The organism is Trinickia symbiotica, assembly GCF_002934455.1.
Classification (GTDB): domain Bacteria; phylum Pseudomonadota; class Gammaproteobacteria; order Burkholderiales; family Burkholderiaceae; genus Trinickia; species Trinickia symbiotica.
This window is the reverse complement of the sequence record NZ_PTIR01000018.1, coordinates 1-55720: the sequence shown is the minus strand read 5'-3', so window position 1 is coordinate 55720 and position 55720 is coordinate 1. Positions and strand designations below refer to the sequence as shown.

General features: G+C 62.3%; 58 protein-coding genes and 1 pseudogene (1 of these 59 cut by a window edge). 19 read left to right on the top strand and 40 right to left on the bottom strand.

The window, feature by feature from the left end; translation table 11 throughout:
• Nucleotides 1-392: the start of a nitrogen regulation protein NR(II) gene (glnL, locus tag B0G57_RS22750; protein WP_018440260.1), read on the bottom strand. The gene continues 751 nt to the left of window position 1, outside the view; only the first 392 of its 1143 coding nucleotides appear in the window; the start codon lies at nt 390-392; the stop codon falls past the left edge of the window.
• A gap of 151 nt (nt 393-543) precedes the next feature.
• Nucleotides 544-1959: a type I glutamate--ammonia ligase gene (gene glnA / locus B0G57_RS22745; protein ID WP_018440261.1), complete on the bottom strand. Its 1416-nt coding sequence runs from the start codon at nt 1957-1959 to the stop codon at nt 544-546.
• A 422-nt stretch (nt 1960-2381) separates the two neighbouring features.
• On the opposite strand from glnA, the gene B0G57_RS22740 reads away from it, so the two are divergent.
• Nucleotides 2382-2846, top strand: coding sequence for a rhodanese-like domain-containing protein (locus B0G57_RS22740; protein ID WP_018440263.1), 465 nt, complete (start codon nt 2382-2384; stop codon nt 2844-2846).
• Nucleotides 2847-2863: 17 nt separating this feature from the next.
• Here B0G57_RS22740 and B0G57_RS22735 read toward each other — a convergent pair whose 3' ends face one another.
• From B0G57_RS22735 to hrpA, 5 genes are all read right to left on the bottom strand, one after another.
• Entirely contained in the window at nt 2864-3688 is an 825-nt protein-coding gene (locus B0G57_RS22735; RefSeq protein ID WP_018440264.1) for a competence/damage-inducible protein A, read from the bottom strand.
• Between the two features lie 10 nt (nt 3689-3698).
• Nucleotides 3699-4574 carry an EI24 domain-containing protein gene (locus B0G57_RS22730; RefSeq protein ID WP_018440265.1) on the bottom strand — a complete coding sequence of 292 codons (876 nt, stop codon included), beginning with the start codon at nt 4572-4574 and terminating at the stop codon, nt 3699-3701.
• Nucleotides 4575-4640: 66 nt separating this feature from the next.
• Nucleotides 4641-5630, bottom strand: a complete 990-nt coding sequence (locus B0G57_RS22725) for a sterol desaturase family protein (protein ID WP_018440266.1) — start codon at nt 5628-5630, stop codon at nt 4641-4643.
• Between the two features lie 102 nt (nt 5631-5732).
• Entirely contained in the window at nt 5733-6758 is a 1026-nt protein-coding gene (locus B0G57_RS22720) for a YVTN family beta-propeller repeat protein (protein ID WP_018440267.1), read from the bottom strand.
• A 135-nt stretch (nt 6759-6893) separates the two neighbouring features.
• Nucleotides 6894-11009, bottom strand: a complete 4116-nt coding sequence (hrpA, locus tag B0G57_RS22715; RefSeq protein WP_018440268.1) for an ATP-dependent RNA helicase HrpA — start codon at nt 11007-11009, stop codon at nt 6894-6896.
• Nucleotides 11010-11031: 22 nt separating this feature from the next.
• Here hrpA and argA point away from each other — a divergent pair, with 22 nt between their 5' ends.
• Together argA and B0G57_RS22705 are read left to right on the top strand one after the other, a co-directional pair.
• Nucleotides 11032-12423, top strand: a complete 1392-nt coding sequence (gene argA, locus B0G57_RS22710; RefSeq protein WP_026229596.1) for an amino-acid N-acetyltransferase — start codon at nt 11032-11034, stop codon at nt 12421-12423.
• A gap of 50 nt (nt 12424-12473) precedes the next feature.
• On the top strand, nt 12474-12749 hold the full coding sequence (locus B0G57_RS22705) for an oxidative damage protection protein (RefSeq protein WP_026229597.1): 276 nt from the start codon (nt 12474-12476) through the stop codon (nt 12747-12749).
• 99 nt (nt 12750-12848) lie between these two features.
• Here B0G57_RS22705 and B0G57_RS22700 read toward each other — a convergent pair whose 3' ends face one another.
• The gene (locus B0G57_RS22700) at nt 12849-13328 is read right to left on the bottom strand and encodes a metallophosphoesterase family protein (RefSeq protein WP_018440271.1); all 480 of its coding nucleotides are present in this window, start codon (nt 13326-13328) and stop codon (nt 12849-12851) included.
• Between the two features lie 62 nt (nt 13329-13390).
• Nucleotides 13391-14011, bottom strand: a complete 621-nt coding sequence (locus B0G57_RS22695; RefSeq protein WP_018440272.1) for a glutathione S-transferase family protein — start codon at nt 14009-14011, stop codon at nt 13391-13393.
• Nucleotides 14012-14203: 192 nt separating this feature from the next.
• Between B0G57_RS22695 and B0G57_RS22690 the strand changes: the two genes are divergently transcribed.
• Entirely contained in the window at nt 14204-14566 is a 363-nt protein-coding gene (locus B0G57_RS22690; RefSeq protein ID WP_146013390.1) for a hypothetical protein, read from the top strand.
• Here the strand turns inward: B0G57_RS22690 and B0G57_RS22685 are convergent.
• The 8 genes from B0G57_RS22685 to B0G57_RS22650 all read right to left on the bottom strand — a co-directional run bounded on the left by B0G57_RS22685 (nt 14530) and on the right by B0G57_RS22650 (nt 22930).
• Nucleotides 14530-14922: a DUF3579 domain-containing protein gene (locus B0G57_RS22685; RefSeq protein ID WP_018440274.1), complete on the bottom strand. Its 393-nt coding sequence runs from the start codon at nt 14920-14922 to the stop codon at nt 14530-14532. The genes B0G57_RS22690 and B0G57_RS22685 overlap by 37 nt on opposite strands.
• A complete protein-coding gene (locus B0G57_RS32180) occupies nt 14919-16544 on the bottom strand; it encodes a methyl-accepting chemotaxis protein (RefSeq protein WP_026229598.1) in 1626 nt (541 codons plus the stop codon). Before B0G57_RS32180 ends, B0G57_RS22685 begins: the two co-directional genes overlap by 4 nt.
• A gap of 94 nt (nt 16545-16638) precedes the next feature.
• Nucleotides 16639-17793: a porin gene (locus B0G57_RS22675; protein ID WP_018440276.1), complete on the bottom strand. Its 1155-nt coding sequence runs from the start codon at nt 17791-17793 to the stop codon at nt 16639-16641.
• Nucleotides 17794-17964: 171 nt separating this feature from the next.
• On the bottom strand, nt 17965-18639 hold the full coding sequence (locus B0G57_RS22670) for a response regulator (RefSeq protein WP_026229600.1): 675 nt from the start codon (nt 18637-18639) through the stop codon (nt 17965-17967).
• Nucleotides 18636-20042: a sensor histidine kinase gene (locus tag B0G57_RS22665; RefSeq protein WP_018440278.1), complete on the bottom strand. Its 1407-nt coding sequence runs from the start codon at nt 20040-20042 to the stop codon at nt 18636-18638. Before B0G57_RS22665 ends, B0G57_RS22670 begins: the two co-directional genes overlap by 4 nt.
• A gap of 106 nt (nt 20043-20148) precedes the next feature.
• Entirely contained in the window at nt 20149-21006 is an 858-nt protein-coding gene (locus tag B0G57_RS22660) for an ABC transporter permease (protein ID WP_018440279.1), read from the bottom strand.
• Nucleotides 21007-21035: 29 nt separating this feature from the next.
• A complete protein-coding gene (locus B0G57_RS22655; protein ID WP_018440280.1) occupies nt 21036-21830 on the bottom strand; it encodes an ABC transporter ATP-binding protein in 795 nt (264 codons plus the stop codon).
• A gap of 86 nt (nt 21831-21916) precedes the next feature.
• Complete coding sequence (locus B0G57_RS22650; RefSeq protein ID WP_018440281.1) at nt 21917-22930, bottom strand: ABC transporter substrate-binding protein; 1014 nt, start codon at nt 22928-22930, stop codon at nt 21917-21919.
• A gap of 175 nt (nt 22931-23105) precedes the next feature.
• On the opposite strand from B0G57_RS22650, the pseudogene B0G57_RS32400 reads away from it, so the two are divergent.
• From B0G57_RS32400 to B0G57_RS22630, 4 genes and pseudogenes are all read left to right on the top strand, one after another.
• A pseudogene (locus B0G57_RS32400) lies at nt 23106-23320 on the top strand (amino acid permease); the annotation flags it as partial.
• Nucleotides 23321-23734: 414 nt separating this feature from the next.
• Nucleotides 23735-25294 (top strand): sugar ABC transporter ATP-binding protein, encoded by a 1560-nt coding sequence (locus B0G57_RS22640; protein WP_051090003.1) that lies wholly within the window; start codon nt 23735-23737, stop codon nt 25292-25294.
• A gap of 58 nt (nt 25295-25352) precedes the next feature.
• The gene (locus B0G57_RS22635) at nt 25353-26360 is read left to right on the top strand and encodes an ABC transporter permease (protein WP_223258717.1); all 1008 of its coding nucleotides are present in this window, start codon (nt 25353-25355) and stop codon (nt 26358-26360) included.
• 34 nt (nt 26361-26394) lie between these two features.
• On the top strand, nt 26395-27357 hold the full coding sequence (locus B0G57_RS22630; protein WP_026229601.1) for an ABC transporter substrate-binding protein: 963 nt from the start codon (nt 26395-26397) through the stop codon (nt 27355-27357).
• Nucleotides 27358-27398: 41 nt separating this feature from the next.
• Here the strand turns inward: B0G57_RS22630 and B0G57_RS22625 are convergent, their stop codons facing one another.
• Nucleotides 27399-28154 carry an IclR family transcriptional regulator gene (locus B0G57_RS22625; RefSeq protein ID WP_018440285.1) on the bottom strand — a complete coding sequence of 252 codons (756 nt, stop codon included), beginning with the start codon at nt 28152-28154 and terminating at the stop codon, nt 27399-27401.
• A 127-nt stretch (nt 28155-28281) separates the two neighbouring features.
• Between B0G57_RS22625 and B0G57_RS22620 the strand changes: the two genes are divergently transcribed.
• Nucleotides 28282-29463, top strand: a complete 1182-nt coding sequence (locus B0G57_RS22620) for a fumarylacetoacetate hydrolase family protein (RefSeq protein ID WP_018440286.1) — start codon at nt 28282-28284, stop codon at nt 29461-29463.
• 134 nt (nt 29464-29597) lie between these two features.
• Here B0G57_RS22620 and B0G57_RS22615 read toward each other — a convergent pair whose 3' ends face one another.
• The 6 genes from B0G57_RS22615 to B0G57_RS22590 all read right to left on the bottom strand — a co-directional run bounded on the left by B0G57_RS22615 (nt 29598) and on the right by B0G57_RS22590 (nt 35055).
• Nucleotides 29598-30302: a glutathione S-transferase N-terminal domain-containing protein gene (locus tag B0G57_RS22615; protein ID WP_018440287.1), complete on the bottom strand. Its 705-nt coding sequence runs from the start codon at nt 30300-30302 to the stop codon at nt 29598-29600.
• A gap of 143 nt (nt 30303-30445) precedes the next feature.
• Entirely contained in the window at nt 30446-30829 is a 384-nt protein-coding gene (locus tag B0G57_RS22610; RefSeq protein WP_018440288.1) for a copper resistance CopC family protein, read from the bottom strand.
• 22 nt (nt 30830-30851) lie between these two features.
• On the bottom strand, nt 30852-31742 hold the full coding sequence (locus B0G57_RS22605) for a hypothetical protein (RefSeq protein ID WP_018440289.1): 891 nt from the start codon (nt 31740-31742) through the stop codon (nt 30852-30854).
• 109 nt (nt 31743-31851) lie between these two features.
• Nucleotides 31852-32292, bottom strand: coding sequence for a DUF2946 domain-containing protein (locus B0G57_RS22600; RefSeq protein ID WP_018440290.1), 441 nt, complete (start codon nt 32290-32292; stop codon nt 31852-31854).
• 168 nt (nt 32293-32460) lie between these two features.
• A complete protein-coding gene (locus tag B0G57_RS22595) occupies nt 32461-33798 on the bottom strand; it encodes an MFS transporter (RefSeq protein ID WP_018440291.1) in 1338 nt (445 codons plus the stop codon).
• Between the two features lie 51 nt (nt 33799-33849).
• Nucleotides 33850-35055: a M20 aminoacylase family protein gene (locus B0G57_RS22590; protein WP_020566139.1), complete on the bottom strand. Its 1206-nt coding sequence runs from the start codon at nt 35053-35055 to the stop codon at nt 33850-33852.
• A 135-nt stretch (nt 35056-35190) separates the two neighbouring features.
• Between B0G57_RS22590 and B0G57_RS22585 the strand changes: the two genes are divergently transcribed.
• Together B0G57_RS22585 and B0G57_RS22580 are read left to right on the top strand one after the other, a co-directional pair.
• Nucleotides 35191-36084 (top strand): LysR family transcriptional regulator, encoded by an 894-nt coding sequence (locus B0G57_RS22585; protein ID WP_233216002.1) that lies wholly within the window; start codon nt 35191-35193, stop codon nt 36082-36084.
• A gap of 89 nt (nt 36085-36173) precedes the next feature.
• Nucleotides 36174-36548, top strand: a complete 375-nt coding sequence (locus tag B0G57_RS22580; RefSeq protein ID WP_018440294.1) for a YybH family protein — start codon at nt 36174-36176, stop codon at nt 36546-36548.
• A 44-nt stretch (nt 36549-36592) separates the two neighbouring features.
• On the opposite strand, the gene B0G57_RS22575 is transcribed toward B0G57_RS22580, so the two are convergent.
• A complete protein-coding gene (locus B0G57_RS22575) occupies nt 36593-36793 on the bottom strand; it encodes a DUF2905 domain-containing protein (protein WP_018440295.1) in 201 nt (66 codons plus the stop codon).
• A 125-nt stretch (nt 36794-36918) separates the two neighbouring features.
• On the opposite strand from B0G57_RS22575, the gene B0G57_RS22570 reads away from it, so the two are divergent.
• Both B0G57_RS22570 and B0G57_RS22565 read left to right on the top strand, forming a co-directional pair.
• Entirely contained in the window at nt 36919-37740 is an 822-nt protein-coding gene (locus B0G57_RS22570) for an FkbM family methyltransferase (RefSeq protein WP_199189646.1), read from the top strand.
• Nucleotides 37741-37923: 183 nt separating this feature from the next.
• Complete coding sequence (locus tag B0G57_RS22565) at nt 37924-38166, top strand: addiction module antidote protein (RefSeq protein ID WP_020566141.1); 243 nt, start codon at nt 37924-37926, stop codon at nt 38164-38166.
• A 12-nt stretch (nt 38167-38178) separates the two neighbouring features.
• Here B0G57_RS22565 and B0G57_RS31875 read toward each other — a convergent pair whose 3' ends face one another.
• The 7 genes from B0G57_RS31875 to B0G57_RS22545 form a co-directional block, all read right to left on the bottom strand.
• Complete coding sequence (locus tag B0G57_RS31875; RefSeq protein WP_108912763.1) at nt 38179-38295, bottom strand: PAAR domain-containing protein; 117 nt, start codon at nt 38293-38295, stop codon at nt 38179-38181.
• A gap of 14 nt (nt 38296-38309) precedes the next feature.
• Nucleotides 38310-38477 carry a hypothetical protein gene (locus tag B0G57_RS31155; RefSeq protein ID WP_018440298.1) on the bottom strand — a complete coding sequence of 56 codons (168 nt, stop codon included), beginning with the start codon at nt 38475-38477 and terminating at the stop codon, nt 38310-38312.
• A gap of 605 nt (nt 38478-39082) precedes the next feature.
• A complete protein-coding gene (locus B0G57_RS31150) occupies nt 39083-39229 on the bottom strand; it encodes a hypothetical protein (RefSeq protein ID WP_158256628.1) in 147 nt (48 codons plus the stop codon).
• A 397-nt stretch (nt 39230-39626) separates the two neighbouring features.
• Nucleotides 39627-40697: an ACR3 family arsenite efflux transporter gene (arsB, locus tag B0G57_RS22560; RefSeq protein WP_018440300.1), complete on the bottom strand. Its 1071-nt coding sequence runs from the start codon at nt 40695-40697 to the stop codon at nt 39627-39629.
• A 64-nt stretch (nt 40698-40761) separates the two neighbouring features.
• Nucleotides 40762-41256, bottom strand: a complete 495-nt coding sequence (locus B0G57_RS22555) for an arsenate reductase ArsC (protein ID WP_026229602.1) — start codon at nt 41254-41256, stop codon at nt 40762-40764.
• 20 nt (nt 41257-41276) lie between these two features.
• Entirely contained in the window at nt 41277-41756 is a 480-nt protein-coding gene (locus B0G57_RS22550; RefSeq protein ID WP_018440302.1) for an ArsI/CadI family heavy metal resistance metalloenzyme, read from the bottom strand.
• On the bottom strand, nt 41753-42088 hold the full coding sequence (locus B0G57_RS22545) for an ArsR/SmtB family transcription factor (RefSeq protein WP_018440303.1): 336 nt from the start codon (nt 42086-42088) through the stop codon (nt 41753-41755). Before B0G57_RS22545 ends, B0G57_RS22550 begins: the two co-directional genes overlap by 4 nt.
• A 172-nt stretch (nt 42089-42260) precedes the next feature.
• Here B0G57_RS22545 and B0G57_RS22540 point away from each other — a divergent pair, with 172 nt between their 5' ends.
• Together B0G57_RS22540 and B0G57_RS22535 are read left to right on the top strand one after the other, a co-directional pair.
• Complete coding sequence (locus B0G57_RS22540) at nt 42261-42458, top strand: type II toxin-antitoxin system VapB family antitoxin (RefSeq protein WP_020566143.1); 198 nt, start codon at nt 42261-42263, stop codon at nt 42456-42458.
• Entirely contained in the window at nt 42455-42826 is a 372-nt protein-coding gene (locus B0G57_RS22535) for a type II toxin-antitoxin system VapC family toxin (protein WP_018440305.1), read from the top strand. The genes B0G57_RS22540 and B0G57_RS22535 overlap by 4 nt, the downstream gene beginning before the upstream one ends.
• A 488-nt stretch (nt 42827-43314) precedes the next feature.
• Here the strand turns inward: B0G57_RS22535 and B0G57_RS22530 are convergent, their stop codons facing one another.
• The gene (locus B0G57_RS22530) at nt 43315-44265 is read right to left on the bottom strand and encodes a LysR family transcriptional regulator (protein WP_018440306.1); all 951 of its coding nucleotides are present in this window, start codon (nt 44263-44265) and stop codon (nt 43315-43317) included.
• Between the two features lie 507 nt (nt 44266-44772).
• Between B0G57_RS22530 and B0G57_RS22525 the strand changes: the two genes are divergently transcribed.
• The 3 genes from B0G57_RS22525 to B0G57_RS22515 are packed head-to-tail and all read left to right on the top strand — an operon-like array spanning nt 44773 to nt 48310.
• Nucleotides 44773-47217: a PAS domain-containing protein gene (locus tag B0G57_RS22525; protein WP_018440307.1), complete on the top strand. Its 2445-nt coding sequence runs from the start codon at nt 44773-44775 to the stop codon at nt 47215-47217.
• Nucleotides 47214-47588 (top strand): response regulator transcription factor, encoded by a 375-nt coding sequence (locus tag B0G57_RS22520; RefSeq protein WP_223258715.1) that lies wholly within the window; start codon nt 47214-47216, stop codon nt 47586-47588. Before B0G57_RS22525 ends, B0G57_RS22520 begins: the two co-directional genes overlap by 4 nt.
• Before the next feature lie 32 nt (nt 47589-47620).
• Nucleotides 47621-48310, top strand: a complete 690-nt coding sequence (locus B0G57_RS22515) for a response regulator transcription factor (protein ID WP_018440309.1) — start codon at nt 47621-47623, stop codon at nt 48308-48310.
• A gap of 130 nt (nt 48311-48440) precedes the next feature.
• Here B0G57_RS22515 and B0G57_RS32290 read toward each other — a convergent pair whose 3' ends face one another.
• From B0G57_RS32290 to B0G57_RS22485, 7 genes are all read right to left on the bottom strand, one after another.
• Nucleotides 48441-49070 (bottom strand): TolC family protein, encoded by a 630-nt coding sequence (locus tag B0G57_RS32290; RefSeq protein ID WP_317615747.1) that lies wholly within the window; start codon nt 49068-49070, stop codon nt 48441-48443.
• Nucleotides 49027-49884, bottom strand: coding sequence for a TolC family protein (locus B0G57_RS32285; protein WP_317615746.1), 858 nt, complete (start codon nt 49882-49884; stop codon nt 49027-49029). Before B0G57_RS32285 ends, B0G57_RS32290 begins: the two co-directional genes overlap by 44 nt.
• On the bottom strand, nt 49881-51968 hold the full coding sequence (locus B0G57_RS22505) for an FUSC family protein (protein ID WP_051090011.1): 2088 nt from the start codon (nt 51966-51968) through the stop codon (nt 49881-49883). The genes B0G57_RS32285 and B0G57_RS22505 overlap by 4 nt, the downstream gene beginning before the upstream one ends.
• An 8-nt stretch (nt 51969-51976) precedes the next feature.
• Nucleotides 51977-53002 carry a multidrug transporter subunit MdtN gene (gene mdtN / locus B0G57_RS22500; protein ID WP_020566145.1) on the bottom strand — a complete coding sequence of 342 codons (1026 nt, stop codon included), beginning with the start codon at nt 53000-53002 and terminating at the stop codon, nt 51977-51979.
• Between the two features lie 44 nt (nt 53003-53046).
• On the bottom strand, nt 53047-53319 hold the full coding sequence (locus B0G57_RS22495; protein WP_051090004.1) for a YtcA family lipoprotein: 273 nt from the start codon (nt 53317-53319) through the stop codon (nt 53047-53049).
• Nucleotides 53316-53759, bottom strand: a complete 444-nt coding sequence (locus B0G57_RS22490) for a hypothetical protein (RefSeq protein ID WP_104489599.1) — start codon at nt 53757-53759, stop codon at nt 53316-53318. The genes B0G57_RS22495 and B0G57_RS22490 overlap by 4 nt, the downstream gene beginning before the upstream one ends.
• Before the next feature lie 606 nt (nt 53760-54365).
• On the bottom strand, nt 54366-54848 hold the full coding sequence (locus B0G57_RS22485; RefSeq protein WP_020566146.1) for a hypothetical protein: 483 nt from the start codon (nt 54846-54848) through the stop codon (nt 54366-54368).
• A gap of 507 nt (nt 54849-55355) precedes the next feature.
• Between B0G57_RS22485 and B0G57_RS22480 the strand changes: the two genes are divergently transcribed.
• On the top strand, nt 55356-55720 hold a 365-nt coding region (locus tag B0G57_RS22480; protein ID WP_146098877.1), incomplete at its 3' end, for a two-partner secretion domain-containing protein.

Here is a 55720-nt window from a genome sequence, read left to right as displayed (position 1 = left end):
AGCTCAAGCAGGACGTAGTCCGACGCGCTCTCGAGAAATCCGACGACGACATGCACGTGCAGTGCTTCGCGTCCCGGCCGCTCGAGCACGGCATCGAGATGCGTCGCGTGAAAACGCTGCTCGGCGATGGCCGCGATTGTTTCGACGAGCTCGTCGCCGTTCGCGAAGATGTCGGGCCACGACATCTGCATCAGCTGACGCCGCGACAAGTCGAGCATCGACTCGGCCGAAGGGTTCGCGAATGCCACGCGCAACGTGCGCTTTTCCAGCACGAGCGCAACCGTCGGCAACGCCTCCAGCCCAGGCAAGAGCCCCGATGACGCGAGCGCCGCATCGTCAGTGAGGCGTTCGGCATGCCCCTTCTTCGGCTTGATCAGATTCTTGAGAACCATCGTGGAGTCCGGCCTATCGGGCAGGGGCTGCAATGAAGAGCAATGAGCGGGGTGCACAAAAAAGGGACGGCGCCGCCGTCCCTTCGAGACTACCGTTCCTAAGCGGCGTATCCGCTCCGCCGACTATCGAAGGCGAAGCGCATCGCACGGCTTAGAGCGAGTAGTACATGTCGAACTCGACCGGGTGGGTCGTCATGCGGAATCGCTGCAGTTCGCCTTCCTTGAGTTCCAGGTAAGCGTCGATCATGCCGTCCGTGAACACGCCACCACGCGTGAGGAACTCGCGATCCTTGTCGAGTGCGTCGAGCGCCTGATCGAGGCTTGCGCAGACGGTCGGGATCTTCGCGTCTTCTTCCGGCGGCAGGTCGTACAGATTCTTGTCGGCAGCTTCGCCCGGATGAATCTTGTTCTGCACGCCGTCGAGGCCGGCCATCATCAGCGCCGAGAACGCGAGGTACGGATTCGCGAGCGGATCCGGGAAGCGCGTTTCGATACGGCGACCCTTCGGATTCGAGACGTGCGGAATGCGGATCGAAGCCGAACGGTTACGCGCCGAGTAAGCGAGCTTCACGGGCGCTTCGAAGTGCGGCACGAGACGCTTGTACGAGTTCGTGCCCGGGTTCGTGATCGCGTTGAGCGCGCGAGCATGCTTGATGATGCCGCCGATGTAGAACAGCGCGAACTCGGAGAGGCCTGCGTAGCCGTTGCCCGCGAACAGGTTCTGGCCGTCCTTCCAGATCGACTGGTGCACGTGCATGCCCGAGCCGTTGTCGCCCACGACGGGCTTCGGCATGAACGTCGCCGTCTTGCCGTACGTGTGCGCGACGTTCTGGACGATGTACTTGAGCTGCTGCGTCCAGTCGGCGCGCTGCACGAGCGTCGAGAACTTCGTGCCGATTTCGTTCTGGCCGGCGCCGGCCACTTCATGGTGATGGACTTCGACGGGAATGCCGATCTGCTCGAGCAGCAGACACATTTCCGAGCGCATGTCCTGGAACGAATCGACCGGAGCGACGGGGAAGTAGCCGCCCTTCACGGACGGACGGTGACCCGGATTGCCGCCTTCGAATTCCTTGCCCGACGACCACGATGCCTCGTCCGAGCCGATCTTCACGAAGCAGCCCGACATGTCGGCGCTCCACTGGACCGAGTCGAAAATGAAGAACTCGGGCTCCGGACCGAAGAAGGCCGTGTCACCGAGGCCCGTGCTCTTCAGATACGCTTCGGCGCGCTTCGCGAGCGAGCGCGGATCGCGTTCGTAGCCCTTGCCGTCGGACGGCTCGATGACGTCGCAGGTCAGAACCAGCGTGGGCTCTTCGTAGAACGGATCGATGAATGCCGTGTTCGGGTCCGGCAGGAGCAACATGTCCGAGGCTTCGATGCCCTTCCAGCCGGCAATCGAGGAACCGTCGAACGCATGGCCGCTTTCGAACTTGTCTTCTTCGAACGCCGACAGCGGAACGGAGACGTGCTGCTCCTTGCCGCGCGTATCGGTGAAGCGAAAGTCCACAAACTTGACGTCCTCGTCCTTGACGAGCTGCATGACGTCGGCCACGGTTTTACTCATATCCTCTTCTCCATTTGATAGGTTCGGCGGTTCTTCGCTTCTTCGTGCCCGCTTCGACTGACTGCCGATGCCGCAAGCCGGCGTTCGAGCGAAACGCGGGCGATTAGAGCATCTTTCATGCCAGTTGCTCAACCACCCGCGTTCGGGGTAGCAGGCACTCTCGAGCGTCGGCGAGCGCGCGCCCCTCAGTGGAACGCGGCCGTGCACCGCCAGGCATACCGGCTCCGCCGCTTTCACGCGAGATGCACATAAACGGTGCACGTCAGCTGCGAATCGACTGACTGCGAGCCGAAACAGTGCACCGGAAGACATTTTGCACCGTTTTGGGACGTCGGCGCGATTTCATGCATCCCGCTCGTGCCGACGGTCCGCCTTGAAAGGGTGGCGCTAGAATGTGTCTTTCTTGTGGAGGAACCCGTAGGATGAGCACGCTCGAACAAATCCTGGCGCAGGCCGACAAGCGCCGCACCGAAAGCCAGTTGCCCTACGCGGGGGCGCTCTCGCCCGCCGAAGCGTTCGAGCTCATGCAACTCGATCCGGCGGCGCGCCTCGTCGACGTACGCACGCGCGCGGAACTCGACTGGGTAGGCAGGCCCATCGTCGGCGACGGCCAATACGTTCACGTCGAATGGACGCGCTACCCCGGCGGTATCCCGAATCCCGAGTTCATCGAGCAACTGCGAGGCTTCGCATCAGCCGATGCTCCCGTACTCTTCTTGTGCCGCAGCGCGGCCCGCTCGAAACTGGCCGCCGTTGCGGCGCATCATGCCGGCTTCACGAAAGCATTCGACATCCTCGAAGGATTCGAAGGCGGCAAGGACGGGAGCGGCCATCGCAAGACGTTCGAAGGATGGTGCTACCGCGGCCTGCCCTGGATCGGCGCGTGACGGCGCGCCTTGCCGGGTTAATGCCCTTCGAACCGCGGCGTTTCCGGCTCGACGATATCGCCGCCGAGCAGATGGACGCCCTCGCGTAGCTTGACGTAGGCGGCCGCCACGGCCTCCGGCTCGCCTTTCACGCCGAGATCGATGTGCCTGCGCGCAAACACGCCGCCGCGCTCGGCGTCGCCGACGCTCGGCAAGCTGAACACGCGCACGCCCGGAAAGTCCGTCTCGATCTTCTCCATCAATGGTGTGAGCGTCGATTCCATCAGCTCGAAGACGAGCAGCGAACGCTCGGCGCGCGGCACCTGATGATGCAGGTGCGCGTACTTCGTATCGAGCACCCATTCGATCATCGGCCAGGCCATCACCGGAAAACCCGGCACGAAGTGGTGATCGCCGACGGAAAACCCCGGGATCTTGTTGTAGCCGTTCGGAATGATCGACGCCCCGCGCGGAAACACGCCCATGTTGAATCGGTGTTTGTTGTCGGGCGCCTCGAGATCGGCGGGCGTTCCCGCCGCCGCATGCATCTCGAGAATCCGTTGGCGAATGAGCTCCGCCGCCTCCGGATGAAGCTCGAGCGGCACGGAAAGCGCCTTCGCCGCGCATTGGCGCGTGTGGTCGTCCGGCGTCGCGCCGATGCCTCCCGTCGAAAAGACGATGTCGCCCGAAGCGAACGTGCGTGCGAGCGTGGCCGTAATCCGTTCGGGGTCGTCACCGACATACTCGGCCCAGGCCAGCGCAAGCCCGCGAGCGTTCAAGAGCTCGATGACTTTCGGCAGATGCTTGTCGCTCCGCCTGCCGGACAGGATCTCGTCGCCGATGATGATGACGCCAAATGCCATGGCCGCCGCCTCAAGAGGAATGAAGATCGTCCATGGTCGTCGATGATTGTGACGACGGCAAGTGCCTCGTGGGGCCGGACATGCCCTGACCGGCTTCGTCGCGCATGAGCTGCAGCGCGTGCAGGCAATAGTGTCCGAACCAGAGTGCCGAAAACACGAGGATCGCCGCATAGATCCAGATCGTCGCCGCCGCGATCACGGGAAAGAGCACGATGAGCCAGAGCGACCAGGCCCAAATCAGTGTCGGCAACGTGCTCATCAATCCGCTCGCGACGCCGATCGCAAGGAGCGGCCACCGGTGGCGGCGCATCAACGCGATGCGCTCCGCGCGGCTCGCATGCAGCGCGAGGGCGTCGTAGGTCATCACCCGGTAGGTGAGCCATCCCCAGAGCAGCGGAGGAATGAAGGCGAACAACGGCAGTATCAGCCAGAGCGGCAGCGTGACAATCGTCAGCGTGAGGCAGATGAAAGTCGTCGCGAGCGCGTAGACGAGGCTGCCGTACCAAGTGCCGCCCCGGCGCTGCTCGAGCGAGGCGAAACGGCGCGCCGACAACTGGCGCACCACGAGCGGCATCGAGATCGTCGCGATGAGAAGCAGCACGGTCACGACGATCAGCGGAATCGCCATGGCGATGACGATGAACGGCGCGATCGCCGCATGAAGCGCCGTGAATCCCACCCAATCGAACGCGTGAAAGAGCGTCGTGCCGAACGTCGAGCCGGCGAGCCAGGCGCGCACCGTCCCAACCAGGTCCTGCCACGCGAACCAGAAGACGACGCCCCACCCGAGCGCCGCGACGAAAAACGGCATGAAGGTGAGCCAGAGCATGCGGGGATGGAGCATGCTCGCGACGGCCCGAACGAATGCGCGCAGCAGGTCGTTCATCGGCGTTTCCAGCTGGCCGGCCCGGGGGCCGTCAACGGGTTCTTCAAGCGGTTCTCGAAGCCGCTCTCAAAGCGCCGGCGCGTCGCCGCCGCGCGCGGAAGAAAGCCGCCGGGCGATCCGCACGAAAGCAAGCCAATGCTGCGACAGAAAACCCTCTCCATACGATTCACCTTCAATCTGCTGGCGAATACCCGTCGGCTCCGGCGTGCGATTCCACGAGGCCGTCTTGAACAGCATATCCCACCACGGGAAGACGACGCCGAAGTTGCAGCCATACGCGGTGCCCTCATGCCCGTAGCCTACGGCATGGTGGCGCCGATGGAACGTCGGACTCACGATGAAGCGTTCGAGCAGCCACCCGTATTCGAGCCGCGCGTTGACGTGCTGGATGCTCTGCAGGAAGTTCGTGACGGCCGAGAGCACGACGAACTGCGTCGGCGCCACGCCGATCGCAAGCGCGATCGCGGCGAAAAAGCCGGCCTGGATCACATCGTCGAGCAGGTGATTGCGATCGTCGCACCAGAGGGACATCTGGCGCTGGCTGTGATGCACGGCATGCAGTTCCCACCAGACGCCGAATCGATGCTGCCAGCGGTGATACCAGTAGCCGGCGAAGTCGAGCACGACGAAGTAGATCGCGAACGCGACCAGCGGCTGCGAGGTCACGCCCGGCCACAGATTGTCGAGGTTGACGTTATCGATGTTGCGGTAGCGCAGCCAGACCTGCAGGTTGTCGAAAAGGGGCTGGAACGCCAGAAAGAAAAACAGATTGAAGAGACCAAGCTTGCTGATCCACGTATAGAAGATGTCGACACGCACGGCCCTGCGGGTTTGCCAACGCTCGACGGGCCGTAGCGCCTCGAGCGGCCTCAGCAGCAAGTACATCGCGACGATGGTCAGGAAACCGACGATGACGGGATAGAGCGCATCGTAGGAATCCTCGTCGTAGTCCATCCAGCCGAACTTGAAAAGAAGCGGCTGCACAACATGAATGTAGACCCAGGTCTGCAGCGTCGAGACCAGCGTATCGAGCGGAGCCGTGATCAGATGAAGCATGGAATCGTGCGCCTCTTATCCGTTTTTCTCTCGTCGTTCGTCTTTCGATCTTGCAACCTTCGATCTTCGACTTTCGACTTTCGACTTTCGACCGTCTCGACGCTACGCGCCGTTGGGTGCCGTCACCGGTGCGCGATCGAAGAAATAGATCCCGTGCGGCGAGCGCCCGACCGCGATCGTCTGCACGAGCTTTTTCGTCGTCAGGTCGATGATGCCGACGTGTTTCGCGAAGCGGAACGTGACCCACAGATAGCGCTTGTCGGCGGAAAGCTCCATGTCGTCGGGACCGGGCAAGAGGCCCGTGATGTCGCCGACGTTCGTCAGCGTGTCTTCGTCGAGGATGCTGATGGTACTCGCGACGCGGTTCGTCACGGCAATGTGGCGGCCGTCGTCGAGCGAGCGGAAGTTGTGGGCGCCGGCACCCGTATGGATGCGCTTGATGACGGTCTGGTGACGCCAGTCGACGACGGCGACATCGTCCTCGCCCGTCATGCCGACGAGCAGATATTTATCGGCGGGCGTCATCCAGAGTCCCGCCGGCGTCTTGCCGACGTGCATCTTCCAAAGCACCGTCTGCGTCGGCAGATCGACGGCGGCCACCTCGCCCGAAATCTGAAGCGTGACGAAGACGGTCCGGCTGTCGTTGCTGAACGCCATGTGGCTAGGCATCGTCGCGAGCGGCAGGCGCTTCGCGAGCGTCAGCGCGTTCGTGCGCGGGTCGCGGTGATAGACGTCGAGCCGATCGAGCCGCAGCCCCGTCGTGACGAACCAGTTGCCGTCGGGCGAGAAACCGAGCTGATAGGGATCCTCGATTCCTTCCAGCCTGCTTTGCACTTTGCCCGTCTTCGGATCGAGGAACATCAGGTCGTTCGAGACGGAATCCGCGACGATCAGCAACTTGTTGTCGGGCGTCGCCATCAGATGGTGCGGCTCCTTGCCCGTCGGAATCGTGCCGATCACCTGGTGCGTCGCTTCGTTCACGAGCGAGAGCGTCGCTTCGGCCGAATTGAGCACGATGACATTATCGGCGCGTGCGGCCGGAGAAAAACCGACGGCGAGCGAGGCAAAAAGCGCCGCGGCGAGCACGCCGCTCGCGCCCTTCGCGCGGGAGAGGAAATTCTTGTGCATGTGAACTCGATGAGAAGGCCGACGCTCATGCTAGAACGCTTGCGTACTCCGGGCGGTTGACCGCCGCGCGAGAAAAACGCTGGCGCGGGCAACGGCGAATCATAAACGCAAAATCGAGCGCCGATATGACCCATATCAACGCTGCATCGATTCCCAGACTTTATGCAGACGTTTGACAGAGACCGGCATCGGTGTCCGCAGTTCCTGCGCGAACAGCGAAATACGCAATTCCTCGAGCAGCCAGCGAAATTCCGCGAGCCGCGCGTCGGCCACGCCGCCACGCGCCGACTGCGCTCTCTGATACTGCGTGAGCAACGGCTGCAACTCGGCGAGCTGGCGCGCGTCGCGGGCCGGGTCCGCCTTCAGCTTGTCGATGCGCAGCGCAATGCCCTTCAGGTAGCGCGGGAAGTGCGCAAGTTGCCCGTAGGGCGTGTCGACGATGAAACGCTTGCCGATGAGGGCCTGAAGCTGCTGCTGCATATCGGCGTGCGCCGCGGCTTGAGACTTCGCTTGGGCGAGCTTTTTCGTCGCCGCCGAATACTCGGCGAGGATCTGCCCGACGAGACGCGCGATCTCCTGCGCAAGCAGCGACAGCCGGCTTTTGCCCTCGTCGCGGCGCGTGTGAAAGCTCGTATCGTCGTCGGGCAGCGGCTCCCGCAGGCACGCGCGATCGAGCGCGGTGTCGATCAATTGATCGCGCAGCATCTCCTGCGTGCCGAGCGGCATGAACTGCAACGCCATTTCACGCAGGCCGGGCAGGTTCTTCTCCAGATACTTGATCGGCTCGCGCAACTGCAGCGCGAAGACCCGCCGCAGGCCGGCGCGATGGATGCGCGCCGCCTCCTCGGGCGAGTCGAATACTTCGACGTCGCAGTGCGTCGTCCGGTCGACGAGGGCCGGATAGCCGAAAAGCGTCTGGCCGCCGCGCCGGATCTCGAGCAGCTCGGGCAGCGTGCCGAAGTTCCAGGTCGTCAGGTTCTCGTAAAGCGCGGTCGCGGCGCCGCCGCCCTCGCCGACTCGCGTCGGCTGCGCTCCGGGTGCCACGCGGCCCGGCGCCGCTTCGGTTGCGGCGCCTGTCGAGCGCGCGGCGCCGCCGGCCGCTTGAACGGCTGCCGCCGTCCCGCCGGCTTCCGCGCGTGCGCCTGGCTGGGAGGCCGCAACGTCTGCCCCGGCCACGACCGAGGCTCGCGCCGCCAGCTTCTGGAACTGCCGCTGCGCCTCGCCGCCGAGCTCGCCGCGCAGTTGCGCGAGATTGCGCCCCATCGCGAGCTGCCTGCCGTGCTCGTCGACGACCTTGAAGTTCATGAAAAGATGCGCGGGCAGCGTCTCGAGCTTGAAGTCGGTCGGTTTCAGCGCAACTTGCGTCGTCTCTCTCACGTCGGCGATGAGCGCATCGACGAGCCCAGCCACTCCGAAACGCGTCTCATTGCGCTCGACGAAACCCGCCGCGTACTCGGGCAGCGGCACGCAATGCCGGCGCAGCTTCTGCGGCAGCGACTTCAAGAGCAGCTGCACTTTCTCCTTCACCATACCCGGCACGAGCCATTCGGTCCGCCGCGCGTCGACTTGATTCAGTGCGTAAAGCGGCACGGCGAGCGTCACCCCGTCGCGGGGGGAGCCTGGCTCGAAATGATACGAAACGCCCATTTCGATGCCCGCCATCGCGAGGCGCTTCGGAAAAAGGTCGGTCGTGATACCGGCCGCTTCGTGCCGCATCAGGTCGTCGCGGGACAGATACAGCAAGCGCAGCTTGTCCTCGGGCTGCCCGCTCTTCTTGACCTCGTTGCGATACCACCGCTCGAATGCCGCGCCGGTATAGATGCCGGCCGGAAGCACCTCGTCATAGAAGGCGAAGATGAGCTCGTCGTCGACGAGGACGTCCTGGCGACGCGATTTGTGCTCGAGCTGCTCGATGTCGGCGAGCAGCTTGCGATTGTGCGCGAAGAAAGCCAGCTTCGTGTCGAACTCGCCTTCGACGAGCGCCCCGCGAATGAAGAGTTCGCGCGCGCGGGCCGGATCCTGCGCACCGAACGCGACACGCCGGCGCTGGTAGACAGGCAACCCATACAGAGTCGCCCGCTCGAACGCGGTCACCTGAGCCGCGCGCTTTTCCCAATGCGGCTCCGAGAGCGACTTCTTCAGCAGGTGCGCGCCGACTTTTTCGATCCATTCCGGCTCGATCTTCGCGAGGCAGCGCGCGTAAAGACGGCTCGTCTCGACGAGCTCGGCCGCCATGACCCAGCGCCCCGCCTTCTTCGCGAGCGTCGAGCCGGGCCAGAGGAAAAACTTGATGCCGCGCGCGCCGAGATAATGCGCCTCGTCGTCCGCTTTCAAGCCCAGGTTGCCGAAGAGCCCCGTCAGCAGCGCGAGGTGCACTTGCTCGTATGTCGCTTCGCTGTCACCGATGCGCCAACCGTGCTCGCGCACAACCGTCAGCAGTTGCGAGTGGACATCACGCCACTCGCGCAGCCGCACGTGCGAGAGGAAATGCTCGCGGCAGGCGTCCGCGAGCTGGCGGTTCGACTTCTTGTGCTCGACGGCTTCGCCGAACCAGCGCCAGATCTTGAGCCATTGCAAAAACTCGGAGCGCTCGTCGGCAAAGCGCTTGTGGGCCTGGTCCGCCTGCTCCTGCGCGTCGACGGGGCGTTCGCGCGGATCCTGCACCGACAGCGCGCTCGCGATCACGAGCACCTCGGCCAGCGAGCCGAGATCGCGCGCGGCGACGATCATGCGGCCGACGCGCGGATCGAGCGGCAGCCGCGCGAGTTCCTTGCCGAGCGGCGTCAGCGCGTTCTCATCGTCGACGGCGCCGAGCTCGTTGAGAAGCTGATAGCCGTCGGCGATGGCGCGTCCCGGCGGAGGCTCGATGAAAGGGAACGTCTCGATCGCCGTCAGGTGCAGCGACTTCATGCGCAGAATCACCGATGCGAGCGACGAACGCAAAATCTCGGGATCCGTAAAGCGCGGGCGCGCCTGAAAATCGGTTTCGTCGTAAAGGCGAATGCAGATGCCGTCGGCCACGCGGCCGCAGCGCCCCGCACGCTGGTTCGCGGCCGCTTGCGAAATGGGCTCGACCTGAAGCTGCTCCACCTTGTTCCGGTACGAATAGCGCTTCACGCGCGCGAGCCCCGTATCGACGACGTAACGGATACCCGGTACCGTCAGCGACGTTTCGGCGACGTTCGTCGCCAGCACGATGCGGCGCACGTTCGACGGCTTGAACACGCGCGCCTGCTCGGCGGCCGACAGCCGCGCAAAGAGCGGCAAAATCTCCGTATGCGGCGGATGGTGCTTCCTCAGCGCCTCGGCCGTATCGCGAATCTCGCGCTCGCCCGGCAGGAAGACGAGCACGTCGCCCCCTCCCTCACGAGTGAGCTCGTCGACCGCATCGACAATCGCTTCCGTCGCCTCGCGCTGGGCTTCGCGAGCCGCCGCACGCTCGCTTCTCGCGCCCTCGGCCGCTGCCTTGGCCGCGCGCGGCGAGCCGGCATCGGCCGTTTTTGTCGATGCCGAGCCATCGTCGATCGGACGGTAGCGAATCTCGACCGGGTAAAGGCGCCCGCTCACCTCGATGATGGGGGCGGACCGGTCCCCCGCGCCGAAGTGGCGCGCGAAACGCTCGGCGTCGATCGTGGCCGAAGTGACGATCAGTTTGAGCTCGGGCCGCTTCGGCAGAATCTCCCTCAGATAGCCGAGCAGGAAATCGATGTTGAGACTGCGCTCGTGCGCCTCGTCGATGATGATCGTGTCGTAAGCCCGCAACAGCGGGTCGGTCTGCGTCTCGGCGAGCAGAATGCCGTCGGTCATCAGCTTGACCGAGGCGCCCGGCGCCAGATTGTCGGTGAAGCGGACCTTGTAGCCGACCACCTCGCCGAACGGCGTGCCGAGCTCTTCCGCAATGCGCCTCGCCGTCGCGGACGCCGCGATGCGGCGCGGCTGCGTGTGCCCGATGAGACCGGCGCCGCCCGCGCCGCGCCCGCGCCCGAGCGAGAGACAGATCTTGGGCAGTTGCGTCGTTTTGCCCGAACCCGTCTCGCCCGAGACGATCACGACCTGATTGTCGCGGATCGCGCGCGCGATTTCGTCGCGCCGCGCGCAAACAGGCAGCTCGGCGGGAAACTCGATCGGCGGAACGGGGTTGGGCGGAATTTGCGCGGCGCGCGGGCCGGCTGCGCGGTCCGGACGCGAACGCTGCGCAGCGCGCGGCGGTTTCCCGTCGGCGGCGGCCGGACTATTGGGTACGTTCGACATGGGGGCGCATTATAATCCCGGCATGAATGCTCAAACCGACCTCGTCTCCCCGCAGGACGCGCCGCAGGAGCCCCTCGCCAACCGGCCCGCGGCTGCGCAGCCCGATTCCGACCACGCGCAGTTCGTCGACTGGATGCGCTCCGTCGCTCCATACATTCACGCGTTCCGCAACAAGACGTTTGTCGTCGGTTTTGGCGGCGAGGTCGTTCATCAGGGTCTCTTGAACGCGCTCGTGTCCGATGTCGCCCTGCTGCAGGCGATGGGGATCCAGATCGTGCTCGTGCACGGATCGCGGCCGCAGGTCGAAGAGCAGATGAGCCTGCACGGCGTGAACTCGGAGTTCTCGCACGGCATGCGCATCACGGATGCGCGTGCGCTCGAATCGGCGAAGGAAGCCGCGGGCGAAGTGCGGCTCGATATCGAGGCGGCGATCAGCCAGGGGCTGCCGAACACCCCGATGGCTCACGCGCATATCAGCGTCGTGTCGGGCAACTTCGTCACGGCACGGCCCGTCGGCATTCTCGACGGCGTCGATTTCGCTCATACGGGCCTCGTTCGCAAGATCGATGCCGAATCGATCCGCCACTCGCTCGCGAGCCGCAAGATCGTTCTGCTTTCGCCGCTCGGATTCTCGCCGACGGGTGAAGCGTTCAATCTGTCGATGGAAGACGTCGCGTCGGCCGCCGCGATCGCGTTGCGCGCCGACAAGATCATCTTCCTAACCGAAACGGCCGGCATTCTCGACGAAAGCGGCGACCTTGTGCGCGAGATGTCGCTCGACGAGGCGTACCGCCTGAACGACAGCGGCGAAATCAAAGGCGATGCGGCGTTCTATTTGAAGCACGCCGTGCGTGCATGCCGCGGCGGCGTCCCGCGCGCGCACCTGATCCCCTACTCGCTCGATGGCAGCTTGCTGCTCGAGCTCTTCCTGCACGACGGCGTCGGCACGATGATCTCGTACGAGAACCTCGAGAGCCTGCGCGAAGCGACACCGGACGACGTCGGCGGCATCTTGACGCTGATCGAGCCGCTCGAGTCCGACGGCACGCTCGTCAAGCGCGGCCGTCACCAGATCGAGCGCGACATCGACCACTTCTCGGTCATCGAGCACGACGGTGTGCTGTTCGGCTGCGCGGCGCTCTATCCCTATCCGCAGGAGCGCATCGGCGAGATGGCGTGCCTGACGATCGCGCCGGATGCGCAGGGCCAGGGCGACGGCGAGCGATTGCTCAAGCGCATCGAGCAACGCGCGCGGGCACGCGGCTTGACGCGCATTTTCGTGCTGACGACGCGCACGGAACACTGGTTCCTGAAGCGCGGCTTCATGAAGGCCAGCGTGGACGATCTGCCCGAGGATCGCCGGCGCCTCTACAACTGGCAGCGCAAGTCGCTCGTGCTGATGAAACAGCTCTGACACGCTGCGCCCGCCCCACAATCGACTATCAGGATCAGGAGAAACTGACGATGACCCGCATGGTTCAATGCGCAAAGCTCGGCAAGGAAGCCGAAGGCCTCGATTTTCCGCCGCTTCCGGGCGAACTCGGCAAGCGCATCTATGAGAACGTCTCGAAAGAGGCGTGGCAGGCCTGGCTCAAGCATCAGACGATGCTCATCAACGAAAACCGGCTGAACATGGCCGATCCTCGCGCGCGACAGTATCTGATGAAGCAGACCGAAAAGTTCTTCTTCGGCGAAGGCGCGGACCAGGCATCGGGTTACGTGCCGCCGACCCAAGGCTGACAGGCAAGCATCCATCCGAACGCATCAGATCGAGATCGCATCAGACCGAACGTAAGCCGGTTCGCGGAGCCTCCGCGCACCGGCTTTGCTTTTTCGCGTTTACCCGACGAGCGTTCGCAGCTCGGCGCGCGGCCGCCCGCTTTCGACGAGCAGCATCCCGGCCGATATCGGCAGCTTGAAGCGGCGCGGACCCGCACTGCCGGGATTGACGAAGAGCACGCCGTCGTGCATCTCGACGCACGGCTTGTGGGAATGTCCGGTCACGACGACGTCGATCCCTTCCGCGCGCGGATCGACGCTGAGATCGGCGAGGTCGTGAACGATATGGATCGCGATTCCGGCAACCGCGAGGGTCGTTTCGCCGGGCAGGACATCAGCCCAGGAGCCGACATCGTTGTTGCCGCGCACGGCCGTCACAGGCGCGATGGAAGTCAGCGCCTGCAGAACGTGGGGCGCGCAGACATCGCCGGCATGCACGATCGCCTCGCAACCGGCAAGCCATTCCAAGGCTTCCGGCCGCAAGAGGTTGTGCGTGTCCGAGATGAGACCGATCCGGACCGTGGCGCGAGCGGGGTTCATGCCAATATTATGGCGCCGCCGTTGCCACGGAGTACATGTCGATCGATCAACGACGCATCGAATCACTCGAGCGGCGTGGCGACGAAAGCCGGCAACGCCTCGGCGCGCCCGGAAAGCCGGGCCAGCGCCGGATAGCGGGCAGGATCGACCTTCCCCGGCAGAATGAACTGCGTAAAGCGCCAGACCACGGCCACCGTCACGTCCGGCTGCATGATCCGTTCTCCCATCAACCACTCCGTCGCGCTGCCGGCAGCCACTTCGCGCTCGAGCGTGTCGTAAGCGGCGGCAAGCTGAAGGTTGACGCGGTCGAGCCACGGCTGGTGCTGCTTGTCGGCGGGCCGCAGCTCCTTCTCGTAGACGATCTGGACGGTCTTTTCGGCGGCGGCAAGCGCAAATCCGATCAGATGCAGGGCGCGCTGGCGTTCAGCCGCATCCTGCGGCATCAGCCGCTTTTCGGGCGCGACCTTGTGATCGAGATGGTCGAGGATCAGGCTCGAGTCGATGAGCAACGGACCGCTGTCCTCGATTAACGTCGGCGCCTTGACGACAGGATTCACCGCCGCGAATTCATCGAAGTGCCGAAATACCGACACGGATCGATGCTCGAACTCGATGCCGAGCAACGCCAACGAAATCGCCACGCGGCGCACGTAGGGGGAATCCAGCATGCCAATCAGCTGCATCGATAGCTCTCGTCGGAAGAAAAAGGGATATCGACTCTAGCAGCGGATCGGCGACTTGTGAAACGCATTTTTTGCGCCGATCGATGATGGGCGCAACGCCGCATCTCACAACGCAGTCTTTCCCAACGCGGCGCAATCGGGCTGGCGGGCCCGGGTCTAACCGATGCGTATCCACCATCAGGAGGACGCATCATGTCAACTCGATCCTTGACTCTCTTCGCCGCCGCTGCCGCTTTCGTCTGCGCTGACGCGAATCTCGCGTTCGCCGAGACGCCCCCCGCTTGGACCTATACCGCAACGGACCCGAACTTCGCCTTCACCGGACCGGCGCCCGATTCCGTCTATACGACGACGGTTCAGCTCCCCGACGGCAAAAACCTCTCTTGCGCCGTCAATGAGCCGCTGCCCGAAGGTGTCCCCGCTGCCGCGCTCAGCACGACCGAGCAGCGTCAAGCCGAGGTTCTGGCCACACAGCCTCTGCGCCTTGTAAGCGGCCCGACATCGGGCTACCCGACCTCTTACACCGCGCCGCACGTGGTCTGCGCGGCGGCCTGATCGGTCTTGTCAGCGCTCTCGCTGCCCGCCCGATGACGCGTTTGCACGGGCAATGCGTTGTCGGCGGCGAATCGAATGACGAAATCGAACGCTTCCGGGCAGACCGACTCCAGCTCCGGGGCCACACTCAAGCATCTGACGCCCTCCTCGACGAGCGGCACGGCGAACGAATAGGCCGCAAGCCCGACGGCGGGCTTTTTCTCACGGACGAACAGCGCAATCACACCGGCGAGACGCTCCGGCCAGTCGCTCGGGCGAAATACCTTGCCGCCATGCGTCACGCCGCGTATGAGGTGGAAAGCGGCTCGGCCATCGATCGTGCTCGTGCCCACGCTCACGCTCATCCTCGTGTTCATGCGTGCGCCACCGAGGGCGCGATCGTGAGCCGCTCTTCTGACGGATGGTCGGCGGTCCCGTCGCTGCCGTCGGCGTGCAAGCGGAAAACGGCCACCGTTTCGTCGAGCAGACGAGCTTGCTCTTCGAGCGATTGAGCCGCCGCAGCCGCTTGCTCGACGAGCGCGGCATTTTGCTGAGTCGCGCGATCCATTTGCGCGACGGCGCGATTGATTTCCTCGATGCCTCTCGATTGATGTTCGGAAGCGGCACTGATTTCGCCGATGATGGCCGTCACCTCGCGAGCGGCTTGCACGATCTCGTCCATCGTGACGCGTGCGCGCGCCGCGAGCTCCGTGCCGTTTTGCACCTTCGAGACGGACCTGCCGATCAGCGCGCGAATCTCCTTCGCCGCGGCCGCCGAGCGCTGCGCCAGTGCGCGCACCTCGCCCGCCACGACGGCGAAGCCGCGCCCCTCCTCACCCGCGCGCGCAGCTTCGACCGCCGCGTTGAGCGCGAGAATATTCGTCTGAAACGCGATGGCTTCGATCGCCCCAATGATGTCGACGATGTGCTCGGATTCGGCGGCCATCTCGGCGATCGCTTCGACGACTTCCCCGACCACCTCGCCGCCCCGCGCCGCCGTTGTCGATGCCGTATCGGCGAGCGCGCTCGCATGATGGGCATGTTCCGCGTTCTGTCGCACGGTGCTCGTCAACTCTTCGAGGCTTGCCGCGGTCTCCTCGAGGGTGGCCGCCTGCTGCTCGGTTCGTGCTGAGAGATCCGCGTTGCCGCTCGCGATATCGTGTACGCCGTGCCGAATCTCCGCGGTCCCCTCGCGGACCCGCTTGACGGTCGCGACAAGGCTTGCCTGCATGCGTGCCAGCGCGGCGAGCAGCCGGCCGGTCTCGCCGAATCGCGAGGTTTCGACCGTCGACGATAGATTGCCTGACGCGATTCGCTCGAAATGAAGAATGGCCCCGTCGATCGGTTTGATGACGGATCGGCTCAGAAGGCGCAACGCGACGCAGCCGATAGCGATCGATGCGGCGCCGACCGCGGCGAAGAGCCACAGCAACGCGCCGAAGCGCCGCTGCGCATCTTCGAAATGCACGCGCTGCTCATTGACCTGAAACGCCTGCATGGCGTGCACCGCCTTCTTGTAGTCGGCAAAGAGCGCCTCCGGTTCCGCGCGTTCGACTGACCGAAACGAGGCAAAGTCATCCTGATCGAGCGCGGCGACCTCCGGCTTCAGCACCTGCCGCATCCACTGCTCGCGCGCGGCGGCAAGCGCCTTTGCGAGCGAGGCCTCGGCGTCGCCCGAGATCGGCTGCGAGCCATAGGCCGCATATTCCCGGTCGCTGTCGGAAATCAAGCCATGGATCCGCGCGAGAACGGCGTCCGTCGGTTTGCCCTGCGCGACGAGGGTCTCGTAAGCGCCGAGGTCCACGCGCGCCTGCAGCAGCGCCTCGTTGCTGTTGCCGAGATGCGTGAGCGCGGCCGTCTCGTCGCTGTAGATCTTTTCGAGCGCGCTGTTGGACTCGTTCAACACGGTAACGGACGCCGCGATCACGAGCACGAGCGCGCCCGTGTAGCCCGCGATCGTCGAGGCCAATGCGCTCCGAATGCTGATATTGCCCATCATGCCGCTCCCCGAAAAAAAGGCGGCGGGCGAATAGGTTCGCCGCCGCCTGTCATTGCCGTCTTGCGACGGCTCGTCTCGAAGTCTGCCTGGCCGGTTAGAACCGTGTACGGATGCCCGTCGTGAGCTCGACCTGGTTCGTCGCGCCGTTCGTCGAGCTGACCGTGTAGCCGCCGTGCAGCCTCATGTAGTCGCCTGCAAGATAGAGCTCGGTGCGCTTCGAAAGGTGATAGAAGATCGAACCGTAAAGCGTTTCCTTGAAGCCGTTATGGAGGCCCGTGGTCAGATCGGGCGTGCCCATGTTCGCGTTCGGGATGAAGCCGTCGCTGGTGTAAGCGGCGTCATGCACGCGCATCTGCTGGTAGCCGAGCTCGTAGTCGAGCGCGCCCTTCGGTGCAATCTTGAACGAAACGGTCCAGGCGTCATCGTGTCGGTCGGCAAGCGCGCCTTGCTCTCCGAGGTAGTGGAAGTAGCCCGTGTTGAACCGGAAGATGCCGAACGTATAGTTGCCACCGATCGACCAGGTCTGATTCGTGAACCCGAGGTGATTGACGTGGTTATAGAAGCCCGACACGTTGAAAGGGCCGCCGTTGTAGCCCAGTGCGACCTGATAAGCCGAACCGTTGGCAAACTGCGTCGAGTTGCTGAATTGGTAGTCCGCGCTCGCAAAAATGCCGTTGTTGAACAACTTCTTCCACGCGATGCTATTGCTCGTGCGAGTGCCGGTCGGCCCCGCCGCGTAGAAGATCATCTGCTTGAAATTGTTCGAGTTGGTCCAGCCGCCCTCTTCGTACCGCAACGCTGCGGAGCCGTAAGGATCGCCATAGATCGCCGCGGCGTCGCGCGCGATCGTATTCTGGAAACCGGCCGTCAGCTTACCGATCGTCGGGTTTTCGATACCCACCCACGCGTCGCGGTCGAACAGCTGATTCTGGTCGAGGTCCTCCCCTTTCCCGTTCGCGACGACGTATTCGCTTTCGAGGGTGAAGATGATCTTCGAGCCGCCGCCGATATCCTCGGCACCCCTCAAGCCCCACCGGCTGCCGCTGAACCAGGGCTCACCGCCGAACCCCATGCCGACAACATGATTGCCGTTCGCGTCCGCGTGCGACTGATAAGTGGGGAAGCTCATATCGATGAGCCCATACAACTGCACGCTCGACTGCGCGTGCGCGACGCTTGCCGCCGCCAACGCACCCGCTGCGACCGCCAAAGTACGATAGGTCTTTTTCACCTTCGTCTCCTCAACCATTCGATGGAAACTTCTGTTTGTTTGAGCGGCGGCACTGAGCTTCGAGTGACCGCCGGTCCCGGCTAGGAACGGAACGGAGACGATGCTACGGGGGTGAATCCTTCACGCCGCTTTCGCGGATCGTTAGTACAACTAAGTGATATCACTGATGTCGCTAACGGCGACGTTCGACTACGCGTCTTCCTTCGCGCGCAGGATGTAGCCCAGCCCGCGCAGCGTCATGATCTGCGCGGAGGACGACGCGAGGTGCTTGCGCAGCCGATGGATGTAGATATCGATCGCGTCGGCGCTCGCCTCGTCCTCGAGGCTGTACACGCTTTCCATCAGATCGGACTTCGACACGGTCTTGCCGTGGCGCAGCATCAGCGTCTCGAGGATCGCGTGTTCGCGGCGGCGCAGCACGAGCGGTACGTCGTGGTGGCTGAATTCGCGCGTATCGGTGTTGTAGTGAAGATCGCCGCAGACGAGCGCCTTCGATTTGCCGCCCGACTGCCTGCGGATCAACGCTTTGATGCGCGCGACGAGCTCACGCGCATCGAACGGCTTGACGACGTAGTCGTCGGCTCCCGCGCTGAAGCAATCGACCTTGTCGTCGATCGAGCCGTGCGCCGTCAGCATCAACACCGGCGCATTGTCGCCGCGCCGCCGCAAACGAGCGAGGACGTCCTTGCCGCTCATGCGCGGCAAGCGCATATCGAGCAGCACGACGTCGTAACGCTGAGTCGAGAGGATCGCGTCGGCCGTTTCGCCGTCGGGCGCGCAATCGACCGCGAAATTCTCGCTGCGCAGCAGGTTGACGATCCAGTGCGCAAGCTCGGCGCTGTCTTCAACGAGTAGAAGTCTCAAGCCGATTCCTCCGACTCCGCCGTCGCCGCGGCATCCGCCTCGCGCCACGCCGGCAAGCGGACCGTCGCGACGAGTCCGACACGTGCCGGTCCCGGCGCGAGCGTCACAGTGCCCCTATGCGATTGCGCGATGTGCCGCACGATCGCGAGCCCGAGCCCCGTGCCTTCCACATCGGTCCGGCCGCGATAAAAACGCTCGAAGACATGCTCGCGGTTCTCCGCCGGAATGCCGGGGCCATTGTCGATCACTTCCAGTATCACCGTATCGTCCTCACGTCGGCAGGCCGCCGTCACGCGACCGCCCTCCTGCGTATAGCGAACCGCATTGTCGACAAGATTCGCGACGAGCGCCCCGAGCAAATTTTCGTTGCCGGCGACGAGCAGCCCCTCGCCGAGCTCGGCGCCGAGATCGATGCCGCGCCGCAGCGCGGCCGCCAAGAGCTCCTCGAGCGCCGCGGAAACGACGGCGGCCATATCGACAGGCTGCTGCGCGGCAGCAGGCGCATCGGACTCCACTTGCGCGAGCAGCAACAGCTGGTTGGTCATATCGATCATATTGCGGCTCGTGCGGCGAATGCCCGAGAGGGCTTCGGCGACGGCAGGATCGACGGGTTCGCGCTGACACGCGTACTGCACCTGCGTTTCGAGCAGCGTCAAGGGCGTGCGCAATTGGTGCGCCGCATCGGCGATGAACTGGCGCTGCCGCGCAGCATGCAGCTTCAGCCGCGCAATGCATCGATTGATGGCATCGACGATCGGCCGCAACTCTGAATGCAGATGAGCGACGCGGATCGGCTCCAATTCCATCGGTTCGCGATCCGCGACATCGTCCTTCAATTTCATCAGCGGCCGCAGTTCCTTCGTCAGGCCGATCAGCACCAACGCGACGGCGAGGGCGAGCATCGTCGCCTGGCGGATCAATTGCGGACGCCAGAGCGTTCGCACCATGGCTTCGCGCGAGGCCTCCGTCTTGCCGACGACGACCGTCACCGGGTACGCCCTCCCCGAGTCGTAAAGATGCCTCTGGTAGGCCACGGCGCGAATCGGCTCACCGTCTATCGTCGTGTCGTAAAATACGGGAAAGCCCGTCGCGCGCTGCGGCAGCGGCAAATCGGGCGAGCCGCCGAGCAGCCGGTCGACCGTGGCCACTTTATAGAAGACCCGATCGCCATAGGGCGATTCGAACATCTCGAGCGCCGCGGGCGGCATGTCGGAGACCAGCACCCCGTCCTGCCAGCCGACGTCTTCGCCGATCGTCCGGGCGGAGGCGAGCAACGCATTGTCCTGAACGAGGCTCGCGGTTTCGCGCGCGGCTTCATACGCCTGCGACGCCGTCAAGAAAACGAACGCGGCAAGCGGCAGCAACACCCATAACAGCAGGCGCGCGCGCAGGCTCGGCATCATCGTGCCCTCCTCGCGCGCATACGCAAACGGCCGCGCGCGTGGCCGGCGGGTTGCCGTGATGCCATCGCGCGCGGGCCGATCGTTTTGTGAGCGTCGCCGGACAAACTCAGAAGGCGGCGGGTCTCCATTTCAGCAGGCGCTTCTCCAGTGCGGTCAACAGATAGTCGGTCGAAAGTGCGACGACGGCAAGCACGATCATCGCCGCGAAGACGCCGCTCGCGTTGAAGGCGCCTTGCGCCGTCGAGATCAAGAGGCCGATACCCTGCTTCGAGCCGAGGAACTCGCCGACGACGGCACCGACAAGCGCGAAGCCGAAGCTCACGTGCAGGCTCGCGAGAATCCACGACAGTGCCGAGGGGATGACGACCGACGTCGTGAGCTGCCGCTTCGAAGCACCGAGAATCTGCGCATTCGCGATCATGTAGCGGTCCGCTTCGCGGACGCCCTGGAAGGCGTTGCCGAACACGACGAAGAACACCATGACGACGGCGAGCGCCACCTTCGAGGCCATGCCGAGGCCGAGCGCGATCACGAACACGGAGCCGAGCACGACGCGCGGAATCGAGTTGGCGATCTTGATGTAAATGCTAAATACGTCGGACAGCAGCTGATTGCGGCCGAGCACGACGCCGCAGACAATACCACCCACCGCGCCGATCAGAAAGCCCAGCATCGTCTCTTCGAGCGTAACCCAGACTTGCACCAGCAAGGGCCCCTGCGAGGTGCCGTTGACGAACCAGTCGATGATCTGCGCAAAGATCAGCGAGGGCATCGAGAAAAAGAACGGGTCGATCCACTTGAAGCGCCCACCCAGTTCCCAGCCGCCGAGCACGACGACGAGCACGAGAATTCGCAGCGCGATCACGAGCGCATGCCGTTGCTTGAGCTTGCGTTGCGCGATGCGTTCCACTTCGGCGAGCGATGCATCGTTCTTTGCCGGCCGAGCATGATCAAGGGTTGCCATCTTCAATGTTCCAGTTGAGTCGAGTCGGGTCATGCGATCTGCACCTCTTCACGCAGATCGTGCCAGATGTCGCGCGAGATTTCGATGAAGCGCGGATCGTAGCGGATCTCCGAGGTCACGCGCGGACGCGGCAGATCGATCTCGTAGACCTTCTTGAGCGTCGCGGGGCGCGCGGTCAGCACGAAGACGCGGTCGGCGAGCGCGATCGCTTCCTCGAGATCGTGCGTCACGAAGACGACCGAGCCGGCGTTGGCCGACCAGAGTTGCAGCAATTCGTCCTGCATCAGCGTGCGCGTTTGCATGTCGAGCGCCGAGAAAGGCTCGTCCATCAGCAGGATTTCGGGCTTGTTGATGAAAGTCTGGGCGAGTGCGACGCGCTTTCTCATGCCGCCCGACAGCTGGTGCGGATAGTGGCGCTCGAACTTCTCGAGACCGACGCGGCGCAGCCAATCGCGCGCCTCGTCATACGCGGCGGCCTTGGAGCGCCCGCGAAAGAGCGGGCCCGCCGCGACGTTGTCGAGCACCGAGCGCCACGGAAACACGGCGTCGGCTTGAAACACGAAACCGATGCGCGGGTCGATGCCGTTGACGGGCGAGCCCATGACGCGCACCTCGCCGGAGGTAGGCTTGAGCAAGCCCGTGATCATGCTGAGCGTCGTGGACTTGCCGCAGCCCGTGGGGCCGACGATGGCAATGAATTCACCCTTGGCGACGGACATGCTGAAATCGCGCAGCGCGATCGTCGCTTTGCCGTCGGGCGAGATGAACCGGCACGAGACCGAGCGGAACTCGATGACCGGTGCGTCTTTGGTAACGTGGTTCATATAGAAAACCCAGCGAAATAAGAGGTGCCGCGAAACGCGGCACCGCGGCGGCGACGCGGGCGGGACGCCCGCGCCACCCTGTTACGTCACTTCGCGATCACGAACTCGTTCGTGTACGTGCGCGCGAGGTCGATATGCTTGCCCTTGACCGACGGATTGAAAGCCGACAGCACCTTCAGCACCGTCTCGGGGCCGTCGGCGGGCATCTTGCCGTCGGCGGTGTACATCGGCAGCGAAGCCTTCAATGCGCCAACGTAAAGTTCCTTGTCCTTCTGATAGTCGGCCGGCATCTTCGCGGCGATTTCCTCCGCGCTGTGCGAATGGATGAACTGCATCGTCTTCACGAACGCATGGGCGAGCTTCTTCGCGTCGTCGGGGTGCTTCTTCACCCATTCCGACTGCACATAAAGGCTCGACGCGGGATAGCTACCGCCGAGCGCCGCTTTCGTGCCGTCGACGCTGCGCATGTCGACGAGCACCTTCGCGTCGCCCGTCTTTTCCAGCTTCGACACGGTCGGCTCCGTTGTCATGCCAGCATCGATGCGCCCTTGCTTGACGGCCGCGATGAAGCTCGCGTCGGCGCCCACCGGCAGCATCGTGTACTGCGAGGACTCGATGCCGTTCTTGTGCGCGAGGTACTGCGTGAGGAAGCTCGTCGAGGAGCCGAGGCCCGTCACGCCGAGCGTCTTGCCTTTGACGTCGGCCATCGACTTGATCGAATCAGCGGCCTTCGTCGAGACCATTTCGACTTCGCCCGGCACCTGGCCGAACACGACGATCGCCTCGACGTCCTTGCCCTTCGTCTGCAGGTCGATGGTGTGGTCGTAGAAGCCGACGACGCCCTGGACGGCGCCCGCCAGCAGTTCGTTCTCGGCATCGACGCCGGCCGGCTGAGAAAGCAGTTCGACATTGAGCCCCTCGTCCTTGAAGTAGCCCAGTTGCTCGGTCAGCTTCGCCGGCAAATAGATGAGCTTCGTAATGCCGCCGACCATGATCGTGACCTTGCCATCGTCGGCCGCGGCGGCGTGCTGCGACGCAAGGCCGGCGACGACCATCGAGGCGAGAGCGAGGGTGCGCATTTTCTTGAAGGTCGGATACATCTAACGTCTCCTTTGTTATCGAGGCCTTGAGCGTGCGGCCGGGGATTGATGGCTGGATTCTAGAGAGCCGAATCCTTCTTCACGCTTTCACATGAAGCGCCTCGTCATCCGGGATTTCCATGACTTGACGCCTGCGCGAGGCGAGGTGCTTCCGATCAGGGACCGGGCGCGGCGGTCGGCCCCGCACGCCGCCACGGCCTCGTCTCGTGACATTGCTGACACCATGTTGTCAGCAGCCGCGGAGTATAACGACTATCCGTCTGGAGCTTCGCGGGCTGGGAGGCGATCACGCATCTGGCGGGCGAGTTCCGCCACCCCGCGCGCGACTTGCCGCTCCCCGCGTCCGGCATCGCGCTCGTCGTCGTCAGCATTCTTTATCTCGGCGTGGCGCCACCGCCTGGTTCATTCCGTGGCCATTGGCGATCGGCGCATGCGCCCTTCTCTCTCTGCGCCTGCAGCGAGAACGAGCGAATCGGCGAAGCGCGCAATGCGACTTTAGTTAGCACGCCAGTTCCTTGCGTTCGAACCGCTTGCCGGGAAAACCCGGACGTCGTCGCGCTTGACACCCAATGCTTCATCTATAAATATTTTGTTTATATTTGAACCGACGACCTAACGCCGCAAAACGGGGTCCGCGGTCGCCAACGCCAAGTCTTCGTGGGGCACAACACTAGTGGTAATCCTAAGTCGTGGAACGTTGACATCGACAAGCGCGCCATCTAGTCTCACGCCGGAACGTTTGTTGAAACGTTTCATCCAAACTCTCGGATCGCACTGAATACGATCCCGAACAGGAAGAGAGAGATGACTGAGGAGGCAGTAAACCGCGAGGGCGATCGCTCTCGTCACCCGTTGGTGTCGATCCGCAACCTGAGCAAGTCGTTTCCGGGCGTGCGTGCGCTCGATAACTGCCAGTTCGAGCTGCGTTCCGGCGAAGTCCATGCGCTGATGGGCGAAAACGGCGCCGGCAAATCGACGCTGATGAAAGTGCTCGCGGGCGTCTATCAAAAAGACGAAGGCGAGATTCTCGTCGACGGCAAACCCGTGGACATCCCTGATCCGCGCAGCGCGCAGGCGCTCGGCATCGGCATCGTTCATCAGGAACTGAACCTGATGAACCATCTCTCTGCCGCGCAGAACATCTTTATCGGCCGCGAGCCCAGAGGACGCCTCGGCGTCTTCATCGACGAGCGCGAGCTCAATCGCAAAGCCACCGAAATTTTCGAGCGCATGCGGCTGAAGCTCGATCCGCGCACGCTGGTCGGGGATCTGACGGTGGCGAAGCAGCAGATGGTCGAGATCGCGAAGGCGCTCTCCTTCCACTCGCGCGTGCTGATCATGGACGAGCCCACCGCCGCGCTCAACGATGCCGAAATCGAAGACCTCTTTCGGATCATCCGCCAACTCAGATCCGAAGGCGTCGGCATCATTTACATCTCCCACAAGATGGACGAGCTCAAGCTGATCTCGGACCGCGTCACCGTCATGCGCGACGGTCAGTACGTGGCAACCGTGCCCGCCGAAAGCACGCCTGTCGAAACGATCATCAGCATGATGGTCGGACGCCAGCTCGATACCGCGCCGAGGCATCCAAGCCATGTCGCGGAAAAGTCCGACGATGCGATCTTGCTCGAGGTCAAGGGAATTACCCGCGGCAGCACACTGCGGGACGCAAGCTTCCGCTTGCACCGCGGAGAAATCCTCGGGCTCGCCGGCTTGATGGGAGCGGGCCGCACCGAGCTTGCGCGCGCGGTGTTCGGCGCCGACCCAAGGGACAGCGGCGATATTTACGTGCGCGGCCGCAAAGTCTCGATCGGCTCGCCCAAGGACGCCGTCCGTCACGGCATCGGCTACCTTTCCGAGGACCGCAAGCAATTCGGACTCGCGACGGGCATGGACGTGAAGGCCAACGTCGCGTTATCGAGCATGAACGAGTTCGTCTCGCTCGGCATGTTCCTTGATCAGCGGGCGATTCAGCAAGCGGCCGAGCGCTACGTCAGCCAGTTGCGCATCAAGACGCCTTCGATTCATCAGCAGGTGCGGCTGCTCTCAGGCGGCAATCAGCAGAAGATCGTCATTGCCAAATGGCTGCTGCGCGACTGCGACATCCTCTTTTTCGACGAGCCGACGCGCGGCATCGACGTCGGCGCGAAAAGCGAAATCTACAAGCTCATCGACGCCCTCGCGGCGGAAGGGAAGGCCATTGTGATGATTTCGTCGGAACTGCCCGAAATCCTCCGCATGAGCCACCGCGTGCTCGTCATGTGCGAAGGCCGCATCACGGGCGAGCTTGCGGCCGGCGAGGCGACGCAGGAAAAGATCATGCAGCTCGCCACCCAACGCGAATCATTAGTCACCGAGTAACTTGACGGTATCGAACATGGGAAACACACCGAATCCGCTGCCCCCCGCCGATCAGACTATGCCGATCGGCCGCGGGCGAAGCGTCACGGCAATTGCCGGCAAACTCTTCCATGCAGGCGCGCGGCAAAAGCTGCTCGCGTTCGCGAGCCTCGTCTTGCTGATGGTCTTCTTCGGCATAGCGTCGCCCGACTTTCTGCAAACCGACAACCTCGTCAGCATTTTGCAGGCAACCGCCGTCAACGGCGTGCTCGCGATCGCTTCGACGTTCATCATCATCACCGGCGGCATCGACCTATCCGTCGGCACGCTGATGACGTTTTGCGCCGTCATGACGGGCGTCGTTTTGACCAATTGGGGCATGCCGTTGTACCTCGGCGTGCTCGCCGCGCTGTTCTTTGGTGCGCTCGTCGGCTCGACATCGGGCTTTCTCGTCGCGAAGCTCAAGATTCCCCCCTTTATCGCGACGCTCGGCATGATGATGCTGACCAAGGGCCTCGCGCTCGTCATCTCAGGCACGCGGCCCATTTACTTCAACGACACGCCCGGGTTCACGAGCATCTCGCAGGATTCGCTGATCGGCATGCTGATCCCCTCGGTGCCGATCCCGAACTCCGTGCTGATTCTATTTCTGCTTGCGATCGCCGCCTCCGTCGTCCTCAACAAGACGCTGTTCGGCCGCTACACCTTTGCGCTCGGCAGCAACGAAGAAGCGGTGCGACTATCGGGCGTCAACGTCGACGGGTGGAAGATCGCGGTCTACGGCGTGGGCGGCTGCATTTGCGGCGTCGCGGGTCTGCTCATCGCGTCGCGGCTGAACTCGGCGCAGCCCGCGCTCGGACAGGGCTACGAGCTCGACGCGATCGCAGCCGTGGTGATCGGCGGCACCTCGCTTTCGGGCGGCACGGGCACGATCACGGGGACGATGATCGGCGCGTTCATCATGAGCGTGCTCGTCAACGGTTTGCGCGTGATGTCGGTCGCGCAGGAATGGCAAATCGTCGTGACCGGTGCCATCATCATCGCGGCCGTCTATATGGACATGCTGCGCCGGCGCAAGCAGCGGTAATGCGAAATTCGTTTTAACCAGAGGAGACATGAAGATGAAGAAGCGAACACTCATTGGCGCGGCGGTCAGCGTGGCGCTCGCGCTTGGCATGACGAGCGGCGCGTGGGCACAAACGGCCGGGGGATCGGAGCCCTATGTCGCGTTGGTCTCGAAAGGATTTCAGCACCAGTTCTGGCAAGCCGTGAAGCAAGGCGCCGAAAAGGCCGGGCAGGAATACCACGTCAAAGTGAGCTTCGAAGGCCCCGAAACTGAGGCAATGGTCGACAAGCAGATCGATATGCTGTCTGCGGCACTTGCGCGCAAGCCGAACGCGATCGGCTTTGCTGCGCTCGACAGCCAGGCCGCCATTCCGCTTTTGAAGAAAGCGCAAGCGCAGAAAATTCCGGTAATCGCATTCGACTCGGGTGTCGACAGCAATATTCCGCTGACCACCGCCGCCACGGACAACAAGGCAGCCGCCGCATTGGCCGCGGATAAGATGGCTGCGTTGATCGGCAACGAGGGCGAGGTCGCCGTCGTCGCGCACGACCAGACGAGCCGCACCGGCATCGACCGTCGTGATGGCTTCGTCGAGGAGATCAAGGCGAAGTATCCGAAGATCAAGATCGTCACCATCCAGTATGGCGGCGGCGATCAGTTGAAATCGGACGATCTGACGAAATCGATCCTCGCTTCGCATCCGCATCTCAAGGGCATCTTCGGCACGAACGAAGGGTCGGCCATCGGCGTCGTCAAGGGCGTCACCGAAATGAACATGAAGGGCAAGGTCGTCGTGATCGGCTACGACTCCGGCCAGCAGCAAATCGATGCCATCAAGGACGGCGTCGAAGCCGGCGCCATCACGCAAAATCCGATCGGCATCGGGTATGAAACTGTGAAGGCGGCCGTCGAGGCGCTGAAGGGAGAAAAGCTGCCGAAGAAGATCGATACGGGCTTCTACTGGTACGACAAGTCCAATATCGACGATCCGAAGATCGCGGCCGTTCTCTATAAGTGATAGGCGGGCGGCGGCGGCTCACCACAGCCGCCCTGCCCTCTTCACTGCAACGTCGCGGCAATCCGACTCGCCACGCGCGCTATCGCCGTGGCGATTTGCTTTTCGCGGCGAGCATCGAGCCGCTCGAGCGGCACACTGGTGCTGACCGCGACCCGCTTCCCGAGCGGCGTCACGCCGACATAGGCCGCAAAGCACGCGAGGCCGAGGCTGACCTCTTCGCGTTCCGTTGCAAGCCCGCATGCGCGGATACCCGCGAGCTCGCGCAGTAATGCGCCGCGGCGAGTCGTCGTGTTCGGCGTCATCGCCGCGAGGCGATCCGGCAGCAGTGAACACACTTCCTGATCCGGCAGGCTCGAGAGCAACGCCTTGCCGAGCGCACAACAATGCGCGGGCAGCCGCGAGCCGAGATCGGAGACGAGCCGCACGGGACGTTGCGCGTCTTCGCGCGCGATATAGACCACTTCGGCGCCGTCGAGCACGGCAAGTTGCACGACCTCGTTATGGGCCGCGACGTAGGCGCTCGCCTCGTCTCTGAACGCGGCCTGCAGCCCGTCGTGCCGTACATAGGCGCTGCCGAGCTCGAATAGCTTCACGCCGACGATGTAGCCGTCGCCACGCTTTTCGACCCAATGACGGCTCTCGAGCGAATCGAGCAGCAAGTAGAGCGTGCTGCGCGACAAACCCGTCGCCTGCACGAGCGTCGAGGCGCGCACCGGTTTAGACGCCTGCGCGAGCACCATCAGCACATCGTGCGCGCGCCGCAGCGCCGGGACATCATAGGTATTCCTGGTCGTCATCGTTTGCTCTCGCACGCCTCTTGATTGCGTTAGTGTCCAGCATATTGGATAACTCATCAATATCATGGACACCGTGCATTGGCCTGGCTAGGATCGTCGAATCTCCTTCATTTCGATTGCCGACGCCATGCAACCCGCACCTCTTTCATGCCTGCCCGACGACCTCGACCAAGCGATTTTGGTGGGGCGCGCCTGGCGTCCCTCCCCTGTCGATGGTCCTTCCGTCGTGGTCGTCCGCAACGGCGAAGTTTTCGACATCACGGCCGTCGCGCCGACCACCGCCGATCTCTTCGATTGCGATGACGCGCTCGATATCGCGCGTAACGCACCGGGAGAAGCGCTTGGCCCCGTGACCGACTGGGTCAACGCGAGCTTTGCCGCTGGCGCGACGCAGGAAGGCCTGCGTCTGCTTGCGCCCTGCGACGTGCAAGCGATCAAGGCCTGCGGCGTGACGTTCGCCGTCAGTCTGCTCGAGCGCGTGATCGAGGAGCAGGCAGGCGGCGATCCGGCCAAGGCGGAAGAGGTTCGACGGCTGCTCGTCGAGCTGATCGGCACCGATCTGGCGAAAATCAAGCCAGGTTCCGACTCGGCCATGAAGCTCAAGGCCGAGCTCGAACGGCGTGGCGCATGGTCGCAATACATGGAGGTCGGGATCGGCCCGGATGCCGAAGTATTCTCGAAATCGCAGCCAATGTCGTCCGTCGGACTCGGCGCAGCGGTGGGGCTTTATCCGACATCCGTATGGAACAACCCCGAGCCCGAGATCGTTCTCGCCGTCAACAGCGCGGGCCGAATCGTCGGCGCGACGCTCGGCAACGACGTGAACCTGAGAGACATCGAGGGCCGCTCCGCACTACTGCTCGGCAAAGCGAAGGACAACAACGGTTCGTGCGCCATCGGCCCGTTCGTTCGCCTCTTCGACGAGCGGTTTACGCTCGATACCGTGCGCCATGCGAGCCTATCGCTGCGCATTGAGGGCGAGGATGACGGTTTCGTGCTGGAAGGCGTGAGCCATATGACCGAGATCAGCCGCGATCCGGCCGACCTCGTCGCGCAAACGTGCGGCCCTCACCATCAGTACCCCGACGGCTTCATGCTGTTTCTCGGCACGATGTTTTCGCCGATCAAGGATCGCGACGCGCCCGGCGCCGGATTCACCCATCATCTCGGCGACGTCGTGACGATCTCCACACCGACGCTCGGCGCACTCGTCAACACCGTGCAGCGCTCGACCGAGATCCCGCATTGGACGTTCGGCGTCAGAGCGCTTTATCGGAATCTGGGTCGACGGGGCTTGTTGCGCGGCTGATTCCCCGATTGCAAGCACCGAACGACTGCGGCCCGGACACAGCTACACGTGTTTTCGCGCAGGGTGTCGCAGTCGTTCGGTCTCATTCACATATCGCGAGCGGCCAGCCACGAGCGCATCGAGAGTAACGCCGGTCAACCGCGCCTGGGGATGTCGATCGCTCTCGTCACGGCGGGCCGCGCGACGAATTCATTCAGCGCGCGCGTCACGTTCGGGAAATTGGCGATGCCGACGAGTTCGCCCGCTCCATAAAAACCAACGAGATTCCGCACCCACGGGAAGATCGCCATATCGGCGATCGTGTATTGATCGCCCATGATCCACGCGCGCCCCTCGAGCCTGCCTTCGAGCACGTTGAGCAAACGGCGCGACTCGGCGACGTACCGATCGCGGGGACGCTTGTCCTCATACTCCCTGCCCGCGAACTTGTGGAAAAAGCCCACTTGCCCGAACATCGGGCCGATACCGCCCATTTGAAACATCAGCCATTGAATGGTTTCGTAACGGCCCGCATCGTCCCTCGGAATGAACTGCCCGGTCTTGTCGGCCAGATACAGCAGAATGGCGCCCGATTCGAACAACGCGAGCGGCTTGCCCCCGGGACCATTGGGATCGATGATCGCGGGGATCTTATTGTTCGGATTGAGCGAAAGAAACTCGGGCGACATCTGATCATTCGTGTCGAAGCTGACCAGGTGCGGCTCGTACTGCAGTCCCGTTTCCTCGAGCATGGCCGAAACTTTGACACCGTTCGGCGTGGGCAATGAATAAAGCTGAATACGGTCAGGGTGCTGCGCAGGCCATTTGCGCGTAATGGGGAAATCGGACAGATCACTCATTGTTGACTCGGTTCACCGCAATTCGAAAGGCTCCATCGTGCAACATTGTGGTGCGGAGGTAAAGCGCGGTGCGCCGCGGCACGCCGAGAGCATTGGCCTAAGGCTGCCCCGATCCGCCGGCCGCGGTTGGATAGCAATCCAGCTCAACGCTTTACGTCGAACGCATATTCGCCGTGCGTGCGATGACCGTCGTCGGCCACTGCGACCCAATGTACCGTGTAGTGCCCGGCCGGCAGAGCGGGCAACGCGACCGACATCACCGCCGGGTGCTCGCTGTCGACCTTGGCCTTTCCGGCACTGACCGTGTTGCCTTTCGCATCGGTCACGCTGAGCGACGAGAACGTCGGCTCGAGCGGACCGTCGAAAGTGATTCGCACCTGCGGCGGCGACGCCACGGTCGCACCGGCGCCCGGCTCCTGCGTCTTCGGGAATACATGCGCCAGGGCTGTCCCCGTAACGAATGCCGTGACCGCGAAAACCGTCAGTTTTCGGACATAGCCCAAGCGCGCATCGTTCATCAGTTTCATTGCGATTGCCTCGATTCAGTTACTAAAAAAGCGGCTTGCCGAGAGAAGTCGGCAACAGATCGTCGAAGAAGATGTGCGCTTGCACGAGAATGCCGACACGCGAACCGCTGGCGCTGTTGATCGGTATCTGAGCCTCGACGCCGAATTGCCCATATCGGTTGATCCAGATGACGCCCGGATCGATTGTGCCCGTGGTCTGCCCCTGACTGCGCGAAAGCGGAACCTCGACGATCGGTACGAGGTTCGCGAAAGGCCCGCGCAATCCAATGTCGCGCACGTGCTGCTGCAAATACGGCAGGCTGTATTGCAAGGTGAAGCCGTAATTGAAAGCGTTGGGCTGCCCCGCCCCTGTCGTCAACGCGGGCGCGGCCTCGGCGGTCACGGCGATCGGGCGCAGGTAGGCCAGCGAATCAGGCAAGTCGCCCAGACCCTTGCCCATATAGATCGTCGGGGAAATCGTCGAGAAACTACTGGCGATCGCTTTGCTGCCCGTGCCTCCGAGTTCGGCATGCACACCCACCGACGTCATGAACTCGTGGCGCTCGCTGACGTATAGCAGATATTTCACGCCGACGCCGAAGTTGTCCCAGCCGCGCGCCGTCGGATTGTTCTGCATGACGTAGACGCCGTCGACGGAAACGGCAAGCCTCGAAGTGACCAGCTTGTCGTACTCGAAGCTGAACGTATTGATACTTTGATCGCCGTTGTCGCCCGGAACGCGTACGTGACCATACTCGAGGTTGGCCTCGTCACCGACGCCCGGATCGTCCACCGCCATCGTCGAGGGGAAGATGCGATCGCCCGCGACGGCGTGCGCGGTTGCCGCGGAAGGCGTAAGAAGCGAGACAATCGCTGCGTAGAGGGCAAGCGCACTCAGCGGCGATTTAGCGCCGCGTTTTTCAATGCTTGTCATGGTTGTCGTCCTTGTTGAGTCGTGCCAATGCCATCCCGCGTCCGCGCTCGGGCGCGAGATTGCCGCTGCCTCGCGTCAGACGCAGGCAGGTATCGATTAACGACTGGAATCAGGACGAAGCAGGAGGTGCGCGCGGTTGCGAAGACGTGAGCGGCTCATGTCGGCGAATGCTTTCGAAGCTCACCGCCTTGCACTGTTCGATGGCCCACGCGATGGCGGAGAAAGGAATGGGTATCGTCGGTACCGCGGGCGTATGCGCGAAAAGGCTGCAGTAGCCGCAGTCGTCGCCATGAGTCGTTGCCGAATGTGGCGTCGAATCGTTCGTGCAAACGTTGCTCTCGTGCATCATGTGCATCATATGCGCCATGTGCATCCTGGCCATATCGTGCATCGGCCCCATCGACTGCATATGCATCGAATGCACGGCGCAAGCCGTATCCGCGCGGCGGCTCGCGGCGACGATATGCGAGATCGTCGGCGCGAGCGTCGCCATCAGGATCGCGAACAATCCGATCAGGCTGCCAATTTTCGAATGAGTGCGCGCGAACATGATCAGAGCGCAGGAGTGAACCGCGGACAATGGCGCCAATTATGACATGGCCCCAATGGTCAGTTCACCTAACGAGCGAGCATTTTGGCGCGGGAATGTTGCCGCCTGCACTAAGCCGGCAGCGCCGCGGTGACACCGCGCGCGCGACGCCGGCCGCGGCCGGCCGCACTACCCCTTCAGCGCCTTGCCACCCGTTTCTTCGAAAAGCGACACCGCTATCAGCGAAATAACGACGCAGATCATCATGTACCAGGCGGGCGCCATGACGTTGCCGGAAACTCGGATCAGCCAACCCGCCACGAGCTGCGATGTTCCGCCGAAGAGCGAAACGGAGATCGCATACGCGCTCGACATGAAGCCCGCGCGAATCGCTTTCGGAAAGCTCTCCGGCATCAGCGCATAAGCCGGCGCCGAGCCCATCGTATAGCAGAGCATCAGCACGAACATCATCGCGAGCACCGCGGGCAGCGTCGTGAAATGATTCATGCCCCAGAACGCCGGATAGATGAGCACAAGCAGCGCGATACGGCCGATCACGGTGAGCGGCTTGCGCCGGCCGAGGCGATCCGACCATGCGCCATAGAGCGGACACATGACAAGCGACGTGAGGCTCGCGCCGACGCCGACCAGCATCGACAATTTGGCGGGAAGCTTCAGGTACTGAATGCAATAGGTCGGCAGGTAGTACATCAGCAAGTAGGACGCCACCGACATCCCCATGATGGCGAAGATCACGAGGAACCAGTTGCGAACATCGACCGCCCGCCAATGGCGCACGCCTGCGTCGGCTGACGACGGCTCCTCCGCGATGTGCCTCCGGAGATAGATGCCGACCGGGGCGATCAATGTACCCATCAGGAACGGGATGCGCCAACCCCAGCTATGCAATTGGGCGTCGTCGAGCAAAAAGGAAAGCAGCGCGGCGGTACCCGAGCCCAAGAGCGCGGCCGCGCCTTGGCTGGCGAGCTGCCAACTCGCGCGAAACCCGCGGCTGCGGTCATCGCCGGTTTCGAGGAGCGTGGCCGTCGCCGCGCCGAATTCGCCGCCTTGCGCAAAGCCCTGCGTCAAACGAGCGACGACGATGAGCACCGGCGCCGCGATGCCGATCTGCGCGTACGTCGGCGCACAGCCGATGATGGCCGCGCCGAGTGCCATCAATGCGATCGTCAACGTCAGCGCCGGGCGCCGGCCGGCGCGGTCGGCATAGCGACCGATGACGATCCCGCCCAACGGTCGCATCAGAAAGCCCACTGCAAAAACCGCGAACGAAAGCAGCGTCGAGGTGACCGCGTTTTGCGCAGGAAAAAACAGCTTACCGATCGTCAGTGCAAAGTAGCTGTAGACGGTGAAATCGAAGAATTCGAGCAAATTGCCGATAACGGCGGCCACGACAATTTTGGGCGCAGAAGCCGCTCGTGAACGTCCGCTGCCCGATGGTTCGACGAAGCCGGCCGTTCGCGTCTGCGCGTCATATTCCTGCGATGGTTCCTGAGCATGTGGTTTCAAGTTGATCTCCCTGCTTATTGTTAGTGCGGCTTTGTCGATCGGATGCCGCCGTCAAGCGGCAGCCCCCTTCAGCGGAAGGTAGCGCTCCACGAGTCGAGTCCAGAAGGCAGCGCCGATCGTCAGATTGTCATCGGCGAAGTCGTAGTGCGCGTTATGCAGCATCGGCGCGTGGGCGCCGTTACCAATGCGCAAAAAGCAGCCCGGCTTTTTCTGCAGGAAGTAGGCGAAATCTTCACTGCCCGCGATCGCCGGGAAAGGCGAAACGACATTGCGCTCTCCCACGAGCTCGACAGCGACCTGACGCGCGAACTCAGTTTCCGCTTCGCTGTTGACGAGAACGGGATAGCCGCGCAGCACTTCGATTTCCACCTTCCCGCCGTACGCCGCGACATGGCCTTCGGCCAATGTCCGGATACGCGCTTCGAGCTTTTGCCTCACTTCGTCGTTGAACGAGCGCACGCTCAACTCGAGCGTCGCCCGATCTGGAATGACGTTCGCGACGTGCCCTGCATGCATCGACCCTACGGTGACCACGGCCGTTTCCGTGGGGTCGACATTGCGCGAGACGATCGTTTGCAGCGCCATCACGAGGCTGCTCGCGATCACGATCGGATCGACGCTGAGATGGGGGCGCGCCGCGTGACCGCCTTTGCCGTGAATCGTGATCTTCACGGTATCGCAAGCGGCCATGAATGGGCCCGGGCGAAAGAGAAACGTGCCCGTCGGCACGCCGGGATGATTGTGAAGGCCGAAGATCGCGTCGCAGTCGAATCGCTCGAAGAGACCGTCGGCAATCATGCGTTCCGCGCCACTGTTCGAGCCGGCCTCTTCGGCCGGTTGGAAGATCAGATGGATCGTGCCGTCGAATCGGCGCGTACGGGCGAGCTGGCGGGCCGCGCCGAGCAGCACCGTGGTATGACCGTCGTGGCCGCACGCATGCATCTTTCCATCGTGCTTGCTTGCGTAGGGCAGGCCCGTAAGCTCACGAATCGGCAGCGCGTCCATATCGGCACGGATGCCGATCGATCGATTACTGGCACCCTCTTTCAACGTGCCTACCAGCCCGTGGCCGCCGATATTTCTGGTTACTGCATAGCCCCATTCTTCCAGCTTAGCGGCAACAAATGCCGCAGTGTCGGCCTCCTCGAACGAAAGTTCGGGGTGCTGATGAATGTGATGGCGAATTGCTTTCAGCTCTTCGCCGAACGCTTCGAGTTCAAGTTCGGCGACGCGAGAAGGCTCGGCTTGATGGTCCATCGTATGAGTATCCGTTTTGACGCAATGGGCCGAGTATTGCACCACCAAATTTCCGCTGAAATGCATCTGCCCGTGCAAGAATGTTGACTTTAGGTCAACGAAAGAGGGGCGAAATCCATGATCAACAAGGACCCCTTGGACTCTCGGGCGGTCGCTTATCTGCATGAGGTGGCGACCCATGGCGGCGTACGCGCCGCGGCGGACGCGCTCGGCGTCAACGCTTCGGTCGTCAGCCGACAGATTGCGATGCTCGAACGAACGTTGCGAATGCCATTGCTCGCCCGGCAAGGCCGCTCCGTGAACGTGACCGAAGTCGGCCGCATGCTCGTCGAGTTTCATCGCGAGCAAGCGCGGCGCATTCGCCAATTGCGCGTGCAACTCGACGAGTACCGGAACCTGGAGCGCGGGCGCATCGCCGTCGGCGTCGGCGAAGGGTTCGTCGAAGGATTCATCACGGGCGCGTTGCGTCGATTCAGCGTCAAGCATCCACATATCACGATCGATATCCGGTCGGGCACCACACCGGCGATCGTCGCAATGGTGCGCAACGACGAAGTCGATATCGGCCTTTGCGTGGACGCCGGTCGCGAACCAGGCTGCAAGATCCGCACATTCGCTTTGGGTCCACTATGCGCAGTCGCCACACCGGACCATCCGATCGCTGCGTTGAGCAAGGTGCCGCTAGCCGCATTGGCGCAATATCGCCTCATCTTCATGGCAAGTCACTTCACGGTGCAGGAGCATATGCAGACGATGCTCGACGCCGAGGGATTGACGCTTGTGCCCGCGTATCGCTGCGACCTCTTTTCCGCCGCGCAGGCCTTGGCTGCGGCTGGACTGGGGGTGGCGTTCATGTCCGCCGCGGCTGCGCGCCGGCGCATCGAGCAGGCTCAGCTCGTTGCCGTGCCGCTCGATCACCCCATCGCGCGGAATTTCCGCAGTCAGCTCATGACGCGCAGTACGCGACGGTTGTCGCCGGCCGCCGATCATCTCTGGAAGCAGTTGGCACAGGCGATGACGGGGACATGAGTGGCTGCGCGCAGGCCATAGCGACTGCGGCGAGCGTCATGCCGTTGCTACAATCGATCCGTTAAGGCAGCGACGACAAGGAGCCCGTCATGACCGACGATGAACGCGCAATTCGCGATCTGGTGGACGCCTGGATGACCGCGAGCAAGGCCGGCGATACGGAAACTATACTTAGTTTGGTGGCCGACGACGTAGTGTTCATGCTTCCCGGCCACGAACCGTTCGGCAAAGCGCAATTCGCAGAGATGTCCACGAGGCAGCAAGGCATGCAGATCGAGGGTACGAGCAAGATCATCGAGATTCAGGTGCTGGGAGATTGGGCGTTCATGCGCAACTATGTGGATGTGACGGTGGCGCCTCCCGGTGCGGCGCCGATACGGCGTGCAGGCCATACGCTTACAGTCGTCCGCAAGAATGAGGACGGCCGTTGGCAACTGGCGCGCGACGCGAATCTGGTGGTCTGAAGTCGGAGAGCGAGGGCTGAGCGCGGTGGGCATTCGCTCATCGCCTACCGCCGAAGCAGCCAGATGAGAATCGATAGTGCGATCGATATCACGATGCACGTGACGATCGGAAAGTGAAAGCTGAACCCCTGCCGAACGATGTGGATGTCGCCTGGCAGATGCCCGAAGGGAATACGCGCGAGCCAGCGCCATCCGAGGCCGGCCGCGATAAGGATCAATCCGCTGACCAAAAGAATGAGCTGCATGGCAAAAACCCCGAGTGCCCGCTGACGGCTAAACACCTTGTCAGCGTAGCGCGTTTGCACGAGCACGTGCCGGTCACCCGTTTTGTACTATGCAGCACTCCGCGCCAACCGACCAAGCCACCAACATGATCATTCAACTCGCCGAACCTTATCTACTCGTCGAAACGCGCCACGGCCCTATGCTCGTCAACCGGCATGACATTTATATCGGCCGCGCATTAATCGACTATGGCGAATACTCCGAACTCGAGACGCGGCTCCTTGTTCAACTGATCAAAGACACGCGGACGGTTGTCGAGGTCGGCGCGAACATCGGCAGTCAGACCGTTCCGTTAGCGGCGGCGGCACGAGGGGCCGGCGCCGACCTGATCGCGCTCGAGCCACAACCGTTCCTATTCCAGAACTTGTGCGCGAATCTGGCGCTGAATGCCGTTCCAAATGTGCTCGCATGGCCGATGGCGTGCGGCGCGCAGCCCGGTGTGCTCGGATTCTCCCGCCCCGACTATCATCAGCCCGGCAATTTCGGCTCTGTATCGATGCAGGCGGACGTCTCGGCGGCCGACATCGAGGTTCCCTGCATCCGGTTAGACGACATACTGAAGAACAAAGACGTTCAGCTCATGAAAATCGACGTGGAGGGTTTCGAATTGCAGGTGCTGGCGGGCGCTCGTGAAACGATCCTGCGAAGCAGGCCGACGATTTATGTCGAAAACGATCGCGTCGACAATTCGGGCGCACTCATCGAGCATCTTTGGGAGCTCGACTATCGGCTTTGGTGGCATGTCACGCCGCTATTCAACCCCGAGAATTTTCGCGGCAACGCCGATAACCTGTATCCCGGCATATCGTCGTTCAACATGATCTGCTTTCCGCGCGAATCGGGCATGAATGTGATCGACAGCGACGAAATCAAGGATTCGAGCGCTCACCCGTTCATTGCCCGGTAGGATCGCCATACGCAGGCGTCGTTGCGGATGTCCGCCAAGGCTTTCGCGTCTACTTCGCGCGCGATGGACGCAAGACTTATATGTTGCTGTGCGGCGGCGATAAGAGAACGCGGGCAGCCGATATCAAGGACACAGTCAGGCGATGGAACGCTATACGGATACACCGCCAGCAAGGAGAAGTATATGAGCAAAGTTCAGGTCTCTCGCTTCGACGTCTCGGAGCACCTCGACAGTGAGGAAATCATCGCGGAATACCTCAATGCCGCGCAGAAGGAAGGAGATCCAGATCTCCTCATGCGTGCGATTGCGGACGTAGCGAAGGCTCGCGGCATCGCTCAGATTGCGGCTGATGCCCGTCCAGGGCGCGAGAACCGGTACAAGACACTAGGCGGCGTTAGTGAGGACAAACGGACAGATCTTTCTTAATGCACTGTTTCCTCAGCTACTGCCAATATTCGTCGCGCTCGATCGTACGGTCGCGCCACAGGTCGCCTTGTGACCATCGAAGGCAACCGCTCGGCCCTGCGTCACGAAGTCCGGGTTCCCTTCCGCGATGGTGCAGTCCTAAGTCAATAGCGCTCCGTCGCAGCCGCATTGCCGCCCGTGGGATCAGGTTGCGCTGTCGGCACGTCGTCACCGTCTGCCGCCGTATACGCCCCGACGCCACCCGGCTGCCTGCCGCCCGGCGGAAAATCGGAACTCCAGTCGGCAACCTGGAATAGTAATACCTTCGGCATCCAGCGGCGCGAACAACCCGCAAACGAAGGCTCACTGGAGAAAGGCTGATTGTGTGCACATGTCGTCGCCGTGGATGCGCGTATGCACCGATCCTATTCCCCCACAAGAACGTCGGCGGGCAACCGGTGTTGCGCGTCATGGAGGCAAGCTGAGTCAGCGCGCGGTCCCGCGGCCGGTTGGACGGAATAAACGCGACCGCCAGACGTTTCTCTCTAGTAGAGCGCATAAGAGCAGCAAAATTCTGGAGCGCCGCGCCGACGCGGTGATACCCCGCCCGACGCCTGCTCCGGCAGGTCACATCATGTGCAACACAGTTGGACTCGCGTCTGCCCTACTCGCCGGCCTGGTCTGCGCCGCCCCCGTTATCGCTCAGACTTATGAAGGCCAGCCTCTCGACACTTCCGTGTGCCGCGACGTGTCAGGCCAGGAGGAAATAGACGGCGTCATGCAGCCGTACACCGGGCGAGCTTGCCAGCAGCCTGACGGCACCTGGGTAGTCGTGAACAGCGATGGCCAGTCTTGGCTCATGCCGGACTACGCGTACGATTACGGGCCGTACTATTACGGTCCCTGGTACTTTGGGCCGCCGGTATTATTCGGTGGATCAGTCGTCTTCTTGGATTTCCACCGCCACCACCATCACCATCGTTTCGACCACGATCGCTTCGGCCACCATTTCGACCATGACTTCGACCGTGATCGGTTCAGCCCCCAATTCGATCACGCCTTCGATCGTGGACGATTCGACCACCGTCGGAATCACATCGCAGCCATGCCGTCCGGCGTGCCGCCTGCTCAGCGGGCGCCTAACGTAGCCGCGCCGCCTGCCGGCGCTGAAGCGCGTCACGTGTTGGTGGTGCCGCCAAGCGTCCCGGCTCAAGCGCCGCACGTGGCAGTGATGCAGCCAAGTCCCCCTGTTCAAGCGCCGCACACGGCAGTGATGCGGCCGAGCGTTCCTGTTCAAGCGCCGCACACGGCAGTGATCCGGCCGACTGTTCCCGCGCAAGCGGGGCATATGTGGACCGGCGGATTTGGCGGGGTCCGCGAAGGCGGACATGTCTCGGGTGGCGCGGGCGGTCACTTCACGGGAAGAGGCGTTGGCGGTGGCATGCACGGGCACTGATCGATGCCCGCGCTCATGAGCGTGCTCAACCTCGCTCGTACCAGTCTTTCGACTGCTTGACGATGTGCACAACCAGCAGCATGACCGGCACTTCAATCAGCACGCCCACGACGGTTGCCAACGCCGCGCCAGAATCGAAGCCGAACAGGCTGATTGCCGCTGCGACCGCCAGTTCGAAGAAGTTCGATGCGCCGATGAGTGCCGACGGACATGCGACGTTGTGCTTTTCGCCGACCGCGCGATTGAGCCAGTAAGCGAGCGCCGAGTTGAAGAACACCTGAATTAAGATCGGCACCGCGAGCAATGCGATCGCCACCGGTTGCTTGAGGATCGCTTCACCCTGGAAGGCAAACAGCAGCACGAGCGTCGCCAACAGTGCGGCGATGGACCACGGGCCGATCTTCGCCATTGCAACGTCGAACGCCACCTGCCCCTTCGACAGCAGCCGCTTGCGCCATATCTGCGCGAGGATGACAGGGATGACGATGTAGAGCAGCACCGACGTAAGCAGCGTCGCCCACGGCACCGTGATCGCGGAAATGCCAAGTAGCAGTCCGACCAGCGGCGCGAATGCGACCACCATGATGCTGTCGTTGAGCGCGACCTGCGAAAGCGTGAACAGTGGATCGCCGCCCGTTAGGCGGCTCCATACGAATACCATCGCTGTGCACGGCGCAGCGGCCAACAGGATGAGGCCGGCGATGTAGCTGTCGAGCTGTGCAGCGGGCAGCATCGGCGCGAACACATGCTTGATGAACAGCCAGCCAAGAAATGCCATCGAGAATGGCTTGACGAGCCAGTTGACGAAGAGCGTGACGCCGATGCCTTTCACATGCTGACGGACTTCGTGCAACGCACCGAAGTCGACCTTGACGAGCATCGGGATGATCATCACCCAGATCAACAGCCCGACGGGGACATTGACCTTTGCGTACTCGATCCGGCCGATCTGCTCGAACAGGCGGGGCAGCGCCTGCCCGAATGCAATGCCCGCGACGATGCATAGCGCCACCCAGACGCTCAAGTAGCGCTCGAAAAAGTTGATGGCATGCTTCGCGACGGCTTTTTGCGGTGGGGCAAAGTTGGACGTGTTCATTGGAGAAGTATTTGTCTTGTCGACGCAGGCGGCACCTGATTTCCCGAGGCTTCAATGCAAACGATCAGCTCCGCGAGATGTCTGTCAGCGCCTTCTGGAGGTCAGCGTTGTCGTAGCTACCAAGCGGAAGCGCCAGCAATTGAAGCATCCGATAGCCGATCGCCTGGCGCGTGAGTTCGAACGCGAGTCGCTTGCCGTCCTCGCCGCCCAATGCGTTCGACGGATCGGCGTAGCCCCAATGAACTTTCACCGGACTGCCGGGCCAGTGCGGGCATGCCTCCGACGCCGCGCTATCGCAGACGGTGATGACGATCCGCATTTCCGGCGCGTCGTCGCCGACGAACTCGTCCCAGCTTTTGCTGCGATACCCGCTGACATCCACGCCCGCACCCATCAACGCTTCCAGCGCGAAAGGATTGAGCCGGCCGCTCGGCGCGCTACCGGCGCTGTACGCGCGCACGTCCTTGCCGAGCTTGGCGGCCCAATGATTGAGCATTCCTTCCACCAGCACACTACGCGCCGAGTTGTGGGTGCAGAGAATCAATACGTTAGTGCTCATGCGGATGCCCCAGCTTTGCCTCAGCAACAGGTGGAGTTCACCGGCACGCCAATCGCTTTGCCCCGGGTGGGCGAACACCGAGCAGAAACATCGGTATTCGGCTCGATCGCTGGCGCACCACGGGATTCCCCAAAGGTCGGGACCTCGGCGAGCGTTTGATAGGTCTCCCACGCAAGTCCTTGCGGATCGATCGTCCAGTATTTGTCGGAGCGCGCATAGCAGCACGCTGCTCCGACTTGTGCATCGACGGGCAAGGCAGCGCCACTGAGGCGCTCATGCATCTCCGCAAGCTCTGTTTCATTCTCGACCTGCACGCCGAGATGATCGAGCCCTGGGCTCGCGCCGCGCTGCGAGATCGCGAAATTGATGCGCGGGTCCTCGAGCATCCACTTAGCGTAGTCGTCCTTAACCACAGTCGGCTCGGCGGCGAACAACGCGGAATAAAAGCGAATGCTGTCCGACAGATTGGCGACGCTAACGTGAACGTGAAAGCGTTTCATGATCGACGCTCCTTGGACGTTGAACAGGAAGCTGTCGGCGAGCAGGGGTTGCCACCACAGCAGTTCTCCGTGAGGTAAGCGAGCAGGCCGTTCATCGTTGGGAAATTTGCGCAGTAAAAGATAAAACGGCCTTCCTGGCGACTGGTCACTAGCTGCGCGTGGGCCAGTTCCTTCAAATGGAACGAGAGTGACGACGGGGGCACGTCCAGCAGCGTGGCAATCTGGCCCGCAGGCAACCCCTGCGGTCCCGCCTGCACCAAAGCGCGGAAAACGGCGAGCCGGGATTCGTGCGCGAGTGCCGCAAGGGCGACAATGGTTTGGTTCACCTCCATTCTTCTATAATAGTCGAAATATCGAATGAAGCAAGCAGACCGCTTGCGCAGCGCAAACGCCGGAGGTTTCCCGACGCGAATGCCAGAATCGATGCCGAGACCAAGAGCCAGCAGATTGCACAGATCTAGGCATCAAACGATGCTAATATCGTGCCTTACTGACGGAGGTTATATGCGAACCACAATTGCTTTGGACGATGATTTGATCTCTCGTGCCCAGGACTACACCGGATTGAGCGAGAAATCCGCTCTTGTGCGCGAAGCGTTGAAAGCGCTTATCGAGCGCGAAGCCGCGCGCAGGCTCGCTGCCTTGGGCGGCAGTCAACCGGGCATCACTGCTGCGCCGCGCCGCCGGCAGGAGCTTGAATGATCCTCGTCGACACTTCTGTGTGGAGCGATCACCTCGATCATTCAGAGCCGATGATGGTCGACCTTCTGCTTCACGACCGTGTCCGGATCCATCCATATGTAATTGGCGAAATTTCGCTAGGCAGTTTGCGCGACCGCTCTACCGTGCTTCGAGCTTTGAACGATCTGCCGCGCGTGCCCGTGGCTACGCCGGATGAAGTCTTCTATCTGATTGAGCAACAGCAGCTGTTTAGCCGGGGGATCGGCTACGTCGATGCGTCGTTGCTCGCATCCACGAAGCTACAGCCTGGCGTGACGATTTGGACGCGGGACAAGAGGCTAAAAAAAATCGCCGACGAGCTTGCGTTGAACGCGGTTCTGGACCACTGAATTCAGCTCACGACCACGCCCGAGCGGTTGTGAGCTACCCACAAGCTGACCTTTGCGGGTATCGAACCAGCAACATCAACCGTCTTTGTCGTTTATCCCCCCGGGGACATGGCGGGGCACCAGCGCCCCGCTACCTCAATAAGTCAACACCTTTTAGCGCAAATCGGCTGCTCGGCGCCCTCCTTCAATTCAGAAATTGGTACTACTGATATTTTTGTCAATTGAAGATGCTCGAATCCGTACCTAGGAAAAACCCGAGAGCTGGACGATGATGAACGGCGCCGAGAACCTTTGAGAGAGAGCTCGCGGCGGCAGACGCCTCGAGTACTGTCGCTGCTGAGCGGTGCAAGCTATGCGCCGCTCGATGGAAGTTCGTTGTTGAGAAGGAAAGCGTTCGTGCGACTGTTGCGGAGCACGTACCCCGCGGCGCCATCTTTCAGTTCACAGGCCCCGTGGCCCCACTGTTTCATCGTAATCGGACCTTGCATTCAGCTCATGACCTCACGAGCTTCGAGCGTTGTCAGCGCACGTTCATCCGCGGCCAGCATCGACGGCACTTCTTCGCGAAGCAGGTCAATGAACGTCCGAATTTTTGCGTCGAGAAAACGACGCGAGTGATACAGCACATAAACGTTCACGGGCTGTACCTCATACTCGCGAAGAATCCGTATCAATGCACCCGAGCGCAAACCCGGCAGCGCCACGCCAACCGGCAGCATGGCGATGCCGAGTCCCCTCGTGACCGCCGGCTCCAGCGCTTCCATCGCGTTGACCGTCATGCGAGCCGAATTGACATTCACCACATACCGCTTCCCTTCGCCTTTGAATATCCATTGGTCGAAGGGAAATATGGGCGTGGCTAATTGCAAGCATTGATGGCTGCGCAGGTCTTCCGGCGTTTTCGGCACGCCGTGGGTCGCCAAATACTGCGGGGAAGCGCACACCACGCCACCAATGCTTCCGAGCCTTAGACTCACCAACCTAGAACTCGGTAGTTCAGGGGCGACGACGATCGATGCGTCGTAGCGCTGCTCGAGCATGTCAGGGATCGCTCCCGCCATCGTGACTTCGACTCTCAGCGACGAAAACCGCAGTTGATATTCCAGGATGGCCGGCACCACGAGCTGATGGCCGAAGCTCGAAAGCGCGTGAACGCGCAGCAGCCCGGTCGGATAGGCTGTCGCCGATCGCGCTTCGGCTTCCGCGTCATCGATGTTCAAGAGAACCTCCTGGCATCGACGCAAGTAGCGCTCGCCAGCCTCCGTCAGGGCGACGCGCCTCGTCGTCCTGTTCAGCAACCGGCTACCCAGATGCGTTTCCAGTTGGGCGATGGCGCGCGAAACGGCGGCCACGTTCAAGTCGAGCCCTCTGGCCGCCAGCGCGAAGCCTCTGCCGGTCGCGACCTTTTCGAAGATGCGCATGCATTGAAGAGTGTCCATTCCTCATCCCTGACAAAAGAATACGTCCGTCGAATGCCCACTCATCGGCACGACTTGGGCCGACAGGTCGTGAAAAAACGACGCTCGCTCAACCCGAAAACACATCGGGAAGTCGCGGCGTTTTTGCGCACGCGGCGCGGCGCCCAGGGGTCGAGCAAGATTCGCTCGATCCGGCCACGTAGGGAGCATTTACTCCGCGAACGTTGGCGGCGCGCACGCGCCGCAGGCTGCCACCGCGATAACGAAGTGCCGTGCTCGCTTTTCAAGGAAGGCTCCCGAAGGTTGTGCCGCCGGATGCAAGTTACGCTGAGCGTGGTACGCGCTCCATTGGACGATGGTGTTGGCGATACTTTCGTATCGGCGGAAATAAGCGGTGCCGACGTGCCGATGCCACGAGTGGGGAGCGGCCGTCAGCGATCGACAAGGACCGATACCAAGGTATCTTGACTATCCGTCCGCGAGGGACGATTGTTGTTGCGTGATGTAGCGCCGCAGGAGCGGACCGCGATGAAAAACGAACTGAGTCGCACGGTGGATGCGCTCCCCGGCCTGGTATGGACCGCCTTTCCCGACGGTCGCATCGAGTTCGTCAACCGACGGTGGTGCGAATATACGGGGCTTTCCGTGGAACAAGCGTCGGGCGAGGGTTGGCAAAGCGCCTTCCACCCCGAGGACCGACCCGAGCTGCTTGAATTCTGGCGGGCCAGCCTTGCTTCGGGGCAGCCGGGTGCGGTCGAAGCGCGTATGCGTCGCTTTGACGGCACCTATCGCTGGTTTCTTTGCCGCGCAAGCCCGATCACCGACAACTCCGGCACCATTGTTAAATGGTGCGGAATCAACGCGGACATCGAGGACCACAAGCAGGCCGAGAATGCGCTGCGGGCGCAACAGCAACGCTTCGAACTGATCGTCGATGGCCTCCCCACCCGCGTCGTCCTCTTTACGCCCGAGGGCGACGTTTTGCACGCCAACCGCTATACGCTCGACTACGCGGGCGTAACGCTCGACGATCTGAAGGCCTGGACGACGAACGGCCTGACCCATCCGGACGATAGAGAATTGGTCATTGCCCGGTTTCGTGCATCGATAAGCACGGGAAAGCCTTATGACGCGGAGTCGCGCCATCGCCGTGCAGACGGCGTCTACCGATGGTTTCGCGTGCAGGGCTTTCCGTTGCGTGACGATGAGGGCCGGATCGTCCTTTGGTATTTCCTGCAGACGGATATCGAGGACCGAAAGCGGACCGAAGCACTACTTGCAGCGGAAAAGCGTTTGCTCGAAATGGTGGCGCTAGGGCAGCCGTTGTTCACGGTGCTAGAAGAGCTATGCCAGCTCCTCGAAGACGTCTCAAACGGGTGCCTCTGCAGAATTTCGTTCATAGATGGCCACGATACGGCGCTCCGGCACGTAGTATCGCCCGGCCTCCCTTCTAGCTACCGTCGATCCGTTGGTGACAGCAGCGACTCCCCCGAGTCATACCCTTGCACGATGGCGGCGTCCCTCAAAACGCTCGTGGTCGTGCCCGACGTCGCCTCGGATTTACGTTGGGCGCCAATGTGGCGGCAACGCATGCTTGCGCATGGACTGCGATCATGCTGGGCAACGCCGATCCTTTCGCGCGCCAATGAGGTCCTGGGAACATTCACCATCTTTCAATCGGAACCCGGGGATCCCTCTGCTTTCCAGTACGACTTGATCGGACAGTTCGGGCGCATCGCGGGCATCGCCATCGAACGCGCACGGAGCACCGATGCGCGCAAGCGGGCGGGCGAGCAGTTACGGAAAAGCGCGGCACTGATGGCCAAGGTGGAGCGGCTTAGCTCGAGCGGGAGCTTTTGCTGGCGCCCGACGACCGGCTCCATCATCTCGTCGGATGAGTTCTATCGCATCTTCGAGATCAACGCAGGGGTGCCGATTACGATGGATATGATTCTGGCGCGCATCCACCCTGCTGACCTCCATTTAGTGCGTGAAATGATCGAGCAGGCGAAGGACGGCAAGGACGTCGAGCTCGATCACCGGTTGCTGCTGCCCGATGGCTCCGTCAAGTACATGCACGTACAAGCTCACGCTACACACGATGCACAGGGCTCGCTCGAGTACATTGGAGCCGTGCAGGATATGACGGAGCGTCGGCAATCCGAGGAAGCACTTCTCGCTCTGCGCGCCGAATTAGCCCACCTGAGTCGCGTCAACAGCTTGGGGGCGCTCACAGCGTCGATCGCGCACGAAATCAATCAGCCGCTGGCGGGCGTCATGACGAATGCCAGCACGGGTATGCGCATGCTGAGTGCAGAGCCGCCCAATATCGAAGGGGCGCTAGGAACCGTACGACGCACGATTCGCGATGGGCAGCGCGCCTCGGAGGTCATTACACGGCTGCGCGCGCTGTTTAAAAAGGAAGTCGTCATAACTGATGCTATCGATCTGCGCGTAGCCGCTTGCGAGGTCATCGAGTTGCTGCGGTGTGAAATTCACAGAAAACGAATCTTCCTGCGGCTGGAAGCTGCCAGCGACCTGCCGCCGGTCACAGGCGATCGAGTGCAGCTCCAGCAGGTTGTATTGAATCTGCTTCTGAATGCCATAGAGTCGATGGAGGGGGTCGAGGACCGCCCGCGGCAGATACTGCTCAAGATCGATCGGGGCGATGGCGACCATTTGCGACTCGCCGTAACCGATACCGGAGTAGGCTTTGACCCCGAGCGCGCCGGCAAGCTCTTCAATGCGTTCTATACGACTAAGAGAGACGGCATGGGTGTCGGCCTCTCCGTGTGTCGCCGCATCATCGAGAGCCATGGTGGCCTCCTATGGGCGAATGCTAACGACAACTTTGGCGCCACGTTTTCATTCTCAATTCCGTACCGCGGGCAAGGCATGCCGATCGCCACGCCGTCCGGAACGGCGCGCCAACCCGCGCGCGCGAACGCCGCGTCGGCAATGAGAACCCCATGATGGCAGATCGCTCGCTTATCGCAGTCGTCGATGATGACGAGTCGGTGCGCGAATCGCTGCCCGACCTGTTGCGCGAGCTCGGGTTTGCCGCGCGAGCGTTCTCATCGGCAGAGGAGTTTCTGGCATCTGGCTGTGTCGACGAAGCGAACTGCCTGATTCTGGATATCGCAATGCCTGGCATGTCCGGCGCAGATCTGCAGGTGGAGTTGCAGCGGTGCCACCGGACCGTCCCGATCGTTTTCATCACAGCGCACGGGGACGAAGACCTGCGCCCCCGCATGCTCACACGCGGTGCCGTCGAATTGCTCTTCAAACCATTCAGTGACACGGCGCTGCTCGTCGCGGTCCAGACAGCGCTCAGTGACAACTGAATCTATCACGATGCCTATGATCGGAGTGGCTGATGACGTCCGCCCATGCAGTTGTACCTAAAACCGAATCGCTGTCGGCAAACCCGATACCGGTCGTACTTGTCGTCGACGATGATGTCTCGGTGCGCGAGTCGCTCGAGTCGATGATCCGCTTCGCCGGTCTAAGGGCGGAAACGTTCGCCTGCGCGCACGACTTTCTCGAACACCCACGCGCAAGGGTCCCGAGCTGCCTCGTGCTGGACGTCAGCCTTCCCGATCTCAGCGGCCTCGACCTGCAGAACCTCATCGCCTCAGAGCGCGCTGAAATGCCGATTATCTTCATCACCGGTTACGGCGACGTACCAATGACTGTGCGCGCCATGAAGGCCGGAGCTGTGGAATTTTTTACCAAGCCTTTCGATGATGAAGTTCTGCTCGAAGCAATCCGGCAGGCCATCGAGCGAAGTCGCGTGGCATTGAGCGAGTCAGCCGAGGTCCAGGCTATCCATGATCGCTACGCCTCACTGAGTCGACGGGAGCGCGAGGTCATGGCGCTCGTGGTTTCCGGCCTTCTAAACAAGCAGGTAGGAAGCGAGCTTGGCATCAGCGAAATCACGGTGAAAGCGCACCGCGGGCAGGTCATGCGCAAAATGAACGCCCGCTCGCTTGCCGATCTCGTGACCATGGCTGCGAGACTTCGCGCTGCATACGTGCCTACGACACCACCGCTCCAGTCAGCTTGAGCGATGATTCATCCAGATGCCTGCGAATGGGCTTCGGAAGGCCAGCAGCCCATGCGCTCGAACGTGAATTGAGATTGTCGCCAGCGGAAACGCCACCGGTTGTCTTGTTAGTCGTCGTCGACGATACACGTCACCTTACCCTCAGCTCAACAGGCGCATCATCGCGATACCCGCCGCCGAGCGCCTTTGACATTGCGATGTCCTGACTCAGGCGCTGCCCGTCGACTTCCAGCATGGAGATGCGTTCGAGCAACACAGGCTGACGGGCGTCCATCGCCGTCAGCTTGCTGGCGACGCCCCTTTCGTAGCGCGCTTGCGCGCTCGCCTGGGCGACCGACACCGCATTGATCTTCTGTGCTTGCAGCTCGGCTTCTTCGTCGAGGTCTTGAAGTCTGCTACCCGTCACCGCCACATCGCGCACGGCGTTCAGCACGGCTTGGTTGTACTGCGTGATGAGAGCGTTGCTAGCCGTACGCGCGCCGCTCAGGTTGACGTTGAGCCGGCCGCCATCGAAGACCGGCAGATACAGGCCAGGAATCAGGTTGATCTGCTGGCTGGCATGGGTAAAGAGGTCTGCAAGATGCAGTGCGTTGACGCCGAAAAACGCCTTGATGTCGAAGCTCGGATAGAAGGCGGCTTTTGCAGCATCGATCCGGTCGAACGACGACTGGACATACCAGCGCATGGCTTGGAGGTCGGGGCGACGTGCCAGTAGTTCATATGACAGCGTAGTTGGCAACGCGGCCTGCGGCGACGGCAACGGTACAGCCTTGATGTCGACAAGGTCGTCCGGTCCTGCGCCGAGCAGCGCGCGCAACGATTCGCGAAATTGCGTGATGCTGGCGCGTGCCGCAGCGATTTGACGCTTCGTTGCCAGCATTTGCGCGCGAGCGAGCTCGGTCTGCGTAATCCGTTCGAGGCCGCGTGCGGCACGAGCGGCGTGCGCATCCACGTCGAATGCCGTAATAGAGTTGAGCAACGTCTGCCGACAGCTCGAGCTCAATCGCGGCGACTTCCGCTAGCCGCGCGTTGTGCACGCCGATTGAGGCCGCTACCTCCGCGCGCTGCTTGCCCCAGATATCGACGTCCAGGCTCCCGCCGAGCCCTACGATGCCCTCCGTGTACCACGGCCCCGTCGCACCGATCGCTGGCTGGCCTGTCGAATATGCACCCAGGAAGCCGTTCGACGACACACGTTCTCGATCCACGGCGGCGATTGCCGTGAGCTGCAGATTCGTCCCGGCGCGCACCAGATCGATGTCCGATTTCGCCTGCGCGACGCGCGTTCGCGCTACGACGATCGTAGGCGCGGAGGCCAGTGCGCGGGCAATCAGCGAATTGAGCTGCGGGTCTCCGTACACGCTCCACCACTGCTTTGCCGGCCAGCCGTCTCGTTCGAGATGGATGTCGTCGGCGACGCGGATTTGCTCCACCGAGATCGTGGAATACGGCTTTCGATCGTGCTGGATCAGCGCACAGGCCGACAGCGCGCACGTCAGTGCGACCATTACACCACAGGGCAGCCAGCGACGCGAAAGCGGATCGGAAGAAGCAATCATGGTTGCCTTGCTCATTCGATAGTGCCAATACGCCTCGAACCAACACTCCAAGCAGGCAGCGTTGACACTTGCTCGATCAGGCGCCTGGCGCACACGACCAAACTCTCAGACGCGCCCTTCGCTGCATCCGTGCTGGACTCCCCCGAGTCGACGCTCCGATTTGTCGCTAGCAAATCGAAAGCAACGGGAGCCGGTGCGCGAACTGCTTGCGGGCGCTCGATGAGATCGCTGGCGTAAGCTTCGAGCGATACACCGGCCGTTTCAGCCCATATCAGCGCGGAGCGACGCGCGCGACGCTCTCCAACTGGCTGCGCTCGAATTTCCGCGTCGAATATTTCCACTGCGAGAAGGATCTCGCGTAATTGTGCAAGCATCGTCTGAACGTAAAGCTGGAAGACTTCCTGCTGCCCTTCGCCCAATTGCCAAGTGGGCTCCAGTGCAACCCGGGCGGCCATCGCCTCACAATCTGCACTCTCAGCCCAGAGCGCCGTCGGCGTCGTACTTGCGTCGCCCTGCTGTCTCAACCGTGCCGCAATTCCGCGCAGCAGACGCGCGACACATTGACGGAGCGCCTCACCTTCGGCCTCCGGCCATAGCGACGCATGAACGACGACGGATATGGCCACTCCGAGGAGAATGCCGACCATTCGATCCCGGATCTCGCTAAGGTTCGTCGTCGGCCCGAACTGATCAAGCAATGCGAGCGCGAACGTGAACATTAGTTGCGTGCCGGCATAGCTGATTCGCTCCGATCCCGCGCTTACCCATGCGCCGAGCGCAATCACCGGCAACGACATCATCAGCAGGCCGACGATGCCGTCGATGCGCGGCACCACCCATACAACCATCACAAGCGCAACCACGCTGCCGAGCGCCGCGCCGCCTATACGCAGGATTGAGCGCCGGGTCGTCGCGCCGAGGCTCGGCTGCGCGACGATCAGTGATGAGAGCATGATTGTATGAACGCCCTGCCAGCCTGTCGCCTGGTAAAAGAGGTAACCGACCATCGCCGCAAGCAGCGTCTTCAGCGCGAACTGTATGTAGACGGAATTCGAGAACGCGTCGGGGACAAAAAAGCGCTCGTTTTCCCTTGTCGTCTCGGCCGACTCAGGCGCGGCCGATCGCACGGCGAATGCATGAAGCGCTTCCCGCATCCGGTGCAACACTCCGGGCATACCTTCGTGCGGAACATTGGCAAGCATCCCTCCGACAGTGAAGCGCTCATTCGTCCGGATGACATGGCCGAGGTGCCCGCACGCGCAGCGAAGCGTACGCAGGACGCCCGTCGGCACCTCCGCTGCGCTTTCGGGCAGATTCGCCATCGCCGCATAAAGACGCGACACGGTTGTCACGCGTGCCAGATGAAACGCCTGGCGCCGGCGGTAATCAGGGTCGCGCATCGTCGCGAATCGCAACAGTCTTTGGAGCGTCAGCGTTCCACTTTGAACTTCCCGCGCGGCCAGCCTGCCCGCGCCACGCGTGCCGCGCTCGAGATGTGCGAGCCTTGCATCCACCGCCGCAAGTTGCCCGAGCATCGCGCTTTCAAGTTGCCCCACCGGCTCTGCAGGAAGGAATAAGGAGTTGATCAACAGCGTGATCGCAATCGCGTAGTTGATAGCGACCCAGAGCCACAGCGCGATGCGAACGAGTGCTTCCGCGTGGTCGGTCAGGTCGACGAACGACTGAAAATAGATGACGACCAGGCCGACGAGGAAGAAAGCGGCGCCGATTTTTGCTACCCGCATCATGTATGCGCTGAAGACAAACAACGCTGCGGACAGCAGGATTCTCAGCAACGGGTAGTCGTATGTCAGCTTCAGCACGAGAATCGCACTGCCGACGGCCAACGTCACTCCGACGATGAACACCATGCCAACAAGACGGGTCATCACCACGTTCGATTGCGTGACATAGAACACGGCGAGCAGCGAGAGCGCGAGAAAAGGCACCTGCAATGTCATGGATACCGCAATGACGATCGCGCTTGCCAACACGCAACGCAGCATCACGTTCGCACGCCCTGGGTTAGCGCGGATCTCGTCGCAGAGGAAGCAAGCCAATCGCCGCAAGCTCTGCGGGAGATAGTCGGTCAACGCCATGGCCATCCTCATCGTGTCGGTGCTACCGCGTCGCCGCGCTTAAGGATTGCGACCGCGGAGGTGCCGAGGCGGAACAATACGGGATCGGGATTGCGCACCGCAATCTTGACAGGGAAGCGTTGCGACACATGCACCCAGTTGATCGTGCGCTGCACACTTGCGAGTCCCTCGTGCACCACTCCACCGTCATCTGGCAGCACGCCGTAGCTGATCGAGTCGACCACGCCTGTGAAGCGCTTGGCAGTATCGCTCATCAGGTACACCATGGACGGCGAGCCTGCATGCACATTCTTCAGCTCCGTTTCCCGAAAGTTGGCGATGACGTACCAATGCCGTGTATCGATCAAGGTAAAAACAGGCGTCAACGCCGAAGCGAACTGCCCGACTGTCGTGCGTAATGAGACAACGCGACCGTCGAAGGGCGCGCGGACCACGGTGAATTCGAGATTCAACTCGGCAATGGCAATCTGCGCCTCGACTTCGGCGCGCTGCGCGACCAGCGCGTCGACACCGCTGACTGCCGCGCTAGCCTGCTGCGCCTGAAGTGCCGCCGCGCTAAGCTCCGCTTGCGCGGAGCGCTGCGCGGTACGTGCGCGATCGACTTCCTCGGCGGAGACATAGCCCTGCGCGAGCAAGGGTTCGGTACGGTGCAGTGTGTCCGCAGCCTGATTTGCAACCGCACGGGCCCGTTCGACGGCCGCACGCGCGGAATCCGCGTTGTACCGCTGGGCGTCGACCGTGCGTTGCGTCAAAACGATCTGCTGATTGAGCGCAACGAGCCTGGCTCGAGCCTGATCCAGTGCGGCCTGATATGGACGCGGGTCGATCTGCAACAACAGGTCCCCTTTTTTGACGGCCTGATTGTCCCGAACCGGAAGCTCGGTGATCCGACCGCTGACTTCGGGCACTACGTTGATCGTATCGGCGTACACGTAGGCATCATCAGTGCTTGGCGCGCGATCGAGCCGCCACGAGACGATGAGCAGTAACACAATGGCAATCAGCACGATCGCTGCGGCGGGAAGTCTTTTCATGCGCCCTGCTGCGCGAGCGTTGTCATTCGTTTGAGCCACGATCGTCACCGAGAAAAGAATGCCAGCCACGCAGTCAGTGCAAAGAGCGCAGAAAGCGCCGGGTAGCTGAGCGCATGCGGTGCGAGCGCGGTGTTCGCACCACGCCGGGTCAGCGCGAGATGGACCGCGACGGTTGCGGTGACGCCGCCCACGACGCAAAACAACCAGTCCGGAAAGGCTGCGCCGAACAGCGGGATGGACGGCGCAAATGAGCAACCACTGAGTAGCAGACCGGCCGTTGACAGCGATGCCAAACTCGAGACGCTTAATGAGCTCATTTTTGGTCGACGGCCGTGCGGCTCCCTGCTATCGGAGAGCCACTGCCTTTGGCTCCCGTCCAGGACGCGATTGCGAACGATGCCACGCATGCTGCTTTGGCAAGGCACTCAACCATCGAGAAAAGACCAATAGCAACGCAGCGCGCGTACTCAAGAGGAAGTGCTGGCGCTATAGCGAATACGCTCGCTGCGCAGATGAACGTAAAGGCTTGACGGGCAAAACGCACGTTGGCGATGGCGGCCGCGCCAATAACGCCTATCAGTATCTTCGACGCCACCACCGCGAGCAGCCAGGTGAGATCGATCGACCCGCCGAGTTCCAACCGCGCCTCAATCAGTGCCCAGCCACAGACCGCAATGACAGATGCTTTGAACAAGCGCTCTGATTTGGGCGCCGATTCGATGGCATCCATCGAGGCGCGTTGCGAATAGCGCTCCATGTAGTTCCTCGAGTTGATCAAGCCGGCCGTTTTCCTGGCATCCACGAATGCTTCTGGCGTGTGAGGCGATTTGACGGTAAACCCAGCGCAGCCGCAATTAGACTTTGGTCGCAGGATGAGATGGCATTCCTTCCCACCGATACGAAGGTCTCACACACCCTCGTGCAACGGCGCGCAGCGCCGCTTGCGGCCTAAAGTTGATTTCAGGAGCAACGCCTCCCCAACGCTGGTGTGCTGCTCGGAATACAGGGCGTACTGACGACGAATATCGTCACCGCCGCATTTGTTCCGCTTTCCAGGAGGCAGTGCGCCGCGCCCGCATACAAGGCGAACCCTAGGGCGTCGGTTTGTCGCACGCATGGAGCCGTCTCGGCGAGCCAGTGCGATGAGCGCGCTTGATCATGGGCCGATCGAGACGCTCCATGCGAAAGTCAATAAGCGCGCCCGCGAGGCAGTCCTTAAGATAATGCCCGGTCAACGCCGCAAGGGTCGTGCAAGTGAGCGCCGACACTGCGTGCGGTAGACCGCAACCGTGACGCGCAAGCTCGAGGTAGAAGTCAGGCGCGGCCAGCCATGCGCGCTGAAGTCGTGGTTACGTAAGCGACTTTAGCGGCTCGCGGCGCCCTCGCGCGCGGTACCGGCTTCCGGTGCGCCCCGCCTGAGTGGCAATGCGGAGCCAAGAATGTCGCGGATTCCGCCTACGCTGCCAACAAGCAGGTCGCGAGCGGTGGTCACCACGCCATTGCCGAGCGAGCTTACCGCGCCGAGCGTTTCGGCGCCGACTTCTTCGGTGGCGTGCACCGCACCGACCAGCACGTCGCGCACCACCTCGACGGCGTCGTTCGCGATGGCACCCGTGGCGCGTAGTGTGCCCGTTACCGTATCACCCGCGAAACCGATAATGGGGCCGCTGAATTCCTCGGTCGCCGTTTCCGCCGCACCGCGCAATCCGTAGTTCCTCCCGCCTTCCGTCCTGGAATCGGCGCCGCGTTCAGACCGGGATCGTTCCCACCGAGATTCGGCGCCGCGTTCCGACTTGGATTGGTCTGCAGCGGTTTCCGATTGCGTGGTTTTCTTTTCGTCTGCCATTTGAGCCTCCTTCACGGCTGTGTCCGGTCGTGCGGCGCCATCGCGCCGTCATGCGCACGACAAACATCGCGCAAACGGTAACCGATGCGCCCTCGAAACGACCGGCGTTAGAACAAACATAGGGCAAGCTTAGGCGCGCAACCATTGTTCCTTCCTATCGCTATACGCCAGGAATCGCCATGTGCGCCCGGCCGATCCGTCCGGCGGCGATCGGTCCGACGAAGCGGGTGCCCCTTCATGCAACAGGCTCACTCAGCTTGCGCGAGCACGGCTTTAAGATTGGCCTTTGCTGTTTCCGCTGTTTGCGCTCGGCCGCTTCCTGTTCGCCGGAAAGCCTATCACCGACGCTCCGCACAATGGCACGAAAGTCAGTCTTTTTGGCCGCTGCGGCGGTAGACGCGCTCAACCCGATTAATAGAATGAATGCCGTCGCGCCCATCGATTGCCCGCGGGGCGCTCGCGCCTGCCGGCATGGCTCGCGCCTCCTAAAGGGCAGAGGAGACCGCGATGGCCCACGCCGCATGGATAGGACAGTCACGCCCCTTGCGGCGCGCGGCGCCGCCCGCATTCGCACCGATCTTCATCGCTTTGTCGTTCGCCCTGCCTGGACGCGTCCATGCGGCCGGCCCGTTGCCGAGCGGCGGGCAGTTCGTCGCCGGTACGGGCTCGATCAACGGCAATCCCACGTCGCTTACGATCAACCAGACGTCGAGTCGCGGCATCATCGACTGGACGAGCTTCTCGATCGGCAATGGCAATCACGTCAGCATCACGAACGGCACGGGCGCGACGCTGAACCGCGTCACGGGTGGTGATCCCTCATCGATTCTCGGCACGCTCTCGGCGACGGGCAGCGTCTACCTGATCAATCC

Excerpts from the sequence above, each read along its gene's own strand:
- glnA (WP_018440261.1), bottom strand. The coding sequence starts at position 1,959 with ATGAGTAAAACCGTGGCCGACGTCATGCAGCTCGTCAAGGACGAGGAC.
- B0G57_RS22740 (WP_018440263.1), top strand. The coding sequence starts at position 2,382 with ATGAGCACGCTCGAACAAATCCTGGCGCAGGCCGACAAGCGCCGCACC.
- B0G57_RS22735 (WP_018440264.1), bottom strand. The coding sequence starts at position 3,688 with ATGGCATTTGGCGTCATCATCATCGGCGACGAGATCCTGTCCGGCAGG.
- B0G57_RS22730 (WP_018440265.1), bottom strand. The coding sequence starts at position 4,574 with ATGAACGACCTGCTGCGCGCATTCGTTCGGGCCGTCGCGAGCATGCTC.
- B0G57_RS22725 (WP_018440266.1), bottom strand. The coding sequence starts at position 5,630 with ATGCTTCATCTGATCACGGCTCCGCTCGATACGCTGGTCTCGACGCTG.
- B0G57_RS22720 (WP_018440267.1), bottom strand. The coding sequence starts at position 6,758 with ATGCACAAGAATTTCCTCTCCCGCGCGAAGGGCGCGAGCGGCGTGCTC.
- hrpA (WP_018440268.1), bottom strand. The coding sequence starts at position 11,009 with ATGTCGAACGTACCCAATAGTCCGGCCGCCGCCGACGGGAAACCGCCG.
- argA (WP_026229596.1), top strand. The coding sequence starts at position 11,032 with ATGAATGCTCAAACCGACCTCGTCTCCCCGCAGGACGCGCCGCAGGAG.
- B0G57_RS22705 (WP_026229597.1), top strand. The coding sequence starts at position 12,474 with ATGACCCGCATGGTTCAATGCGCAAAGCTCGGCAAGGAAGCCGAAGGC.
- B0G57_RS22700 (WP_018440271.1), bottom strand. The coding sequence starts at position 13,328 with ATGAACCCCGCTCGCGCCACGGTCCGGATCGGTCTCATCTCGGACACG.
- B0G57_RS22695 (WP_018440272.1), bottom strand. The coding sequence starts at position 14,011 with ATGCAGCTGATTGGCATGCTGGATTCCCCCTACGTGCGCCGCGTGGCG.
- B0G57_RS22690 (WP_146013390.1), top strand. The coding sequence starts at position 14,204 with ATGTCAACTCGATCCTTGACTCTCTTCGCCGCCGCTGCCGCTTTCGTC.
- B0G57_RS22685 (WP_018440274.1), bottom strand. The coding sequence starts at position 14,922 with ATGAACACGAGGATGAGCGTGAGCGTGGGCACGAGCACGATCGATGGC.
- B0G57_RS32180 (WP_026229598.1), bottom strand. The coding sequence starts at position 16,544 with ATGATGGGCAATATCAGCATTCGGAGCGCATTGGCCTCGACGATCGCG.
- B0G57_RS22675 (WP_018440276.1), bottom strand. The coding sequence starts at position 17,793 with ATGGTTGAGGAGACGAAGGTGAAAAAGACCTATCGTACTTTGGCGGTC.
- B0G57_RS22665 (WP_018440278.1), bottom strand. The coding sequence starts at position 20,042 with ATGATGCCGAGCCTGCGCGCGCGCCTGCTGTTATGGGTGTTGCTGCCG.
- B0G57_RS22660 (WP_018440279.1), bottom strand. The coding sequence starts at position 21,006 with ATGGCAACCCTTGATCATGCTCGGCCGGCAAAGAACGATGCATCGCTC.
- B0G57_RS22655 (WP_018440280.1), bottom strand. The coding sequence starts at position 21,830 with ATGAACCACGTTACCAAAGACGCACCGGTCATCGAGTTCCGCTCGGTC.
- B0G57_RS22650 (WP_018440281.1), bottom strand. The coding sequence starts at position 22,930 with ATGTATCCGACCTTCAAGAAAATGCGCACCCTCGCTCTCGCCTCGATG.
- B0G57_RS22640 (WP_051090003.1), top strand. The coding sequence starts at position 23,735 with ATGACTGAGGAGGCAGTAAACCGCGAGGGCGATCGCTCTCGTCACCCG.
- B0G57_RS22635 (WP_223258717.1), top strand. The coding sequence starts at position 25,353 with ATGCCGATCGGCCGCGGGCGAAGCGTCACGGCAATTGCCGGCAAACTC.
- B0G57_RS22630 (WP_026229601.1), top strand. The coding sequence starts at position 26,395 with ATGAAGAAGCGAACACTCATTGGCGCGGCGGTCAGCGTGGCGCTCGCG.
- B0G57_RS22625 (WP_018440285.1), bottom strand. The coding sequence starts at position 28,154 with ATGACGACCAGGAATACCTATGATGTCCCGGCGCTGCGGCGCGCGCAC.
- B0G57_RS22620 (WP_018440286.1), top strand. The coding sequence starts at position 28,282 with ATGCAACCCGCACCTCTTTCATGCCTGCCCGACGACCTCGACCAAGCG.
- B0G57_RS22615 (WP_018440287.1), bottom strand. The coding sequence starts at position 30,302 with ATGAGTGATCTGTCCGATTTCCCCATTACGCGCAAATGGCCTGCGCAG.
- B0G57_RS22610 (WP_018440288.1), bottom strand. The coding sequence starts at position 30,829 with ATGAAACTGATGAACGATGCGCGCTTGGGCTATGTCCGAAAACTGACG.
- B0G57_RS22605 (WP_018440289.1), bottom strand. The coding sequence starts at position 31,742 with ATGACAAGCATTGAAAAACGCGGCGCTAAATCGCCGCTGAGTGCGCTT.
- B0G57_RS22600 (WP_018440290.1), bottom strand. The coding sequence starts at position 32,292 with ATGTTCGCGCGCACTCATTCGAAAATTGGCAGCCTGATCGGATTGTTC.
- B0G57_RS22590 (WP_020566139.1), bottom strand. The coding sequence starts at position 35,055 with ATGGACCATCAAGCCGAGCCTTCTCGCGTCGCCGAACTTGAACTCGAA.
- B0G57_RS22580 (WP_018440294.1), top strand. The coding sequence starts at position 36,174 with ATGACCGACGATGAACGCGCAATTCGCGATCTGGTGGACGCCTGGATG.
- B0G57_RS22575 (WP_018440295.1), bottom strand. The coding sequence starts at position 36,793 with ATGCAGCTCATTCTTTTGGTCAGCGGATTGATCCTTATCGCGGCCGGC.
- B0G57_RS22570 (WP_199189646.1), top strand. The coding sequence starts at position 36,919 with ATGATCATTCAACTCGCCGAACCTTATCTACTCGTCGAAACGCGCCAC.
- B0G57_RS22565 (WP_020566141.1), top strand. The coding sequence starts at position 37,924 with ATGAGCAAAGTTCAGGTCTCTCGCTTCGACGTCTCGGAGCACCTCGAC.
- B0G57_RS31155 (WP_018440298.1), bottom strand. The coding sequence starts at position 38,477 with ATGCCGAAGGTATTACTATTCCAGGTTGCCGACTGGAGTTCCGATTTT.
- arsB (WP_018440300.1), bottom strand. The coding sequence starts at position 40,697 with ATGAACACGTCCAACTTTGCCCCACCGCAAAAAGCCGTCGCGAAGCAT.
- B0G57_RS22555 (WP_026229602.1), bottom strand. The coding sequence starts at position 41,256 with ATGAGCACTAACGTATTGATTCTCTGCACCCACAACTCGGCGCGTAGT.
- B0G57_RS22550 (WP_018440302.1), bottom strand. The coding sequence starts at position 41,756 with ATGAAACGCTTTCACGTTCACGTTAGCGTCGCCAATCTGTCGGACAGC.
- B0G57_RS22545 (WP_018440303.1), bottom strand. The coding sequence starts at position 42,088 with ATGGAGGTGAACCAAACCATTGTCGCCCTTGCGGCACTCGCGCACGAA.
- B0G57_RS22540 (WP_020566143.1), top strand. The coding sequence starts at position 42,261 with ATGCGAACCACAATTGCTTTGGACGATGATTTGATCTCTCGTGCCCAG.
- B0G57_RS22535 (WP_018440305.1), top strand. The coding sequence starts at position 42,455 with ATGATCCTCGTCGACACTTCTGTGTGGAGCGATCACCTCGATCATTCA.
- B0G57_RS22530 (WP_018440306.1), bottom strand. The coding sequence starts at position 44,265 with ATGGACACTCTTCAATGCATGCGCATCTTCGAAAAGGTCGCGACCGGC.
- B0G57_RS22525 (WP_018440307.1), top strand. The coding sequence starts at position 44,773 with ATGAAAAACGAACTGAGTCGCACGGTGGATGCGCTCCCCGGCCTGGTA.
- B0G57_RS22520 (WP_223258715.1), top strand. The coding sequence starts at position 47,214 with ATGATGGCAGATCGCTCGCTTATCGCAGTCGTCGATGATGACGAGTCG.
- B0G57_RS22515 (WP_018440309.1), top strand. The coding sequence starts at position 47,621 with ATGACGTCCGCCCATGCAGTTGTACCTAAAACCGAATCGCTGTCGGCA.
- B0G57_RS32285 (WP_317615746.1), bottom strand. The coding sequence starts at position 49,884 with ATGAGCAAGGCAACCATGATTGCTTCTTCCGATCCGCTTTCGCGTCGC.
- B0G57_RS22505 (WP_051090011.1), bottom strand. The coding sequence starts at position 51,968 with ATGGCGTTGACCGACTATCTCCCGCAGAGCTTGCGGCGATTGGCTTGC.
- mdtN (WP_020566145.1), bottom strand. The coding sequence starts at position 53,002 with ATGAAAAGACTTCCCGCCGCAGCGATCGTGCTGATTGCCATTGTGTTA.
- B0G57_RS22495 (WP_051090004.1), bottom strand. The coding sequence starts at position 53,319 with ATGAGCTCATTAAGCGTCTCGAGTTTGGCATCGCTGTCAACGGCCGGT.
- B0G57_RS22490 (WP_104489599.1), bottom strand. The coding sequence starts at position 53,759 with ATGGAGCGCTATTCGCAACGCGCCTCGATGGATGCCATCGAATCGGCG.
- B0G57_RS22485 (WP_020566146.1), bottom strand. The coding sequence starts at position 54,848 with ATGGCAGACGAAAAGAAAACCACGCAATCGGAAACCGCTGCAGACCAA.